Source organism: Dactylosporangium sp. NPDC051087, from assembly GCF_055586325.1.
The window spans coordinates 171165-228302 of the sequence record NZ_JBVJIJ010000020.1 but is presented as its reverse complement, the minus strand read 5'-3'; the positions used below and the strand labels follow the sequence as shown (position 1 = coordinate 228302).

General features: G+C 72.3%; 47 protein-coding genes and 11 tRNA genes (1 of these 58 cut by a window edge). 38 read left to right on the top strand and 20 right to left on the bottom strand.

The genetic code is table 11. From position 1 onward, the window contains the following. From ACZ6TV_RS34770 to ACZ6TV_RS34750, 5 genes are all read right to left on the bottom strand, one after another. Positions 1-630 carry the 5' end (the start) of a dolichyl-phosphate-mannose--protein mannosyltransferase gene (locus ACZ6TV_RS34770; protein WP_465301975.1) on the bottom strand. Its footprint begins 861 nt before the window's first position, so 630 of the gene's 1491 nt are visible here — the first part of the coding sequence; it begins with the start codon at positions 628-630; its stop codon lies beyond the left edge, outside the window. Positions 631-703: 73 nt separating this feature from the next. Beyond that, complete coding sequence (locus tag ACZ6TV_RS34765; protein ID WP_465301973.1) at positions 704-1600, bottom strand: carbohydrate ABC transporter permease; 897 nt, start codon at positions 1598-1600, stop codon at positions 704-706. Next, complete coding sequence (locus ACZ6TV_RS34760) at positions 1597-2505, bottom strand: carbohydrate ABC transporter permease (RefSeq protein ID WP_465301971.1); 909 nt, start codon at positions 2503-2505, stop codon at positions 1597-1599. Before ACZ6TV_RS34760 ends, ACZ6TV_RS34765 begins: the two co-directional genes overlap by 4 nt. A 3-nt stretch (positions 2506-2508) precedes the next feature. Continuing rightward, positions 2509-3921, bottom strand: a complete 1413-nt coding sequence (ngcE, locus tag ACZ6TV_RS34755; protein WP_465301969.1) for an N-acetylglucosamine/diacetylchitobiose ABC transporter substrate-binding protein — start codon at positions 3919-3921, stop codon at positions 2509-2511. 133 nt (positions 3922-4054) lie between these two features. Beyond that, on the bottom strand, positions 4055-5017 hold the full coding sequence (locus ACZ6TV_RS34750) for an N-acetylglucosamine kinase (RefSeq protein WP_465301967.1): 963 nt from the start codon (positions 5015-5017) through the stop codon (positions 4055-4057). A gap of 53 nt (positions 5018-5070) precedes the next feature. Here ACZ6TV_RS34750 and ACZ6TV_RS34745 point away from each other — a divergent pair, with 53 nt between their 5' ends. The 14 genes from ACZ6TV_RS34745 (at position 5071) to ACZ6TV_RS34680 (ending at position 9383) form a co-directional block, all read left to right on the top strand. After that, a complete protein-coding gene (locus tag ACZ6TV_RS34745) occupies positions 5071-5985 on the top strand; it encodes a MurR/RpiR family transcriptional regulator (RefSeq protein WP_465301965.1) in 915 nt (304 codons plus the stop codon). Next, positions 5982-6884, top strand: coding sequence for an N-acetylmuramic acid 6-phosphate etherase (gene murQ, locus ACZ6TV_RS34740; protein ID WP_465301963.1), 903 nt, complete (start codon positions 5982-5984; stop codon positions 6882-6884). The genes ACZ6TV_RS34745 and murQ overlap by 4 nt, the downstream gene beginning before the upstream one ends. Before the next feature lie 279 nt (positions 6885-7163). Continuing rightward, positions 7164-7236 (top strand) — tRNA-Trp (locus ACZ6TV_RS34735). 50 nt (positions 7237-7286) lie between these two features. Further along, positions 7287-7359: transfer RNA gene (locus ACZ6TV_RS34730), tRNA-Pro, on the top strand. A 65-nt stretch (positions 7360-7424) separates the two neighbouring features. Then, positions 7425-8408, top strand: a complete 984-nt coding sequence (locus ACZ6TV_RS34725; RefSeq protein WP_465301961.1) for a hypothetical protein — start codon at positions 7425-7427, stop codon at positions 8406-8408. A 15-nt stretch (positions 8409-8423) separates the two neighbouring features. After that, positions 8424-8496: transfer RNA gene (locus ACZ6TV_RS34720), tRNA-Phe, on the top strand. Positions 8497-8546: 50 nt separating this feature from the next. After that, positions 8547-8619, top strand: a tRNA-Glu gene (locus tag ACZ6TV_RS34715). A gap of 78 nt (positions 8620-8697) precedes the next feature. Next, positions 8698-8772: transfer RNA gene (locus ACZ6TV_RS34710), tRNA-Gly, on the top strand. 1 nt (position 8773) lies between these two features. Next, a tRNA-Gln gene (locus tag ACZ6TV_RS34705) sits at positions 8774-8844 on the top strand. A gap of 26 nt (positions 8845-8870) precedes the next feature. Continuing rightward, positions 8871-8943 (top strand) — tRNA-Leu (locus ACZ6TV_RS34700). A gap of 13 nt (positions 8944-8956) precedes the next feature. Continuing rightward, positions 8957-9031: transfer RNA gene (locus ACZ6TV_RS34695), tRNA-Asp, on the top strand. Positions 9032-9130: 99 nt separating this feature from the next. Then, positions 9131-9204, top strand: a tRNA-Pro gene (locus ACZ6TV_RS34690). A gap of 13 nt (positions 9205-9217) precedes the next feature. Next, a tRNA-Val gene (locus tag ACZ6TV_RS34685) sits at positions 9218-9289 on the top strand. 19 nt (positions 9290-9308) lie between these two features. Then, a tRNA-His gene (locus ACZ6TV_RS34680) sits at positions 9309-9383 on the top strand. Between the two features lie 1962 nt (positions 9384-11345). On the opposite strand, the gene ACZ6TV_RS34675 is transcribed toward ACZ6TV_RS34680, so the two are convergent. Together ACZ6TV_RS34675 and ACZ6TV_RS34670 are read right to left on the bottom strand one after the other, a co-directional pair. Further along, on the bottom strand, positions 11346-11714 hold the full coding sequence (locus ACZ6TV_RS34675) for an STAS domain-containing protein (RefSeq protein WP_465301959.1): 369 nt from the start codon (positions 11712-11714) through the stop codon (positions 11346-11348). Positions 11715-11809: 95 nt separating this feature from the next. Next, positions 11810-12436, bottom strand: coding sequence for an alpha-ketoglutarate-dependent dioxygenase AlkB (locus ACZ6TV_RS34670; protein ID WP_465302053.1), 627 nt, complete (start codon positions 12434-12436; stop codon positions 11810-11812). A gap of 82 nt (positions 12437-12518) precedes the next feature. On the opposite strand from ACZ6TV_RS34670, the gene ACZ6TV_RS34665 reads away from it, so the two are divergent. Next, positions 12519-13598: a cytochrome P450 gene (locus ACZ6TV_RS34665; RefSeq protein ID WP_465301957.1), complete on the top strand. Its 1080-nt coding sequence runs from the start codon at positions 12519-12521 to the stop codon at positions 13596-13598. Here the strand turns inward: ACZ6TV_RS34665 and ACZ6TV_RS34660 are convergent. Then, on the bottom strand, positions 13576-14853 hold the full coding sequence (locus tag ACZ6TV_RS34660; protein WP_465301955.1) for an ROK family protein: 1278 nt from the start codon (positions 14851-14853) through the stop codon (positions 13576-13578). The two genes, ACZ6TV_RS34665 and ACZ6TV_RS34660, sit on opposite strands and share 23 nt — an antisense overlap. 434 nt (positions 14854-15287) lie before the next feature. Between ACZ6TV_RS34660 and ACZ6TV_RS34655 the strand changes: the two genes are divergently transcribed. Then, positions 15288-19568 carry a galactose-binding domain-containing protein gene (locus ACZ6TV_RS34655; RefSeq protein ID WP_465301953.1) on the top strand — a complete coding sequence of 1427 codons (4281 nt, stop codon included), beginning with the start codon at positions 15288-15290 and terminating at the stop codon, positions 19566-19568. Positions 19569-19613: 45 nt separating this feature from the next. On the opposite strand, the gene ACZ6TV_RS34650 is transcribed toward ACZ6TV_RS34655, so the two are convergent. Beyond that, positions 19614-20999 carry an aminotransferase-like domain-containing protein gene (locus tag ACZ6TV_RS34650; RefSeq protein ID WP_465301951.1) on the bottom strand — a complete coding sequence of 462 codons (1386 nt, stop codon included), beginning with the start codon at positions 20997-20999 and terminating at the stop codon, positions 19614-19616. Here ACZ6TV_RS34650 and ACZ6TV_RS34645 point away from each other — a divergent pair. The 4 genes from ACZ6TV_RS34645 (at position 20998) to ACZ6TV_RS34630 (ending at position 25030) form a co-directional block, all read left to right on the top strand. Then, positions 20998-21939: a DMT family transporter gene (locus ACZ6TV_RS34645; RefSeq protein ID WP_465301949.1), complete on the top strand. Its 942-nt coding sequence runs from the start codon at positions 20998-21000 to the stop codon at positions 21937-21939. The two genes, ACZ6TV_RS34650 and ACZ6TV_RS34645, sit on opposite strands and share 2 nt — an antisense overlap. Positions 21940-21960: 21 nt before the next feature. Then, the gene (locus ACZ6TV_RS34640; protein ID WP_465301947.1) at positions 21961-22551 is read left to right on the top strand and encodes a hypothetical protein; all 591 of its coding nucleotides are present in this window, start codon (positions 21961-21963) and stop codon (positions 22549-22551) included. A 17-nt stretch (positions 22552-22568) separates the two neighbouring features. After that, on the top strand, positions 22569-22979 hold the full coding sequence (locus ACZ6TV_RS34635; protein WP_465301945.1) for an RpiB/LacA/LacB family sugar-phosphate isomerase: 411 nt from the start codon (positions 22569-22571) through the stop codon (positions 22977-22979). Positions 22980-23260: 281 nt separating this feature from the next. Beyond that, positions 23261-25030, top strand: coding sequence for an ABC transporter substrate-binding protein (locus ACZ6TV_RS34630; protein ID WP_465301943.1), 1770 nt, complete (start codon positions 23261-23263; stop codon positions 25028-25030). 301 nt (positions 25031-25331) lie between these two features. On the opposite strand, the gene ACZ6TV_RS34625 is transcribed toward ACZ6TV_RS34630, so the two are convergent. Then, positions 25332-25949 carry an NAD(P)-dependent oxidoreductase gene (locus ACZ6TV_RS34625; protein WP_465301941.1) on the bottom strand — a complete coding sequence of 206 codons (618 nt, stop codon included), beginning with the start codon at positions 25947-25949 and terminating at the stop codon, positions 25332-25334. A gap of 85 nt (positions 25950-26034) precedes the next feature. On the opposite strand from ACZ6TV_RS34625, the gene ACZ6TV_RS34620 reads away from it, so the two are divergent. Next, a complete protein-coding gene (locus tag ACZ6TV_RS34620; protein ID WP_465301939.1) occupies positions 26035-26601 on the top strand; it encodes a TetR/AcrR family transcriptional regulator in 567 nt (188 codons plus the stop codon). 14 nt (positions 26602-26615) lie between these two features. On the opposite strand, the gene ACZ6TV_RS34615 is transcribed toward ACZ6TV_RS34620, so the two are convergent. Genes ACZ6TV_RS34615 through ACZ6TV_RS34605 form a run of 3 tightly spaced genes read right to left on the bottom strand, consistent with a single transcriptional unit; the run spans position 26616 to position 29698 of the window. Beyond that, the gene (locus ACZ6TV_RS34615; RefSeq protein ID WP_465301937.1) at positions 26616-27704 is read right to left on the bottom strand and encodes a baeRF3 domain-containing protein; all 1089 of its coding nucleotides are present in this window, start codon (positions 27702-27704) and stop codon (positions 26616-26618) included. Between the two features lie 44 nt (positions 27705-27748). Continuing rightward, complete coding sequence (locus tag ACZ6TV_RS34610; RefSeq protein ID WP_465301935.1) at positions 27749-28381, bottom strand: class I SAM-dependent methyltransferase family protein; 633 nt, start codon at positions 28379-28381, stop codon at positions 27749-27751. 51 nt (positions 28382-28432) lie between these two features. After that, a complete protein-coding gene (locus ACZ6TV_RS34605) occupies positions 28433-29698 on the bottom strand; it encodes an aldo/keto reductase (RefSeq protein ID WP_465301933.1) in 1266 nt (421 codons plus the stop codon). A gap of 87 nt (positions 29699-29785) precedes the next feature. On the opposite strand from ACZ6TV_RS34605, the gene ACZ6TV_RS34600 reads away from it, so the two are divergent. The 7 genes from ACZ6TV_RS34600 to ACZ6TV_RS34570 all read left to right on the top strand — a co-directional run bounded on the left by ACZ6TV_RS34600 (position 29786) and on the right by ACZ6TV_RS34570 (position 38001). Further along, positions 29786-30334: an SbtR family transcriptional regulator gene (locus ACZ6TV_RS34600; RefSeq protein ID WP_465301931.1), complete on the top strand. Its 549-nt coding sequence runs from the start codon at positions 29786-29788 to the stop codon at positions 30332-30334. Positions 30335-30387: 53 nt separating this feature from the next. After that, positions 30388-31764 (top strand): condensation domain-containing protein, encoded by a 1377-nt coding sequence (locus ACZ6TV_RS34595; protein ID WP_465301929.1) that lies wholly within the window; start codon positions 30388-30390, stop codon positions 31762-31764. A gap of 1 nt (position 31765) precedes the next feature. Continuing rightward, positions 31766-33601 (top strand): N,N-dimethylformamidase beta subunit family domain-containing protein, encoded by a 1836-nt coding sequence (locus ACZ6TV_RS34590; protein WP_465301927.1) that lies wholly within the window; start codon positions 31766-31768, stop codon positions 33599-33601. Positions 33602-33780: 179 nt separating this feature from the next. Continuing rightward, positions 33781-35151, top strand: a complete 1371-nt coding sequence (locus ACZ6TV_RS34585) for an FAD-binding oxidoreductase (protein WP_465302051.1) — start codon at positions 33781-33783, stop codon at positions 35149-35151. Next, positions 35148-36467, top strand: coding sequence for a class I SAM-dependent methyltransferase (locus ACZ6TV_RS34580; protein WP_465301925.1), 1320 nt, complete (start codon positions 35148-35150; stop codon positions 36465-36467). The genes ACZ6TV_RS34585 and ACZ6TV_RS34580 overlap by 4 nt, the downstream gene beginning before the upstream one ends. 104 nt (positions 36468-36571) lie before the next feature. Then, entirely contained in the window at positions 36572-37111 is a 540-nt protein-coding gene (locus ACZ6TV_RS34575) for a PadR family transcriptional regulator (protein ID WP_465301923.1), read from the top strand. Next, a complete protein-coding gene (locus tag ACZ6TV_RS34570) occupies positions 37108-38001 on the top strand; it encodes a CPBP family intramembrane glutamic endopeptidase (protein WP_465301921.1) in 894 nt (297 codons plus the stop codon). Before ACZ6TV_RS34575 ends, ACZ6TV_RS34570 begins: the two co-directional genes overlap by 4 nt. A gap of 3 nt (positions 38002-38004) precedes the next feature. Here ACZ6TV_RS34570 and tsaA read toward each other — a convergent pair whose 3' ends face one another. After that, positions 38005-38415 (bottom strand): tRNA (N6-threonylcarbamoyladenosine(37)-N6)-methyltransferase TrmO, encoded by a 411-nt coding sequence (tsaA, locus tag ACZ6TV_RS34565; RefSeq protein ID WP_465301919.1) that lies wholly within the window; start codon positions 38413-38415, stop codon positions 38005-38007. Positions 38416-38496: 81 nt separating this feature from the next. Between tsaA and ACZ6TV_RS34560 the strand changes: the two genes are divergently transcribed. Beyond that, positions 38497-40221, top strand: coding sequence for a S1C family serine protease (locus ACZ6TV_RS34560; RefSeq protein ID WP_465301917.1), 1725 nt, complete (start codon positions 38497-38499; stop codon positions 40219-40221). A gap of 51 nt (positions 40222-40272) precedes the next feature. Here the strand turns inward: ACZ6TV_RS34560 and ACZ6TV_RS34555 are convergent, their stop codons facing one another. Beyond that, a complete protein-coding gene (locus ACZ6TV_RS34555; protein WP_465301915.1) occupies positions 40273-41205 on the bottom strand; it encodes a hypothetical protein in 933 nt (310 codons plus the stop codon). Between the two features lie 63 nt (positions 41206-41268). Between ACZ6TV_RS34555 and ACZ6TV_RS34550 the strand changes: the two genes are divergently transcribed. Next, positions 41269-41850 (top strand): TetR/AcrR family transcriptional regulator, encoded by a 582-nt coding sequence (locus ACZ6TV_RS34550; protein WP_465301913.1) that lies wholly within the window; start codon positions 41269-41271, stop codon positions 41848-41850. Between the two features lie 90 nt (positions 41851-41940). On the opposite strand, the gene ACZ6TV_RS34545 is transcribed toward ACZ6TV_RS34550, so the two are convergent. Together ACZ6TV_RS34545 and ACZ6TV_RS34540 are read right to left on the bottom strand one after the other, a co-directional pair. Next, the gene (locus ACZ6TV_RS34545) at positions 41941-42861 is read right to left on the bottom strand and encodes an RNA polymerase subunit sigma-70 (RefSeq protein WP_465301911.1); all 921 of its coding nucleotides are present in this window, start codon (positions 42859-42861) and stop codon (positions 41941-41943) included. Continuing rightward, on the bottom strand, positions 42858-43640 hold the full coding sequence (locus tag ACZ6TV_RS34540; protein WP_465301909.1) for an SAM-dependent methyltransferase: 783 nt from the start codon (positions 43638-43640) through the stop codon (positions 42858-42860). Before ACZ6TV_RS34540 ends, ACZ6TV_RS34545 begins: the two co-directional genes overlap by 4 nt. A gap of 273 nt (positions 43641-43913) precedes the next feature. On the opposite strand from ACZ6TV_RS34540, the gene ACZ6TV_RS34535 reads away from it, so the two are divergent. Next, on the top strand, positions 43914-46130 hold the full coding sequence (locus ACZ6TV_RS34535) for a PAS domain S-box protein (RefSeq protein WP_465301907.1): 2217 nt from the start codon (positions 43914-43916) through the stop codon (positions 46128-46130). 24 nt (positions 46131-46154) lie between these two features. On the opposite strand, the gene ACZ6TV_RS34530 is transcribed toward ACZ6TV_RS34535, so the two are convergent. Next, positions 46155-47390 carry an MFS transporter gene (locus ACZ6TV_RS34530; protein WP_465301905.1) on the bottom strand — a complete coding sequence of 412 codons (1236 nt, stop codon included), beginning with the start codon at positions 47388-47390 and terminating at the stop codon, positions 46155-46157. A gap of 41 nt (positions 47391-47431) precedes the next feature. Here ACZ6TV_RS34530 and ACZ6TV_RS34525 point away from each other — a divergent pair, with 41 nt between their 5' ends. The 4 genes from ACZ6TV_RS34525 to ACZ6TV_RS34510 are packed head-to-tail and all read left to right on the top strand — an operon-like array spanning position 47432 to position 51357. Beyond that, positions 47432-48505, top strand: coding sequence for an ROK family transcriptional regulator (locus ACZ6TV_RS34525; protein WP_465301903.1), 1074 nt, complete (start codon positions 47432-47434; stop codon positions 48503-48505). A 4-nt stretch (positions 48506-48509) separates the two neighbouring features. Next, positions 48510-49571 (top strand): class I SAM-dependent methyltransferase, encoded by a 1062-nt coding sequence (locus tag ACZ6TV_RS34520; RefSeq protein WP_465301901.1) that lies wholly within the window; start codon positions 48510-48512, stop codon positions 49569-49571. Continuing rightward, entirely contained in the window at positions 49564-50166 is a 603-nt protein-coding gene (locus ACZ6TV_RS34515; protein ID WP_465301899.1) for a TetR/AcrR family transcriptional regulator, read from the top strand. Before ACZ6TV_RS34520 ends, ACZ6TV_RS34515 begins: the two co-directional genes overlap by 8 nt. A gap of 9 nt (positions 50167-50175) precedes the next feature. Beyond that, positions 50176-51357: a serine hydrolase domain-containing protein gene (locus ACZ6TV_RS34510; protein ID WP_465301897.1), complete on the top strand. Its 1182-nt coding sequence runs from the start codon at positions 50176-50178 to the stop codon at positions 51355-51357. A gap of 22 nt (positions 51358-51379) precedes the next feature. On the opposite strand, the gene ACZ6TV_RS34505 is transcribed toward ACZ6TV_RS34510, so the two are convergent. Then, positions 51380-51892, bottom strand: a complete 513-nt coding sequence (locus ACZ6TV_RS34505; RefSeq protein ID WP_465301895.1) for a MarR family winged helix-turn-helix transcriptional regulator — start codon at positions 51890-51892, stop codon at positions 51380-51382. Between the two features lie 47 nt (positions 51893-51939). Here ACZ6TV_RS34505 and ACZ6TV_RS34500 point away from each other — a divergent pair, with 47 nt between their 5' ends. Next, positions 51940-52866 (top strand): EamA family transporter, encoded by a 927-nt coding sequence (locus ACZ6TV_RS34500; RefSeq protein WP_465301893.1) that lies wholly within the window; start codon positions 51940-51942, stop codon positions 52864-52866. Next, positions 52835-52960, top strand: coding sequence for a hypothetical protein (locus ACZ6TV_RS34495; protein WP_465301891.1), 126 nt, complete (start codon positions 52835-52837; stop codon positions 52958-52960). Before ACZ6TV_RS34500 ends, ACZ6TV_RS34495 begins: the two co-directional genes overlap by 32 nt. A gap of 155 nt (positions 52961-53115) precedes the next feature. Here the strand turns inward: ACZ6TV_RS34495 and ACZ6TV_RS34490 are convergent, their stop codons facing one another. Beyond that, positions 53116-53718: a phosphonate degradation HD-domain oxygenase gene (locus ACZ6TV_RS34490; protein ID WP_465301889.1), complete on the bottom strand. Its 603-nt coding sequence runs from the start codon at positions 53716-53718 to the stop codon at positions 53116-53118. A 222-nt stretch (positions 53719-53940) separates the two neighbouring features. Here ACZ6TV_RS34490 and ACZ6TV_RS34485 point away from each other — a divergent pair, with 222 nt between their 5' ends. Next, positions 53941-56886 carry an ABC transporter permease family protein gene (locus ACZ6TV_RS34485; RefSeq protein ID WP_465301887.1) on the top strand — a complete coding sequence of 982 codons (2946 nt, stop codon included), beginning with the start codon at positions 53941-53943 and terminating at the stop codon, positions 56884-56886. The last annotated feature ends 252 nt before the right edge of the window (positions 56887-57138 follow it).

Here is a 57138-nt window from a genome sequence, read left to right as displayed (position 1 = left end):
GAGGCCGAGCGAGACCGCGCACGCCAGGCGGTACCAGGGGACGCCGAGCCGTGGCGGGCCGGAGGTCTCCAGCGCCGCGAGCCATCGGGCGCGCCGCTGCTCCCGGTCCAGGACGAGGAAGTAGAACGCGACGACGATCCAGAACATCAGGAAGATGTCGAGCAGCGCCGACCGGGAGAGGACGAAGTGCATGCCGTCCAGGGACATCAGCAGGCCGGCGGTGGCGGCGAGGATCGTGGAGCGGAAGAGCCGCCGGGCGGCCAGGACGATGAGCAGGATCGCCAGGACGCCGACCGTGACCGCGGCGATGCGCCACCCGAACGAGTTGTATCCGAAGATCTGTTCGCCGAGCCCGATCATCCATTTGCCGAGCGGCGGGTGCACCACGTACTGCGGGGTGTTGTCCTCAGGGTTCCACTCGACCCCGTGCTGCAGCAGGTCCCACGCCTCGTTCGCGTAGTAGACCTCGTCGAACACGAGTTCTTTCGGATGCGCCAGGTTCACCATCCGCAGCAGCAGCGCGATGCCGGTGACCAGCAGCGCCGCCAGCCAGAAGCCGGGCGTGGCGGGATCCGGCCGGGACAGCCGGCGGCGCACTACGTCCGGCACGGTCCGCGCTTGCGACGTCATCCGGTGATCGTAGAGGGCCCCGGGCCCGCCCGTCCGTCCCGGCGGGCGCGGGGCGTCAGGCGGGCCGGGCGGCTCACTTCAGCTGACCGGCGGTGAGGCCGGACTGCACCTGCCGCTGGAACACCAGGTACAGAATGAGCACCGGCAGCATCGCGATCGCCATGCCGGCGAACAGCGCGCTGTAGTCGCCGGCGTACCCCTGGTTGATGGCGAGCGCGGTGAGCCCCTGCGTGAGCACCCAGTTCTTCTCCGCGCCCTCGCCCTGCATGAGGACGATCGGCAGCACGTACTGGTTCCAGTGGCCGAGCAGGTTGAAGATGCCGACGCTGATCAGGCCCGGGCGGGCCATCGGCAGCATGATGCGGAAGAACAGGCCGAAGTGGGAGCAGCCGTCGACCATCGCGGCCTCGGCGACCTCGCTCGGCAGGGTCCGGAAGAACGCGGTGAGGAAGAAGACGGTGAATGGCAGCGAATAGGCGCTGTACACCAGGATCAGGCCGAGGTGGGTGGACAGCAGGCCGAGGTTCTTCACCACGAAGAACAGCGGGACGAGCGACAGGAAGACCGGGAACATCATCCCGCCGACGAACAGGAAGTACACCAGGCGGCTGCCGCGGAAGGTGTACCTCGCCAGTACATAGGCGGCCATCGCACCGAGGAGCATGGTGACCACCAGGGCGCCGGCGACGACGATCGCGGTGTTGAGGAAGTAGCGGCCGATGCTGGCCTCGGTCCAGGCCCGGCTCCAGTTCTCGAACCGCAGCTTCGACGGCAGGCTCCACGCGCTGGTGAGGATCTCGTTGTCGTCCTTGAACGCGCTGAGGATCGCCCAGAGCAGCGGGAACGTGGTGAGCACGGCCCAGCCGACGAGGAAGGTGTGCGAGAAGGCGTTGACGACACCGAAGCGCCGTCTCGCGGGCGGGGCCGGCGGCGCGGGCCGGGCGGAGGGCTTCTCGAGCGTCGTCGTCACAGTTCGATCCGATCCCGCCGGGTGAGGCGCAGCGCGACGAAGGCGATGGACAGCGTCAGGAAGAACATCGCGACCCCGATCGCGGAGGCGTAGCCGAACTTGTACTCGCCCATCGCCGTGTCGTACAGCCGCAGGCCGATGACGTCGGAGCTGTTGCCGGGGCCGCCCAGCGTGACGATCTGCACGATCGCGAACCCGTCGATGGCGAGGATCGCCAGGTACACCCACGCGACCTGGATCGTGTCCCACAGCAGCGGCACCGTGATCTTGCGCATGGTCTCGCCGCGTTCGGCGCCGTCGAGCATCGCCGCCTCGTAGATCTCCCTCGGGATCGACTGCATGGCGGCGTTGAACAGCACGACGTAGAAGCCGACGTTGCTCCACACCATGACGGCCAGGACGCACCAGAAGGCGAGGTCCGGGTCGCCGAGCCAGGGTTTCGCCAGGCTGTCGAGGCCGATCGCGCGCAGGAACCCGTTGAGGATGCCGCTGCGCGGGCCGTACACCTCCTTCCACAGCACGCCGATGATCGCCACCGACAGCACCTGCGGGAAGAAGTAGACGACGCGGTAGAACGCGGCGCCGCGGACCCCGCGCACGCCGGCCTTGCCGGACCGGCCGCCGACGCTGAGCATCGAGGCGAAGAACAACGCCAGCACGATCGTGACGATCGGCAGTGCCACGAGAATGATGGCGTTGTTCTTCAGCGCGTTCCACACGTAGTGGTCCTGCAGGAGCCGGCTGAAGTTGTCCGGCCCCACGTACTGGTAGGTCGGCGAGAGTCCCCGCCAGTCGGTCAGCGAGATCTGGAACGCCTGCAGATACGGCGAGATGACGAACACGGCGTACAGCGCCAGCGGCGGTACGAGAAACGTGAACACGAAAAGCCGCCGGCCTTGCCGCATGGGTCAGCTCCGCTTGTACTTCGTGATCGAGGTGTCCTTGGCGATCTCGTCGGCGCCCTTCTGGCAGGCCTCGACGAACTGTTGCGCGTTGATGCGCTTGGTGAAGAGGTCGCCGCAGGCCGCGTCGACGAGGTTGCGCTCGAGCTTGCGGTAGAAGGAGTTGTACACCCAGTTGAAGCCCTTGTCGCCGGACGCCTTGAGCGCCTTGGTGACGCTGGTGAGGCCGGGCGGCAGCTCGACGCCTTCCTCGGCGCCCGCGACGCAGGTCAGGCTGGAGGTCTTCTTCGTGAAGTCCGCCGCGCCCTTCTTCGACAGCATGATGCGCATGAGCTCCATGCCGCCGAGGGCGTTCTTGGCCTTGGCCGGCACGATGTACGGCTCGCCGGCCGTGCCCCGCAGCGCCTCGAACGGCAGCTTGTCCGACGAGCTCAGGCTGGGCGTCGGCGCGATCGCCATCTTGAACGCGGGCGGCGTGACCTTCTTCTGCTCGCTCTCCAGCCATGAGCCGCAGGAGATGAAGACGGCGTTGCCCTTCGACCACTCGGTCTGCGACTGGATGTGGTCCAGGCCCTCGGATCCCGGCAGGATGAAGCCGTCGACGGCGAGCTGCGAGTACGCGTCGGCGGCGGCCTTGATCGCCTCGTGCTTCCACGCGTTGGGCTCGAGGTTGTCGATGGCGAGCAGGACCTCGGGTCCCGCCATCTTCGCCGCCGCGGACAGGATCGGCCAGCTCATGTAGCGCGGGTGCTTGCCCTGGTACGTCCACGGCGCGATGCCTGCGGCCTTGATGGTCTTGCAGAGGGCGATCATCTCGTCCCACGTCTTCGGGTACTGCCAGCCCTTGTCGGCGAGGAGCTTCTCGTCGAACCAGATGCCATAGGCGGTGTAGGCGTAGTTGAGCGCGAACACCTTGCCGTTGTAGGTGCCCGGCAGCAGGGACCCGGGCAGCAGCGTGTCGCGGACCTTCTTGCCGTCGACGTCGAGGCTGGGCGCGTCGAGCAGCGGTGCGAGGTCGGTGAGCGCGTTCTGCGAGACGAGCCCGTTGAAGTCGATCTGCGCCGCGCCGGAGTTGTTGACCATGTCGGGCGGGCTGCCGTCGACGAACCGCGGCTGCAGCGTCTTGCCGATCTCCTGGGTGGCGGAGTGCTTGATCTCCGCCTTCGGGTACTTCTCCTTGTACATGGCCTCGTGCGCCTTGGCGTAGTCCTCGCCGAAGCCACCGTTGAAGATGACGACCTCGAGCGGGGCGTCCTCCTTGACGCCGAGCGGGTTGACGTTGCTCTTGTCACCCTGGGCGGCCTTGGAGTCCCCGCCGCCACCGCCCGTGGCACAGGCGCTCAACGCGGCCGGGGCGGTGGCCAGCAGACCGGCGGTCGCCGCCGTCTGCAGGACGCCCCTGCGGGTCACCGTGTTCATCCTTCGTGCTCCTTCGTTGGGGGTCGAGGGGGCGCTCGTTGCCACCGAGAATGAAGGTTTCCAACGGAACTCGCAAGAGTAGGAAGGTTCCTGCCACCGCGATCGGGCCGAATATTGATGAAATTGTTGCCCTTCACGTGGTCAGCCGCTCGTGTACGGCGTCGCCGACCGGCGCCCCGGTGAGCGCGGCGATCGCGAGGACGACCGCGCCGGCCGCGCCGTCGCGCGCCTCGGCGGGCTCGGCCCGGAACCGCCGGCTCACCCCGGCGCGGACCAGGTCCGCGACGGGCCCGGCGGTGAGCAGTACCGAACCCGCGAGCACGACCGTCTCCGCGCCGTCCTGGGCGACGGTGCCGAGGGCGTGCAGCAGGTGCCCGGCCGCCTCCTCCACGATCGCCCGGGCCACCGCGTCGCCGTCGAGCGCCGCCTGCCCGACCAGGGGCGCGAGGAGGCCGAGCTCGGCCGGCGGGCGCCGGTAGGCGACCCGGACGAGCGCCTGGGCCTGCTCCTCCGGGTCCGAGGATGTCGGCGTCCGCAGCGCCGCGATCGCCGGTCCGGTCAGACCGGTCGCGGGGCCGCGTCCGTCCAGCGCCCGCAGCACCGCGCGCAACGCCTCGCGGCCCTGCCACACCGCCGAGCCCTCGTCGCCGAGCAGCCAACCGTAGCCGTCGCAGCGCCGGTACGGCGCGCGGTCGCGGAACGCCACGGCCGCGGCGCCGGTGCCCGACAGCAGCAGCAGGCCGTCCTGCGCCGGGGTGCCCGCCGCGAACGCCACCTCGAGGTCGGTGACGCTGCTCGGGGTGCCGGGCAGCCCGGCGGCCCGCCACGCCTCCTCGGCGGCCGCCCGCGCCTCGGCCCGGCCCGCCGCCGCGGCGCCCGCGGCACCGATCACGCCTGCCTCCACCATGGCAGGATCCAGTCCCTGGAGGGCCGCGCGGAGCGCCTCCTCCAGGGCCTGCGCCGGCCGGCCGCCACTGGAGTTCTGGTTCGCTCCGGTCGCACGGCCACGGCCGAGTACGGTGCCGTCAAGGGATGCGACGACGCAACGGGTGCTGGTGGCGCCCGCGTCGACGCCGACGACCAGGGGTGCTCGCACCGGAACACCGTACTGCATTGACGAAAAGGTCGGGAGAACGGAAACTTTCCCACATGAAGGTGAGCCGGCAGTCCGCCGAGGGCGGCGCCACGTCCACCGCGGTGAAGATCCGAGGGCTGTTGCCCTCGCTCTCCCCGGCGGAGCAACGCGTCGGACGGATCATCGCCGACGAGTCCGCCACAGCGGCCCAGCTGACGATCACGGAGCTGTCGAAGCGCGCCGAGACGTCGGAGACGACCGTCATCCGATTCTGCCGCGCCATCGGCTTCTCCGGCTATCCGGAGCTGCGGCTCAGACTCGCCGCCGAGGCGGGACGGGCACAGGACGACGGCGGCCCCGGCGAGGCACCCGGCAGCGACATCAGCCAGACCGACGACCTCGCGACCGTCGTCAAGACGATCGCGTTCGCCGACGCCCGGGCCGTCGAGGACACCGCCGCCCAGCTCGACCTGGAGATCCTGCAGCAGGTGATCGACGCCGTCGCCGCCGCCCGCCGGGTCGACATCTACGGCGTCGGCGCCAGCGCCTTCGTCGCCCGAGACTTCCAGATGAAGCTGCACCGCGTCGGCCTCGTCGCCTACACGTGGTCGGACCTGCACCTGGCGCTCACCAGCGCGGCGCTGCTCGACGAGCGCGACGTCGCCATCGGCATCTCCCACACCGGCACGACCGTCGACACGATCGAGGCGTTCGGTGAGGCCGGCAGGCGCGGCGCCACGACCGTCGCGCTCACCAACTTCCCCAAGTCGCCGATCACCCGCATCGCCGACCTGACCCTCACCACCGCCGCCCGCGAGACCACGTTCCGCTCCGGGGCGATGGCCAGCCGGCTGGCGCAGCTCACCGTCGTCGACTGCGTGTTCGTCGGCGTCGCCCAGAAGACCTACGCACAGACGAAAGCGGCCGTGGAGAAGACCCGCGAGGCGGTCCGCAGCCGGCGGGTGCGACCGGAACGAGGACCCTGGTGACCGTCTCGCCCCCGCTCGCCCCGACGGAGGAACGCAACGCGCGGACCCATCAGATCGACCAGCTGCCCACCCTGCAGCTCCTCGAACTGATCAACGCCGAGGACGCGACCGTCGCGGCCGCCGTCGCCGCCGTGCTCCCCGACCTCGCGACCACCGTCGACGCCTGCGTCGACGCTTTGCGCTCCGGCCACCGGGTGCACTACTTCGGTGCCGGCACGTCCGGCCGGATGGCGGTGCTCGACGCGACGGAACTGCGCCCCACGTACGGGGTGGAACCCGGCCACGTCGTCGCGCATCTCGCCGGCGGGCCCCGCGCCCTCACCGACGCCGTCGAGGCCGCCGAGGACGACGCCGAGACCGGCTTCGCGACCGCCGGCGAGGTCCTCACCGCCGGCGACGTCGCGGTCGGCATCACCGCCAGCGGCGGCACCCCGTTCGTCGGCGGCGCCCTGCGGGCCGCCCGCTCCCTCGGCGCGCGCACCGTCCTGCTGTCCGCCAACCCGAACGCGGCGCTCGCCGACCACGCCGACATCCACCTCGCCGTCGACACCGGCCCCGAGGTCGTCACCGGCTCGACCCGGATGAAGGCGGGCACCGCGCAGAAGCTCGTGCTCAACGCGCTGTCGACCGCCGTCATGATCCGCCTCGGCCGCACGTACTCGAACCTGATGACCGACATGGTCGCCAGCAACGCCAAGCTGCGGGTGCGGCAGGTCCGGATGCTCGTCCAGGCGACCGGCCTGCCCGCCGACACCTGCCAGGCCGCCCTCACCGCCGCCGGCGACGAGGCCAAGGTGGCGCTGCTGACCCTGCTCACCCGCGCCGACGTCGACCAGGCCCGCCGCGCCCTGCGCGCCGCCGGCGGCGTCGTCCACCGCGCCCTGCACGCCGTCAGATAGTTCTTTTTAATTGGTTGGCTTTTGCGCCGGCCGCGCTTATCGTTGAACATGTCAACGCGACACAGACGCATTCAAGGGGAGCCACGATGAGGACCTGGACCGCACCGGCACCGCAAGCCCGGCAGCTGCCGGCGCTCGCTGCCGCGCTGCCCATGGCCCCCGTCGCCCATTGGGATGCCATGCCGATGCCGCATATCGCGGGACGGTGCAGAGGCTAGATTCTTCAGCCTCCCCGCCGCCCGCCCCTTCCCAGGGACCGGGCGGTTTTTCTTTCCCCATAGGGGCGTAGCTCAACTGGTTGAGCGTCGGTCTCCAAAATCGAAGGCTGCAGGTTCGAATCCTGTCGCCCCTGCGCTTCAGCGTGCCTGTTTATTGAGAACTCCACAGCGGATGGCATTGTTTCGGGAGCGACCGGCTTGGTGACCGGACCTGGTTTGGATCCAGGAAGTGCGGGGTTCGATTCCCCGGTTCCCGACGTATGGGCTGCACGTCACCGGTGTGCGGCGATCGACTGCCGTAACCGGACGGTAGAATTCCATCATGGACATCGACGGACCAACGCGTCACTGGCTCGCCGGTCTCCTGGAGGGCGAGGGGACCTTTCTCGTCGGCCCTCCGAGCAGCCCTAGCACATCAATAATCCGCCTGGAAATGACGGACGTTGATGTTGTGCAGCGCGTGGCCGCCCTCTTCGGCCGTCGAGTGCATCAGAGTCGGCGCGCCCACGACCGGTACAAGACGCCCTACGCCACATCCATCAAGGGCCGGGACGCAGCGGCGATCATGCTCCAGCTACGGCCGTTGATGGGCCATCGTCGGCAGCAGGCAATCGACCGGGCCGTGGAGGCGTGTCGAACCGCCCACGGCGAAGGACGGGCCATCTCGCATCGGCTCGCGCAGGAGATCGTCGCCGAGCGTCACGCCGGGGTCGCTGCCGCCGACCTTGCGGTTCGGTGCGGTGTTTCGGTCTCCATGATCTACAAGGTTGCTTCGGGCATCAAACAGATCCGCCCGCCTGTTGCGCCCGAGGTGATCGAGTGGCGGGACGAGTTCGCGGACGACTGGCTTGCGGGCCTGCTGGAAGGCGAGGGATGGTTCGGGTCATCGGCCTCGGGCAACCAGACGCGGGCAATTGTCAAGCTGCAAATGACTGACCGAGACATCGTTGATCGTGCCGCTAGCCTGATGGGCGCACCATCGGTCAGCATGCGAATCCCCCCAGCTACAAGCGATTGGGCTCCGACTTTTGCGGCTGCGGTTTCGAACACCAAGGCTGTCAGCCTTATGGAGCGGCTCCTGCCCAGGATGGGTCGTCGCCGGTCGGAGAGGATTGCCGAAGTCCTGACGGCCTGCCGCGTGCGAGCACCCCGCCGTGGTCCGGTGCTGTCGGAGATCGAGGTTCTACGCATTCGCGAGGATCTGGCGTTGGGGCTGTCCTCCAAGGAGATCGCTGGCCGATTTGGCATCGCCGACCGGACTGTTCGAGCAATTCGCCAGCGGGTCATCTGGGCAGCGGTCGGGTAGATCCTTTGCACTCACGTCCTCTTAGCGCAATGGGTAGCGCGGCTGGTTGAAGCCCAGCGGGGTCTCGGTTCGATTCCCGGAGAGGACACGTCGACGCGGGGTTGGTCGGGACGCCATGCCCGCCCGCGTCGGCTCCATGGACCGTTGGAGCAGCAGGTAGCTCACCTCGTTCTCAGCGAGGAGGCGGCCGGTTCGAGACCGGCACGGTCTACGCAGGGTGCCGGTCGCAACCGGCCACCGACCGGGCGGAAGTTGCGCCGCCCGCCGGATGGTCGCCGGCACCCGTAATGCCGTCGGGGTGTCCACGGAGACATGTCTGGCTTCCACCCAGAAGTAGCGGGTTCGACTCCCGTCGACGGTTCCATTGGGGGCTCGGCTAACGGCAGGCCACGAGGTTTTGGTCCTCGCTGTGGGGGTTCGAGTCCTCCGCCCCCAGCGTTTGATTGTGTGTTGTATTCCCATGCCCGGGTAGCCCAACGGAAGAGGCGTCGCGCTCAGATCGCGGAGGTTCAGGGTTCGAATCCCTGGCCGGGTACGTTGTAGCACATGCCCTGTCGGTCCAGTCAGGAGTGGACGCCGCTCTGTCAAGGCGGAGATCGCCGGTTCGAACCCGGTACGGGGCGCGGTTGTTTCACGGGTTGAGCACTGGTGTGCAGCGTCGCTTTGCAAGCCTCGCCTGCTCGGTTCGATCCCGAGTCGATCCACGCAACATTTTCTGAAAACGGGTTGTGGCGCAGCTTGGCAGCGCGCGCGCTTCGGGAGCGCGAGGTCGTGGGTTCAAATCCCGCCAGCCCGACGGCATTACTTATGCCTGTGTAGCTCAACGGAAGAGCACCTGCCCTACAAGCAGATTGTTGGGGGTTCAAATCCCTCCGCAGGTACGCACCAACTGTTTGTCATGGCGTTCGTGGTGTACCGGCTGTGCACACCAGGTCGTGGCCCTGGTGGTCCGGGTTCAACTCCCGGCGATCGCCCTTTGTGCCATCCGCTGTGGCCGTTTGCTACGTGGGTACGGGCGCTGGCTGCCCGGCCGCCGCTCATAACGGCGGTGTGCCCGGATCGACACCGGGACCCACGACCACTTTCCCCTGCCCGTGCTTGCCCTGCACTGCCTTGCAGCAGGGCAAGCGCCAGCGCGTGCCGTGGCGCCGCGCGGCAGGTCGCTGCGCAGTTGACGTGAGATGCGCTGAAGCGGCGCCTGCGCCGACCCAATCGGAACCTGCTGACGTCAGCAACGGCGCGGCCCGGTTGCTCCGGGTCGCCACCGCCGCGGTGACCTCTCGGCGGCAATCAGCAGCTGAACCACGACAACCCGGTGGATCCTGGCGTCTTTGACATCAGCGACCCACCAGGCTGTCGACCGTGCCGGGAGCCCAGGCGCTGGCACGCGGCAACCGGTGATCGGACGGCGCCGCAGCGGACGACGGCGAACAGCGTCGTCGGCGACCGTGATGACGATCAGTGGTGGTGACGTTGGTAGCCCTCAGCGACGGGCATTGGCGATCGTGGCGGCGATCGGTGGCGGTGGCGTGGCAGCCTTCGGCGGGCGGGCGGGCGGGCGGGCGGGCGGGCGGGCGGGCGTTGGTGGGCGGCTGTTCGGTGTGCCGCTGCGGCAGTCGCGGATCCGCTGTCGGCGCCGATCGACCAGGCTGCAACCTTGCCGACCGCGAACCAGGCGCAGCGTCACAAGCGGTGACCTTTGCGCGTGGCGGGCAAGGTTCTGCGAAGCGGAGCACCCGTCCGATCCGCGAAAGAACGCGCCTGAGGTGATGCGTCTGCGAGCGAGGCGGGCGGTGGTGGCGGTGTGCGGGCAGCGGTAGAAGCCACGGCGGTGGTCGGCGACGGCAGCCATAGCGGCGGACGGCGGTGAAAGCCAAGGCGGCAGGCGATGGTGGGTAGCAGCGGCGATTACGGCGACGGTGGCAGTAACAGTTGCAGCGATGACGGCGGCGACGGCAGTAACAGCGACGACGGTGGCAACGGCAGCACAGCGACGGCGACAGCAAGGGCGGTAGTGGCACTGGCAGCGACGGCGCGGCAGTAGCGACGGCGCAGTGGTGGCGCGGCGGCGGCAGCGGCAGTAACGGCGATGGCGGCAGTGGCGGCAGGGACAGTGGCGGACGACCCCGGAGCGTTCGATGGCGTGGGTGGGGCGGCGTTCGGTGGGCGACGCTGGGTGAGGGGTGTTGCCAGTTGAGCCGGGTCGCTCAACCGGAGGGAAGCTGACGGCGTGGGCCGGCGGAGACCGGCGAGATCGAGACCGCCGCGCCTGCCGCAGTGCAAAAGAGTGCTGGGGGGACGTGACATCGGGCGTCGCGCAGGCCGGGAAGCGTTGTCTGTCGGACGGTCCGGCCCGAAGCACGGGCTTCCGTGAACTCCTCCCCGGCGCTGGCGCAGGGTTCGCGGCGACGGCGGGCGGGCCTCGGCTGCCGTCGCGGCTCGGCGGACGGTCCGGTCGATCGCCGGATAGGTGGGATCGGGCGGGATCCGTTGCGGACAAAAGGAAATGGCGGCGTGGCATCAGCGACCTCCCCAGCTGGACGCTCACCCACAATCCTCGTGGTCGCGCGCCGGGGCGTCCAGCGACGACGGCCGACTTGCACGCTCAGTGGGCCTCACCGCACGCAGGGCAATGAATGGCGAGAAGTCGTCCGCCCTGTGCAGTGGGCGGCGCGTTGCGGTGAAGTCGCGTGACCGGCAGCGCCCGGACTCAGCGAGCGCCGCGCAGGGCAAGCAGGCCAGCCGGCAGTGCGGCAAGCAGCGTGCAGCGTGAAATCGGTCGAGGAGCGCACGCAGCAAGACCACGGCGCCACGCGATCACGGCCCCCGGCACCACGGCGCGCGAAATGACGTGACCAGCCAGGCGGGCACCGCCACGCAGCGAAGTGCACGGCAAGCGTGCGAACCCCCGCCGCCCGCAAGGCGGCGGAGAGAGCGTCAGGCCGCAGTGCCCGTGGTGTCGTCAGGAGCGCTCAGAACCTCGAGGAGTCCGAGCATGCTCAGCACCCGGCGCACGCCCGGGCTGGGGTTGACGATATACAGGTCGCTGTTGCTGCTGCGGGCGTGTGCCCTGGCGCCGACCAGCTTGCCGATGCCGGTCGAGTCGATGAAGGCCACGAGCCCCAGGTCGACCTCGACCGCCGTGGCGCGGACGTCGTCGATGGCGCGGTGCAGGACGGTGCGGAGCTGGGCGACGTTTTCCAGGGTCACCTCGCCCGCCACCCTGACCCTGATCGCCTGGTTGGGCAAGGGGTCGACCGTGATGTGCAGTTCGGGGAATACGGCGAAACGATCGACCTGGTTCATCTGGCTCACCTTCTCGCAATCCGAGCCGGTCTCATGCTACGGGTTGCGAGCCGCTCCCGCATCCATCGAAAGATCGATCGTGCCGAAAACCCTGGTCAGGCCACGCCGGTGGGGCGGAACTGGACGCTGACGCGGGGGCCGACCGGGCGGGCGGTCTTGGGGATGGCGTGCTCCCAGGTGCGCTGGCAGGAGCCGCCCATGACGACGAGGTCGCCGTGGCCGAGGGGGAAGCGGATGCTGTCGCCGCCGCCGCGCGGGCGCAGCAGGAGGGTGCGGGGCGAGCCGAAGGAGACGATCGCGACCATCGTGTCGAAGCGGGCGCCCCGGCCGATGGTGTCGCCGTGCCAGGCGACGCTGTCGCGGCCGTCGCGATACAGGCACATGCCGGCGGTGACGAAGGGCTCGCCGAGCTCCTCGACGTAGTGCCGGGTCAGGTCGCGGCGGGCCTCGGTGAGCAGGGGGTGGGGGAGCTCGTCGCGCTCGCCATACCACCGCAGGAGGCGCGGGACGTCGACGACGCCGTCATACATCTTGCGCCGCTCGGCGCGCCAGTCGACGTCGTTGAGCAGCACGGAGAGGACCGAGTCGGAGCCGAGCACCCAGCCGGGCAGATGGTCGACCCAGGCGCCGCGGCTGAGCTCGTGGCGCACCATCCCGCCGGTGAGCGGCCCCACCGCGGGCATGACCGTGTCCAGCATCGAAGGCTGGTACGCGAGCTCCATCATGCGACCGAGTTTACACCCGTCTTCGAACAAACGTACGAGCAACACGCCCGACCGGCAAGGCCGTATCGTATGGGTCACCATGAGTAGCCGGAAGATCGACCGCAGCTACGAGCCCGATGCGGACGCCGTGCGGGTGACGGGATGCGCGCAGGCGCGGGCGGTGCTGCGCAGCACGGACACGGTCCAGGCGGGCCTCGGGGTGGAGACGGTGGAGAAGCTGCCCCCGAGCATCCGCCGCCCGGTGCTGTACCGCGACGGCGAGGAGCACCGCGAGCACCGCAGGCAGACCGCGAAGTACTTCACCCCGCGGCGGGTCGACGAGCGCTACCGCGAGCTGATGGAGCGGGCGGCGGACAAGCAGCTCGAGACCCTGAGGGTGGCGCAGACCGCGGACCTCGCGAAGCTCAGCTTCAAGATGGCGATCGAGGTCGTGTGCGCGGTGATCGGCCTGACCGAGAGCCGCCCGGGGCTGGACCGGCGCCTGGACAGGTTCTTCCCGGAGAAGTTCGGCAAGCCGGGGTTCACCAGCCTCAGCGGCGTCTACTGGGTGCTGCGGCAGAACGTGCAGTTCCTCGGCATCTACCTCGCCGACGTGCGGCCGGCGGTCAAGGTCAGGCGCAGGCAGCGCCGCGACGACCTCATCTCGCACCTGATCGACGAGGGCTGCCGCGACGGCGAGATCCTGGGGGAGTGCCTGACGTTCGCCGCGGCGGGCATGGTCACCACCCGGGAGTTCGTCAACATGTGCGCGTGGCACTTCTTCACCGACGACGCCTTGCGGGACCGGTACACCGGCGGCGACGAGCACGCGAGAGTGGCGCTGCTGCACGACCTGCTCCGGCTGGAGCCCGTCGTCGGCAACCTGAAACGGCGATCGACGGCCCCGATAGCGACGATCCCCGAGGGCCGGCTGATCGACATCGACGTCAGCACCGCGAATTTGGAAGAGCTGGCGGCCGGTCCGGGGCTGTCGTTCGGCGACGGGCCGCACAAGTGCCCGGGCGCCTACGTGGCGATCCAGGAGGCGGACATCTTCCTCAGCAAGCTCTTCGCGATGGACGGCGTCAGGATGGTCGAACCGCCGCGCGTCACGATGAAACCGGATATTTCCAGCTACGAGCTGCGGGACTTCGTGGTCACCGTGCGACCGCGAGGGTAGGCGCCGGCGCCAGCGACACGGCCGTCGGGTCCTCGATCATCCGCTCGACCACGACGCCGGCGCCGCCGCGGGCGGCCGCGGTGAAGCCCAGGTGCGACGCGACGAAGTGGCAGCGGGCGGCGGTGCTGGCGACCGCCATCCGGGCCAGGTTGGCCTGCGCGGACGGGATGAGGTGGTCGGCGAGCTCGGCGAAGTAGCCGCCGAGCACGATGACCCGCGGGTTGAAGAGGTTGACCAGGATCGCGCCGCCGTGCCCGAGCCACCTCCCGACCTCGGCGACGGCCGTGGCCACCGCCTTGTCGCCGCGCCCGAGCCGGCGCAGCACCTCGGCGACCCGCTCCTCGGGGTCGGGGATCGGCCCCTGCTCCAGGCCGTAGGCGACGTCGGGGGTCGCCCGGCGGACCAGCTCGGCGAGGCCGACCTTGGTCTCCCAGCAGCCGACGCGCCCGCATCCGCACAGGTCGCCGCCCGGGTCCAGGGGCAGGTGGCCGACCTCGCCGGAGAAGCCGTCGGCGCCGCGCAGGAGCCGGCCGTTGACGATGACGCCGCCGCCGACGCCGACCTCGCCCGTGAGGTAGACGAGGTCGTCGGTGCCCGCGGCGACCCCCCACGTGTATTCGGCGAGCGCGGCGAGGTTGGCGTCGTTGTCCACGCCGATCCACAGGTCGGGGTCGAGGCCGTGGGCGAGCCGGGTGGCGACCGGGACGTCGCGCCAGCCCAGGTTGGGGGCGAGCACGACGACGCCGCGGGCCACGTCGACGAGGCCCGGCACGGCGACGGTCAGCCCGACCGGCGTCACGCCGCGGCGGACGAGCTCGGCGAGGGTGCGCTGGGCGGCCTGGGTGAGGTCGTCGAGGCAGCGCTCCACGTCGCGGCCCTTGGCGTCGAAGCTGACCCGCTTCTCGATCACGGTGCGCCCGGTGAGGTCGCTGCCGTGCACCGCGAGGTAGTCGACGTTGATCTCGATGCCGACGGCGCCGACGTCGGGGGACAGGGCGATGCCGCGGCCGGGGCGCCCGGCGCTGCCGGAGTGCTCGGTGCCGATCTCGCGCACGAGGCGGCGGCTCAGCAGCTCGTCGACGAGGCTCGACACGGTCGCCTTGTGCAAGCCGGTTGCGGCGGCGATCGCGGCCCGGGACCGGGGCCCGTTGGTGCGGATGTGCCGCAGGGTCCGGCTCAGGTTGGCCCGGCGCAGGGCGAGCTGATCGGTGGGCTCGTCAACGGAACCGGCGCCGGCCCGCTCCTTGCTAGCCATCGAACGACCCCCATCTGATGAGCATCGACGCAGCTCATTCGTCTGTCAGTCCGACGAATCAACCACGAAACCTCCCGGCAACACCAGACCTGTGGGCAACGAATCCGGAACGTTTCGAAACTCATTTCAACACCCGTGTCGAGGTGCCCACGATCCAACGCGGGAACCCCACGAGATGCCACAGAACCGCGCGCCTCTGGTTTCCAGCGACAGACGTTGACTTCTCGGTAGCAAGTCTGCAACATTTGGGCCAACGCTGTGCAAGAAGCCAACAAGGTCCCGTCAGACCCCAAGCACGAGCAGCGTGACCGCCCCGCCAACAGGTCGCGCAGCCGCACCGCACCACACCGCCTGCACCTGGTCCCTCAGTGGAGCCGCCAACTCCCCGCACCGTGCTCTCCCGGGCACACCCCGTCTGAACCAAGAGGATCGCGATGAGTAAGAGGCACGTGACGCGAAGGGTGCTCTCGGCGTTCGCCGTGGCAGCCCTGGTCGCGGTTACGGCGCACATGCTGCCGGCGCAGGCCGCCGGTGGCCCCAACCTGGCCAGCGGCCGACCCGCCACGTCGAGCAGCACCAACGGCGCCAACGGCATCGGCAACATCAACGACGGCAACCAGGCCACCTACTGGGAGAGCGCCAACAACGCCTTCCCGCAGTGGGCGCAGATCGACCTGGGCAGCTCCAAGAACATCGACCAGATCAAGCTGAAGCTGCCCAACGACACCGCCTGGGCGACGCGGACGCAGACCCTGTCGGTGACCGGCAGCCAGGACGGCACCTCGTTCAGCACGATCGCCGGCTCGCTGGGGTACAGCTTCAACCCGGCCCAGCAGAACACCGTCACCATCAACTTCCAGGCGTCCAACGCCCGGTACGTGCGGATCAACCTCACCGCCAACACCGGCTGGCCGGCCGCGCAGATCTCCGAGTTCGAGATCTACGGCGTCGCGTCCTCGAGCACCAACCTCGCCTCGGGCAAGACGTTCTCCTCCAGCAGCACCAACGCCCCCTACTCGGCGTCCAACGCCGGCGACGGCAACCAGGGCTCCTACTGGGAGAGCACCGGCGCGCTGCCGCAGTGGGTGCAGGTCGACCTGGGCTCGGCCGTGCCGGTCAGCTCCGTCGTGCTGAAGCTGCCCACCAACTGGGGCACCCGCAGCCAGACGCTGACCCTGCAGGGCAGCACCACCGGGACGACGTTCACCAACATCGTGGGCTCCGCGTCGTACGAGTTCAACCAGGGCACCGGCAACACGGTCACCATCCCGTTCACGCAGCTGACCACCCGCTACATCCGGGTGAGCGTCTCGGCGAACACGGGCTGGGCCGCCGCGCAGCTGTCCGAGCTCGAGGTCTACGGGCCGTCGACGGGTGACACGCAGGCGCCGACCGCCCCGTCGAACCTGGCCTACACCCAGCCGGCGAGCGGCCAGATCAAGCTGACCTGGTCCGCCTCGACGGACAACAGCGGCTCGATCGCGGGTTACGACGTCTACGCCAACGGGGCCCTGCGCACCAGCGTCGCGGGCGGCGTGCTGACCTACACCGACTCGCAGCCCGACACCGCCACGGTGCAGTACTTCGTGAAGGCCCGCGACGCGGCCGGCAACCAGTCGGCGCAGAGCAACACCGTCACCCGCACCGGCACCGTCGCGGACACGCAGGCGCCGACCGCCCCGTCGAACCTGGCCTACACCCAGCCGGCGAGCGGCCAGATCAAGCTGACCTGGTCCGCGTCCACGGACAACAGCGGCTCGATCGGGCGCTACGACATCTACGCCAACGGCTCCTACCGGGCCAACGTGGCCGGCACGGTGCTCACGTACACCGACAACCAGCCCGACACGGCGACGGTGTCCTACCAGGTGAAGGCGGTCGACGCCGCCGGCAACAACTCCGCGGCGAGCAACACCGTCACCCGCACCGGCACCGGCAACCCGCCGACCGGCACCAACCTCTCGGTGAACAAGCCGGTCACGGCCAACGGCTCGATCTTCACGTTCATCCCGGCCAACGCGGTGGACAACAGCGTCACCACCTACTGGGAGGGCGCGGGCGGCTTCCCGGCCACCCTGACCTCCAACCTGGGTGCGAACGCCGACATCAGCAAGATCACGCTGAAGCTCGACCCCAGCTCCTCGTGGGGTGCCCGGACCCAGAACATCGAGGTCCTCGGCCGCGAGCAGAGCGCGTCCGGCCTCACCAGCCTGGTGCCGGCCCGTGACTACCGCTTCGACCCGGCCACCGGCAACAGCGTCGACATCACGCTGACCGCCCGCGTCGCGGACGTCCAGCTGAAGATCAACTCCAACACCGGCGCCCCGAGCGGGCAGATCGCCGAGTTCCAGGTCTTCGGCGTCGCCGCGCCGAACCCGGACCTCGTCGTCACCGCCATCTCCAAGACGCCGGCGAACCCGATCGAGACCGACGCCATCAGCCTCACCGCCACGGTGAAGAACCAGGGCAGCGCGGGCTCGGCGGCGACGAACGTCAAGTTCTACTTCGGCACCACGCTCGTCGGCACGGCCAACGTCGGCGCCCTCGCGGCCGGCGCGACCGCCAACGTGACGGCCTCCATCGGCGCCCGCGACGCGGGCTCCTACACGCCGATCGCGAAGGTCGACGAGAGCAACACGGTCGTCGAGCAGGACGACTCGAACAACACCTTCACCGGGTCGGCGTTCACCGTCGCGCCGGTGCAGACCTCCGACCTGCTGGCGTCGCCCTCGGGCTGGTCGCCGAGCAACCCGTCGGCGGGCAACACCGTCACGTTCTCCGTCGCCATCAAGAACCAGGGCACGCAGGCCTCGGCCGGCGGCGCCCACGGCATCACGGTGACCGTCAAGGACGCCACCAGCGGCGCGACCGTCAAGACGCTGACCGGCTCCTACACCGGCGTGATCAACGCCGGCGCCACCACCGCCCCGGTCAACCTGGGCACGTGGACTGCGGCCAACGGCAAGTACACGGTGACCACGGTGATCGCCGCGGACACCAACGAGCTGTCGGTCAAGCAGGCCAACAACACCTCCACCACCTCGTTCTTCGTCGGCCGCGGCGCGAACATGCCGTACGACATGTACGAGGCCGAGGACGGCACCGTCGGCGGCGGCGCGCAGGTCGTCGGCCCGAACCGCACCGTCGGCGACATCGCCGGTGAGGCGTCGGGCCGCCGGGCGGTCAACCTCAACAGCACGGGCAACTACGTGCAGTGGACGACCAAGGCGCAGACCAACACGCTCGTCGTGCGGTTCTCGATCCCGGACAACACCAACACCACGCTCAACATCTACGTCAACGGCACGTACCTGAAGAACATCGCCCTGACGTCGAAGTACGCGTGGCTGTACGGCAACGAGACGGCGCCGCAGAACTCCGGCACCGGCCCGCGCCACATCTACGACGAGGCGAACGTCCTGCTCGGCACCACGGTCGCGGCCGGTGCCACGATCAAGCTGCAGAAGGACGCCGCCAACACGGGCCCGATCGCGGTCGACTTCATCAACCTCGAGCAGGCCACGGTCATCCCGAACCCGGACCCGACGAAGTACATCGTCCCGGCCGGCTTCACCCACCAGGACGTCGACAACGCCCTGAGCCAGGCCCGGCAGAGCACCACCGCCCTCGGTGTCTACCTGCCGCCCGGCGACTACCAGACGGCCAGCAAGTTCCAGGTCTACGGCAAGGCGATCAAGGTCATCGGCGCCGGCCCGTGGTTCACCCGGTTCTACGCACCGTCCACGCAGGACAACACCGACGTGGGCTTCCGGGCCGACTCGACCGCCAACGGTTCGACGTTCTCCGGCTTCGCCTACTTCGGTAACTACATCATCCGCAACGACGGTCCCGGCAAGGTCTTCGACTGGTCCAACGTGGCCAACATGACGATCGACAACATCTGGACCGAGCACATGGTCTGCATGTACTGGGGCGCCAACACGGACTTCGTGACGATCAAGAACTCGCGGATCCGGGACACCTTCGCCGACGGCATCAACATGACCAACGGCAGCACCAACAACCTGGTCACCAACAACGACGCCCGCTCGACCGGTGACGACGCGTTCGCGTTGTTCTCGGCGATCGACGCCGGTGGCTCCGACGAGAAGGACAACATCTACGAGAACCTGTCCACGACCCTGACCTGGCGTGCCGCCGGGCTCGCGGTCTACGGCGGGTACGCGAACACGTTCCGGAACATCTACATCGCGGACACCCTGGTCTACAGCGGCATCACCATCAGCTCGCTCGACTTCGGCTACCCGATGAACGGTTTCGGTGCGAGCCCGCCCACCCAGTTCTCGAACATCTCCATCGTCCGCGCCGGCGGCCACTTCTGGGGCAGTCAGGTCTTCGGAGCCATCTGGGTGTTCTCCGCATCCAAGGTGTTCCAGGGCATCCGGGTCAACGACGTGGACATCATCGACCCGACCTACTCCGGCATCATGTTCCAGACGAACTATGTCGGAAGCTCGCCGCAGAACCCGATCACGGACACCATCTTCACGAACATCACGATCTCCGGCGCCCAGCGCTCCGGTGACGCGTTCGACGCGAAGTCCGGCTACGCGATCTGGGCGAACGAGCTGCCGGAAGCCGGCCAGGGTCCCGCCCGGGGCCAGGTCACGTTCAACAACCTGACGATGACGAACAACTACATCAACATCAGGAACCTGAACCCGACCCTGCTCGTCATCACCGTCAACCCGTAACACCCGCTCAGCGAACGGGGCCGCTCTTGCCAGAGCGGCCCCGTTTCACATCGCCGCCGCGAGTCTGCGGACGCCTTCGCGCAGCTGGTCCGGCGCGGCGGCGGCGAAGGTCAGCCGCAGATACGCCCCGTCCGGCTCGGCCGCGAACCACGGCCGTCCGGGAAACACCACCACCTGCCGCGCCGCGGCCGCGTTGGTGACCTCGACGTCGTCCGCGCCCTGCGGGAGCCGGGCCCAGACGTGCAGCCCACCGGCCGGCACGGTTTCCGTCCGCAGCGTCGGTGCCCGCACCGCCAGCTCCTCGAGGAGCACCGCACGACGGACCCGCAGCTGGGCGGACAACGCCTTGAGGTGCCGTGGCCACGCCGGCGACGTCACCAGGTCGAGCGCCGCCTGCTGCAACGGCCCCGCGACGAAGAAGTCGTCGAGGACCCGGGCCGCCCGCAGCCGGGCGCCGGCCGCCCCGCGCGCGCCGATCGCCGCGACCCGCAGCCCGGGCGCGGCCGACTTGGTCAGCGACCGCAGATACACCACGTGCCCGTGCGGGTCGTCGGCGACGAGCGGCCGCGGCGGGCCGTCGTCGATCGCCAGGTCCCGCGCGTAGTCGTCCTCCAGCAGGAACGCGCCCGCGGCCCGCACCGCCGCCATCACCTCGGGCCGGCGGGCCGCGGACAGCGTCGCGCCGTGCGGGTTGGCATACAGCGGCTGGCAGTAGAACAGCCGGGCGCCGGTGCGCTGGAACGCCGCCGCCAGCAGGTCCGGCCGCACCCCTTCGCCGTCGGCGGGCACGGGCACCACGCGCAGCCCCGCGGCCCGCGCGGCGGCGAGCGCGCCGAGATAGGTCGGCGCCTCCACGAGGATCGTGTCGCCGGCCGCGCACAGCGCCCGGAACGCGGTCGACAGCGCCGACTGCCCGCCGGGGCAGATGCACATGTCCTCGGCCCGCAGCCCGCCGCCGGACGTGCGGGCGAACCAGGCGCGCAGGTCCTCGCGCCCCTCGACCGGTCCGCGCTGCCACGACGCCGGGTGCCGGGCCGCCCGCGCCAGGGCCGCGCCGAGCGCCGCCGTGGGCTGCAGGTCGGCGTCGAGATAGCCGCTGGACAGCGGGATCATGCCGGGCCGCGGGACGGCCAGGAGCGCCTGCATCGCGTCCTCGCCGGGCGGCCGGGCGCCCAGCGCGATCGACTGCCAGCTCAGGTCGGGCGCCGCGGTGTCGCGGGGCCTGCGCATGACGAACGTGCCCCGCCCGGGCTGCGCGTCGAGCACGCCCTCGGCGGTCAGCGCGCGGATCGCCCGGGTCACCGTCACCGGCGACGCCTGATGGCGGGCGCTGAGCTCGCGCACGGTCGGCAGCCGCGTCCCCGGTGCCGCCGCGGTCGCCAGCGCCCGGAGATCTTGGATAACGCGAGCGGCTGCGTTATCGTCATTCATGAGAGACGAGAATAGCGTTACTCCCGCCAGGGCGGTAACAGGGATCCTGCTGGGACTGCTCGGCGTCCTGTCCTTCAGCATGTCGCTGCCGGCCACCCGGGTCGCGGTGGCCGATCTCGACCCGTGGTTCGTCGCGTTCGGCCGGGCCGTCGGCGCCGGGCTGCTCGCGCTCGGATATCTCGCGGTCACCCGCGCGCCGCGCCCCACGCCGCAGCAGTGGCGGCGGCTCGCGGTCGTGGCGCTCGGCGTCGTCGTCGGCTTCCCGCTCTTCACGTCCCTCGCCCTGGTGACCAGCACCGCCTCGCACGGTGCGGTCGTCATCGCGCTGCTGCCCGCCATCACCGCCGGGTTCGCCGTCCTGCGCAGCGGTGAGCGGCCCTCCCCGGCGTTCTGGCTCGCCGGTGGCGCCGGGCTCGTCGCGGTGCTGGTGTTCCTGGTGGCCAGCGGCGCCGTCCGCGGCTCCGTCGGCCTCGCCGACCTGTTCCTGCTCGCCGCCGTCGCGCTGTGCGGCCTCGGCTACGCGGAGGGCGGGGCCCTCGCGCGCGACCTCGGCGGTGCCCGCACCATCTGCTGGGCCCTGGTCCTGTCGCTGCCCGTCACCACCGCCGTGACCGTGGTCTCCGTCGCGCTGCGGCCGCCGCACGCGTCGGCGGGCGCCTGGACCGGGTTCGCCTACGTCACCGTCATCTCCATGTTCCTGGGGTTCTTCGCCTGGTACTCGGGGCTCGCTCGCGGCGGGGTCGCGAAGATCGGCCAGCTGCAGCTCTCACAGCCGGTGCTCACCATGGCGTGGTCCGCGCTGCTGCTGCACGAGCACGTGCCGGCGGGCGCCGTCGCGGCGGCGGCGATGGTACTGGCGTGCGTCGCCCTCACCCAGCGGCTGCGCTCGGCACCGAGGCGGGTTGACGACATTGGCCACTACGCGACTGATCTTCGTTGAGCCGTACACCAGCATCACCGCGTGAAGAAAGTCTTCCTCATCCTCGGAATCATCGCGGGCGCGCTGCTGCTGCTCTGTTGCGGCGGCGGCGTGGCTCTGTACTTCTTTGCCGACACCAACTCCTACGCCAAGCCGTCCGACGCCTGCGCCACGGTCACCGGCGCGCAGGGCTTCGCCTCGCTCGGCACCGTCAAGGCCCAGCAACCCACGAGCAAGAACGCGTTCGGCCGCACGTACCCGGGCTGCGTCGTCACGTTCGAGACCACCGGCACGCTGACCGTCATGATCGACGTGCCCTCCTCGGCGTCGGACGTGCGCACCCACTACGACACGGTGAAGAAGGCGGCCGACGCCAGCGTGGCGGCCGGCGCGACCGTCGTGGACGTGGCCGACCTCGGCACCAAGGCGTTCGCCATGTACACCACCGCCGGCGGCCTGCTCTACGAGCTCGACCTGTACGACGGCAACCTCTATCTCAGCCTGAACCTCACCGCACCGGAAGGCGCGGCGCTCACCCCCGACAAGGTCCGCACCGACTTCCTCGGCATGGCGAAGTCGATGATGTCCTCGCTTGCGGCCACCTCGTCGTCCGGCGGCGACTGGGACGACTGACGAGCTAGTTTTGGGGCGTGCGTATCGCGTTCGCCGCCGACGACTCCAACGAGACCACCGCGGCCGTCGTCCAGCACCTCACCGTGCATCATGAGGTGCTGGACGTCGCCGTGCCCGGCGCGCCGTGGCCGGACCTCGGCACCGCCGTCGGCCGCGCCGTCGTCGAGGGCCGCGCCGACCTCGGCGTCGTCATGTGCTGGACCGGCACCGGCACGGCGATCGCCGCCAACAAGGTGCCCGGCGTGCGCGCGGCCCTCGCCTGGGATCCGTGGATCGCCCGCGGCGCCCGGCTCTGGAACGACGCCAACGTCCTGGCGATGAGCCTCAAGCGCCTCGCGCCGGATGTCGCGGTCGAGGTCCTCGCCGCGTTTCTCGCCGTCGAGGACCCCGACCCGGAGGAGTCCGCGAACATCGCGCTCCTCGAATGAGCGACACCGGCACCGCTTGACCAAAGCGTGACCTGAACCTCAGCAACCGCATCGCGGAGCCCGAGGTCTTTGCTCAATGAACGGCGACGCACATCGCCGTCACGCGAGCAGCTTCGTAGCCCCAGCACAGACGACTCGACGACCCACATGGTGGGCGCGGTGCATGCCCGCGCCCGTCCACAGTAGAGGGTCGATCGTGGACGCCTGGCGATGCGTGCTGCCCGTGTGCCGAAACACCCTCCACGACCGCACAGTCGTGGCATCCGGAAGGTTCAACACACGTGAATATCAGAACAGGTGCGCTGGTGGCCGGAGCGGTCACCGCGTCGCTCGTGCTGTCCGCCTGCGGAGGCGGTTCGTCCAGCGACAATACCAGCAAGGACGCAGGTCAGAAAGGTGTCTCGGGCTTCAACGCCGCGCTCACCGGGGTGGTCAACCCGTCGGAGAAGAAGGGCGGCACGCTCCGGCTCACCAACCACGACAACCCCGACTCGTACGACCCGGTGCGCGCCTACTACGCGAACATCTGGAACTTCATGAAGGGGTACTACGTCCGGACCCTGCTGACCAACCAGGCCAAGCCCGGTGACGACGGCCTCGTCCTCGCCCCCGACCTGGCCACGGACCTGCCGAAGGTCGAGGACGGCGGCAAGAAGTACACGTTCACCCTGCGCAACGGGCTGAAGTTCGAGGACGGCACCCCGATCACGTCGAAGGACGTCAAGTACGGCGTGGAGCGGGTCTTCGCCTCCGACGTGCTGTCCGGCGGGCCGAGCTACCTCATCGACGTGCTCGACCAGGGGCAGAAGTACCCCGGCCCGTACAAGGACACCGACCCCGACAAGCTGGGCCTCAAGTCGGTGCAGACCCCCGACGACCAGACCATCGTGTTCACGCTCAAGGAGCCGCTGAGCGACTTCCCCTACCTGCTCGCGATGCCGGGCGCCGGCCCCGTGCCGAAGGCGAAGGACAACGGTGAGCAGTACGCGAACCGTCCGGTGTCCTCGGGCCCGTACAAGTTCGAGTCGTACGACCAGGGCAAGAAGGCCGTGCTCGTCCGCAACGACCAGTGGGACCAGAAGACCGACTCGATCCGCAAGGCGCTGCCGGACCGCATCGAGGTCACCTTCGGCACCGCCAACGAGGAGATCGACAACCAGCTCATCGCCGGTGACGTCGACCTCGACCTCGCGCAGACCGGTGTGCAGCAGGGCTCGCAGCCGAAGATCCTGCTCAACCCCGACGTGAAGAAGTACGCGGACGCCCCGACCACCGGCTTCATCCGCTACTTCGCCATCAACACGAAGGTCGCCCCCTTCGACAACATCCACTGCCGCAAGGCCGTGCAGTACGCCACCGACAAGATCGCCATGCAGACCGCCCGCGGCGGCCCCGAGGCCGGCGGCGACATCGCCACCAACATGCTGCCGCCGAACATCGCCGGCCACGACCCGAACCTCGACCCGTTCAACACGAAGTCGGGCAAGCCGCAGGTCGACAAGGCCAAGGAGGAGCTCGCCGCGTGCGGCAAGCCCAACGGCTTCGAGACGGTCATCGCGACCCGTAACGCCGGCAAGGAGCCGAAGACGGCCGAGGCGCTGCAGGCCGCGCTGAAGAACGTCGGCATCAACGCCCGCCTCGACCCGACCGACGCCTCGCTGTACTTCCGCTCCACCATCGGCGCGCCGTCGAACACCCACTCGAAGCAGTACGGCCTCATGATGGCCGGCTGGGGTGCGGACTTCCCGACGGCGTCGGGCTTCCTGGCCGTCCTCGTCGACGGTCGCCTGATCCTGCCCAGCGGCAACAACAACTTCTCCGAGATCGACAACGCCGAGGTCAACAAGCTCATCGACCAGGCCAAGGCCGAGCCCGACCAGAAGAAGTCCGCCGAGATCTGGAACCAGATCAACAAGATCGTCATGGACGAGGCCGTCATGGTGCCGTTCACGTACGACAAGGCGCTCAACTACCGCAACCCCCGCCTCACCAACGTGTACATCAGCCAGTACTACGGCATGGTCGACTTCGGCAGCCTCGGGGTGAGCTGATCGCGATCGCGCGTGCCCGGGTTTGACGAGGGACTGCCCGGGCATGTGGTGACACCTGCGGTTGCCTTGCCTCCTTGGGGCGGTCGCGGGTGTCCTGCCCGGATCCGGTGCTCGCCGGATGCGGGAGGCACAACCTCCGTGCCCGGGTCGACGAGGGACTTCCCGGGCATGCGGTGACGTCTGCGGCCGTCTTGCCTTCTTTGGCGGCCGCAGGTGTCCGGCCCGGATCCGGTGCGCGCCGGACCCGGGCCGCGGCCGTGCGCCGCCCGGCCGTCCGCCGTGTCCCAGGGGCCGGTGCGGGTCAGTAGGCGACGGAGACGCGGTGGTGGATGTGGGCCTGGTCCGTGACGGACCTCAGCATGGCGTCGGCCACGTCGGCGCGCGACAGGGTACGGCCGCCGCGGATGCCGCGGTCGAGCACGGTCCGGTACGGCCGGTGCCCCTGGTCGGTGAGCCGGGGCGGGCTGATCAGGGTCCAGTCGAGGCCGCTGGCGCGCAGGACCCGCTCCGCCTCGGCGAGGTCGTCGAAGTTGGCCTTGAGGATCCGCCGCACGATGGGCTTCGCCACCGCGCGCATGAGCAGGCCGTCGCCGGAGTCCGAGACGCGGCCGGCGGCGTCGACCGAGACGATGCGGCGGACGCCGGTCGCCCGCATGGCGGTGACGGCGGCCCGGGCGCCGTCCGCCTGGACGGTGGTGGGGCCGCCCTTGCGGTGGCCGAGGGCGGACAGCACCGCGTCCCGGCCCGCGACGGCCGCTTCCAGGGCCGCGGCGTCGCCCAGCCCCGCGACGACCACGGTCGCGCCCGGCAGGTCGAGGTCGCGGCGGGTGACGGCGGTCATCTCGTGCCCGAGCCGCAGTCCCTGCTCGATGAGCTGGCGGCCGATCCCGCCCGACGCCCCGAAGACGGTGAGTTTCATGCGATCCCCCTCGTGGTAAGTGAGCACTCACTAACCACTAGAATCGTGGGTGAGTGTTCACTGACTTGTCAAGGGGGAGCGGGCCTTGGGGACGCGTGACGTGATCCTGGACGCGGCCGCATCGGTGCTGCGGACCCGGGGCCTGGCCAACTCCACGACGAAGGAGATCGCCCGCGCCGCCGGCTACTCCGAGGCGACGCTGTACAAGCACTTCCGCGACAAGATCGACCTGATGGTGGCGGTGCTGCACGAGCGGGGCCAGCAGTTCATCCCGATGCTGCTGACCCTGCCCGAGCGGGCCGGCACGGGCACCGTCCGCGGGACGCTGACCGAGCTCGCCACCGTCGCCATCGGGTTCTACCGGGACGGCTTCCCGATGTTCGGCTCGATCTTCTCCGACCCGGCGATCCTCAACGCCCACCGCGACCAGCTCCGCGCCCAGAACCTCGGCCCGCACCGCGCCAACGAGGGCCTCGCCGACTACCTGCGCGCCGAGCAGCGCCTCGGCCGGATCGCCGGGGACGCCGACCCGGCGGCGGTCGCCGGGCTGCTCCTGGGCGCCTGCTTCCAGCTCGCGTTCATCGGCCACTTCACCGACTGCCGGGCCGACCTGGAGTCCGCCACCGCCTTCGTCGCCCAGCTGCGCCTCTGACGGGTCCGCCGGGCTCAGTACCGCAGGATCAGCGCGATCCGGCCGTCGGTGGCGAGGCTGCCGTCGCCGACGAAGGTCACCTCGCCGCTCTGCCGGGCGACGAGCTCGACCACGTCGTCGACGGCGTCGTCGACGAGGGTGCCGGCGGGGCCGCGGGTCGGCTGCTGCTCGGCCGGGTGCAGGTGGTCGTCGTGGATCCAGGCCGGCGTGTGGAAGCTCTCCTCGACGAGCAGGTGCGCGCCGCGCCCCTGCCGGGCGAGCTGCCACACCTCGGGCAGGCCCGCGGCGAAACGGTGCGCGCCGCGCGCCACGTCGAGGTGCTCCAGGGCGGCGATCTGCTCGAAGGCGTGGTGCGCCGCGAGGTGCGAGGCGAGCACCTTGTGCAGGTCGTGCGGACCGGAATGGTCGTAGTTGCCGGGGACGGTGCCGGCGATCTGGCCGCTCCACTCCTCGGCGAAGAAGGCCAGGTACCGCTCGACGCCGAGGACGAACACGGGCCGCGTGTCGAGGGCGTCGACCCGGGCGAGGGCGGTGGAGATGTCGCGGAAGAACTGGCGGTGCCGTTCGTCGCGGTGGGCGCTGGGGTTCTGGCCGTAGTCGCGGGGGAGGCCGAGCGCGCCGCCGGGCCCCTCGTGCGTGAACGGGAATCCGTGCGCCGTCACCTCGACGAGATGGTCGCCGTCGCCGCTCCACAGCCGGGTCGGCTGCTCGGACAGGACCAGCGCCCAGTACCGGTGGTGCCGGGCCGCGTCGGCGACGACGTCGCGGATCTCGTAGGTGTCGGCGACGACGACCCGCTCGGCGACGGGGGTCTCGAGGAGGCGGACGTGCACCTGGCCCGGCGAGGCGAACAGCGCGAGTCCCTCGCCGACCTGCCGCAGGTCGACGTGCGCGGCGGCCTCGGCCATCTCGTCGTACACGGCCGCGGCGACGTCGGCGGGGATCGACTCGTCGGCCTCGAGACGGCGGCGGGTCTCCGTGAGGAGGTTCCGCAGCCGGATCGGGTCCTGCTGGTTGGCGGGCGGCGTGCGGTGGGTCGGCATCAGCAGGGACACCGCCGGGTAGCCGCTCGGCGTGAGGGTGGCCAGATCCTTCACCGTCATGCGCCCACCGTCGCGCGCCGCACGGCCACGCGCGCACACCCGGGTCAGGTGAAAGGCCGGAAGCTGAACAGCCGCCCGGTGAGCGGGTCGGGGCGGACCGGGCCGGCGAGGCGGTGCATGCCGACCCGGAACTGCGCGTCGGCGGGGACGGTGAAGGACAGCTCGTTGAACCCGTGCTCGGCGAACAACGACCGCACCTGCAGGCTCGCGTCGCCGGCGCGGGTCCAGATGACGATGCCGCCGGCGACGATCAGGGCGGGCAGCGCCGCGACGGTACGCCGTGCGTCATCGGGACTGATGTTGCCGAAGACACCGCACGCCAGCAGGATGTGCGCCGGACGCACGCCGAGATACGTGGCGGCGTCGCCCGCGTCGGCGGTCCTGACCTCCACCGCGGGCAGGTCGAGGTCGTCGGCGGTCTCCCGGGCCCGGCGGGCGAGCTCGGGGTCGAGCTCGACGAGCAGCGCCCGCACCCGCCGGTCGTGCTCGGCGACGACGGGCAGCACGTCCCGTCCGTCGCCGGCGCAGATGCTGACGATCCGGCGCGTGCCGTCCGGCGCGCTGGGCGCGGCGCTCAGCGCGCGGCGCAGGTTCTGCCGCACGACCTCGAGGCGGTGTGCCAACGGGGACCCGGGCGAGTCGTAGCCCTCGTGCCATTCGACCCAGTCTCTGCTCACCGGCCCATTGAACTAGACGCCCGCGCCGGCTGTCCGAACCGGTTGCCCGAACTAGCCGCCCCGGTGCGTCCGCAGCGAGGCCAGCCGGCCGCCGCCGGTGCGGAAGACCCAGACGAGCGCGGTGTCCCCGACCGAGCCGGTGGCGGTGACCGTGGCGCCGTCGGTGAGGACGCTGTCGAGCCGCACGTCGAGGCCGCCCGGGCGGGCGGCGACGGCCGCCGCCACGGCGTGCGGCCCGCGCACCGACGGATGCCCGTGGTCGGTCCAGTCCGGCGCCAGCAGCGAGTCCACTGTGGACGTGTCGCCGGTGCGCCACATGGCGAAATACCGGCGCACCAGGTCGGCCGGGTCCGCGGGGTCGTCGAGCCGGGCCAGTGCCGAGGGCGGCAGGTCCAGGTCGAAGCCGGCGAGGTTGTCGGCGAGCTGGCCGGCCGTGCGCGGGCCGATGATGACCGACGTGACCCCGGCCTGCCGCCTGGCCCAGGCGATCGCGACGGCGACCGGGGTGGCCCCCAGCCCGGCGGCGACGTCGGCGGCGAGGCCGGCCTGCCAGTCGTGCCGCGGCTGCAGCATCGACGCCGCCCAGCCGCGTGCCGCGTCCGTGCCCATCGCCCGCAGCCGGGCGACCCGCGAGCCGTCCTCGACGGTCCCGCCCCGGTAACGGCCGGCGAGGACGCCGCCGCCCAGCGGCGACCACACGATCGCGCCGACGCCCAGGCGTGCGGCGGTGGGCAGCAGCTCGGCGAGCGCGGACCGGGCGATGAGCGACAGCTCCGGCTGCACGCTGACGAACGGCGTGGCGCGCAGCCGGGCGGCGGTCCAGTGCGCGTCGACGAGCTGCGCGGCGGTGACGTTGGAACAGCCGACGTAGCGCGCCTTCCCGGCGCGGACGAACCCGTCGAGGGTCGCCAGGGTCTCCTCGACCGGGGTGCGGGCGTCCCACTGGTGGCACTGGTAGAGGTCGACGTGGTCGGTGCCGAGGCGGCGCAGGCTCGCCTCCAGGGCGCGGGTCAGGTGCGCCCGGGACAGGCCGCGGTCGTTGGGGCCCGGACCCTGCGGCATGCCGGCCTTCGTGGCGAGCACGACCTCGTCGCGGCGGCCGCGGATCGCCCGGCCGACGATGCGCTCCGACTCGCCGCCCGCATAGGCGTCGGCGGTGTCGATCAGGTTGTGGCCGGCGTCGAGGAACGCGCCGACGATCCGGGCGGCGGCCGGCTCGTCGCAGCCGCGGACGCCGCCGGTGGTGCCGAAGTTCATCGTGCCGAGGGCGGCGGCGGACACCCGCAGCCCCGACGCGCCCAGGTTGACGTGGTCCATGCCGGCTCCCCGTATGATCCGGAACGAATGTTCCGCATGCGACCATACGGAACAGCTGTTCCGGTTGTCAACGACAGGTGGTGAAGCGTGCGGGCCGACGCCGAACGCAACAGGGGGCGGGTCCTGGAGGCGGCCGAGGAGGTCCTGGCCCGCGACGGCCTCGCGGTCTCGATGCGCGCCGTCGCCGAGCGGGCGGGGGTCGGCCTCGGCACCATCTACCGGCACTTCCCGACCCGGGAGGCGCTGCTGCAGGCGATCGTCGTGGAGCGGATGCGCCGCCTGGTGGAGTTCTCTGATCCGCTGCGCACCGCGGCGGACCCGGCGGCGGCGTTCTTCGCGTTCTTCACCCGCATCGTCGCCGAGTCCGCCCGCAAGAAGGCCATCGCCGACGCGGTCGCCGGTGCCGGCCTCGATCCGAAGGAGGGGCTCGGCGGCATCGGCGGCGACATGCGCGCCGCCATCGAGGCGCTGCTGGGACGGGCGCAGGCGGCCGGCGCGATCCGCGCCGACCTCGCGATGCCCGAGGTGCTCGCCCTGCTCAGCTCGGCGTGCCTGGGCGCGGAGCGGCACCAGTGGGACGACGGGCTGCGCGACCGGACCCTCCGCCTCCTCTTCGACGGGCTGCGCGCCCCATAGTCGGGATGGCCATATATTGACAGTCGTTGAATCCTGAAGCTTGAATTCCAACGATGACGGAGCGGGCGCTGGTCGAGTTCAGCGGCAGCCGGGGCGGGGTCTGCGGGCTGAGCTGGGGACAGGTCGCGATCTGGCGGGCCATCCAGCGGATGGTCCCCGACGACGCGGCGCTCAACATGAGCTGGGTGACCGACCTGGAGGGCGAGGGCATCTCCACCGGCACGCCGCTGTCGCGGATCACCGCCACCGTCCGCACGGTCGTCGAGCGGCACGAGTCGCTGCGCACCAGGGTCCGCGAGGACGGGGACGGCACGCCGCTGCAGGACGTCGCGGCCGCCGGCACGATCGAGGTCCACGTCGTGGACGCCACCGCGGACACCGCGGCCGCCGAGGCCAGGGCGCTGCAGGAGCGGCTGACCGCCCCGGCGTACGACTACCCGAACGACTGGCCGTTCCGGGCCGGCGCGGTGCGGGTCGGCGACGTCGTCACCCACGCCGTGTTCGGCATCTGCCACCTCGTCACCGACCGCGGCGGGCTCACCGCGCTGGTCCGCGACGTCGTGCTGGGCCTGCGCGGCGAACCCCTCGCCGACTCCGAGGACCGGCAGCCCTACGACCAGGCCCTGCACCAGCGGTCCGGCGCGGGCCGCCGGCAGAGCGAGAAGGCGCTGCGCTACTGGTCCAGGCACCTGGAAGCCGTGCCGCTGCGGCGCTTCCCCGCCGAGGCGCCCCGCCCGGAGGGCGAGCCGCCGTTCTGGGCCGCCACGCTCGGCTCGCCCGCCGGCGACCTCGCCGTCACGCTGCTCGCCGGGCGGGAGCAGGTCAGCACGTCGGCCGTCATCCTCGCCGCCGCGGCGGTGCAGCTCGCCCGGCAGACCGGCGCCCGCGAGACGGTGGTGCAGGTGATCGTCAGCAACCGCTTCCGCCCCGGGCTCGCCGGCGCGGTCGGACCGGCGTCGCAGGACGGTCTGTGCGTCATCGACGTCGGCCCTCCCGAAGCACCCGACGACCTCCTGCCGGTGATCGGCCGGACGATGCGGGCGTCGCTGCAGGCGTACCTGCACGCCCAGTACGACCCGGCGGCGCTGGACGACCTCCTCGCCGGGATCGGCGCGGCGCGCGGCGGCGAGGTCGACCTGTCGGTGTCGTTCAACGACCGCCGCTTCGACGCGCAGACCCCGGTCGCCGCCGGCGCGACGGTGACGCCGGCGGCGATCGAGGCGCTGCGCCCGGCGACGACCCTGCGCTGGGAGCGGGTCGAGCACTACGGCGCCCGCTACTTCCTGCACGTCAACGCGGTCCCCGGCAGCCTCGACCTGACGTTGTTCGCCGACACGGCGGTCCTGCCCGCCGCCGCCGTCGAGGCGCACCTGCGCGGCATCGAGGAGCTGCTGCTGCGGGCCGCTGCAGAGGCCGCGGTCGCGGCGTGACGTGCGCGCCTACGCGGACGCCACCTCGTGCCCGCCCGGCGGGACCCTGCGCTTCACCGTCCTGGCCGCCGCCGGCCCGGTGCGCGTCGACGTGCTCGACGCCACCGACGACGAGCTGCTGCTGACCGCGACCGCCGAGGGTCCACAGTGGACCCTGACGGTGCCGGACGGCTGGCGCAGCACGCTGTGCCGGGCCGTGTTCACCGCCCCCGGGGGCACCGACGAGGTGTGGTTCGTGGTCCGCCCGGCCGCGCAACGGCGGCGGATCCTGGTGTCGGTGCCGTTCGCGACGTGGCAGGCGTACAACCGCTCGGGCGAGCCGGGGGAGGGGCTGTACTTCGCCGAGGAGGCGACCCGCGCCACGACCGTCACCTTCGACCGGCCCGGCGGCGGCCCACCGCCGGAACGCTGGGAGGACGGGCTGCTGCGCTGGCTGCGCCCCGCCGGGTACGCCGTGGACTACTGCTCCAACCTCGACCTGCACCGGCTCGGCGGCGCCCTGCTGCGCGGCTACCGGCTGTTCGTCGTCAACGGCCACGACGAGTACTGGTCGAAGGAGATGCGCGACGCCGTCGAGGCGTTCACGCTCGCCGGCGGCAACGTCGCCTACTTCGCCGGGAACACCGCCTTCTGGCAGGCCCGCTTCGGCGACGGCGGGCGGAGCATGACCTGCTACCGCGACGCGGTCCGCGACCCCCTCGCCGTGACCGACCCGGCCCGCGTCACCGTGGAGTGGTCCAGCGCGCCGGTGCACCGGCCGGAGAACACGATGACCGGCGTCAGCTACCGGCACGGCGCCGGCGCCTGGGGCGACTTCATGGACGTCATGAACGAGGCCGAGTACACGGTCCGGTTCGCCGGGCACTGGGTGTTCGCCGGCACCGGCCTCGCCGACGGCGACCGGTTCGCGCTCGGCGCCGTCGGGTACGAGACCGACGCCGCCCTCTTCGAGGAGGTCGACGGCGTCCCGAGGATCACCGGCCGGGACGGCACCCCGGCGTCGTTCGTGATCCTGGCGACCGCGGACCTGCGGCACTGGCGGCACTTCGGGCAGGGCGGCCACGCGACCATGGGGGTGTTCCGGCTCGGCGCGGGGACCGTGTTCAACGCCGCGACCGTCAACTGGGGCAGCGCCCTGGGTCAGGCGGCCGTCGACCGCATCACCCGCAACGTCCTCGACCGGCTGTCCACGACCGGCACCGGCGGCTGGGAGGTGATCGGGCCGGCGCCGGACCTGGTCGCGCTCGCCGCCGCCGAGCACCGGCTCTTCGGCCTCACCACCGGCGGCGACCTCGTGCACCGTGAACTGTCGGGGCAGAACCTCGCCTGGCGCCGCATCCCCGGCAGCGCCGCCGGCGACCCGCCGGTCTGCCTCGCCGCGCCCCGCGAGGCGGTGTCGGGGCTCGCCGTCGGCCTCTACGGCGTCACCCGGGCCGGGCGGCTCGTCTACCGGGAGCCGATCGTCGACGCCGCCGGCTGGGTCGAGTTCGGCGCCGCTCCCGCTCGTACCGACGCCATCGCCGCCGCGGACGGCACCCTCTTCGCCGTCGACGGCGACGGCTGCCTGTGGTGCCTCACGCTCGCCGCGCTCGCCGCCGGTGACACCACGTGGACCGCGATCGGGCCGGCCGGCGGGGTGCGGGCCGTGACGGGCGCGAGCGGGCTGCTGTTCGGCGTCGACGGCGACGGGCGGATCGTCACCCGGCCGCCGGTCCGCGCGCCGCTGGGCTGGACCCCGCTGACCGGGCCGCAGCCCTACACCCTCCTCGCCGGCAGCGCCGGCGGTCACCTCGTCGGCGCCGCGACCGGCCTGCCCCTGGTGTGGCGGGAGAAATAGACCGTCGTATTGGCGTGGCCCCTAGAAAACCCGCAGAGTCAAGTTACCCACGCGTGCAGTGAGGTTGATCACCTGTCGTTGGATGATCTTGCCTAATGTGCAAGTTTCAACTCTTGAACACCTGGAATGTGCAAGGTCACGGGGACCTTCACAGGAAAGGAGGTGATCGAGTGAGACGGATCAACCCGAAAGGGTGGCCGGAGCACGAGCGGGCCGTGGCGACACTGCGCGCCTCGTACGCCGCGGTGCCGGACGGCAGCCCGGTCCGCCTGGCCAAGAAGACATCCAACCTGTTCCGCCCGAGATCGGCGGCAGGGCCCGCCGGACTCGACGTCAGCGGTCTCGACGGCGTCGTCGAGATCGACCCGCTCGCCCGCACCGCCGACGTGCAGGGCATGTGCACCTACGAAGATCTCGTCGACGCCACCCTGCCGCACGGACTGATGCCGCTGGTCGTGCCGCAGCTGCGCACCATCACACTCGGCGGTGCCGTCACCGGACTGGGCATCGAGGCCACGTCCTGGCGGCACGGCCTGCCGCACGAGTCGGTGATCGAGCTCGACATCCTCACCGGTGCCGGCGAGATCGTCACCGCCCGCCCCGACAACGAGCACGCGGTGTTGTTCGCGGCGTTCCCCAACTCGCTGGGCAGCCTGGGGTACGCCACCCGGCTGCGCATCGAGCTGCAGCCCATCACCCCGCAGGTCGCCCTCCGCAACATCCGCTTCGACGACGTCGAGGACCTCCTCGAGGCCGTCGCGGAGGTGATGCGGACCGGCCGCTGGGACGGCACGGACGTCGACGTCATGGACGGCGTCGTCTTCCGGCCCGAGGAGTCCTACCTGGTGCTCGGCGAGTTCGCCGGCGGCACCGGACCGGCCAGCGACTACACCGGCCAGTCGATCTACTACCAGTCGCTGCGCGCGAAGGCGACGGACCGCCTTACCGCCTACGACTACCTGTGGCGGTGGGACACCGACTGGTTCTGGTGCTCGGCCGCGTTCGGGGCGCAGCAGCCGCTCGTACGGCGGCTGTGGCCGACCCGGCTGCGCCGCAGCGACGTCTACCACCGCATCGTGCGCCTGGAGAACCGGTACGGCGTCGCCGCCAGGATCGACCGGCTGCGGGGCAACCCCGACCGCGAGCGGGTCGTCCAGGACGTCGAGCTTCCCCTCGCGCTCACCGGCAAGTTCCTGGAATGGTTCACGTCCAACGTGCCGATGGCCCCGATCTGGCTCTGCCCGCTGCGGCTGCGCTCCGGCACGACCTGGCCCCTCTATCCGATGCACGCGGGCGAGCCCTACGTGAACGTCGGATTCTGGGGCACCGTCCCGATCGTGCCCGGTGCCACCGACGGCGACGTCAACCGGGCCATCGAGGAAAAGGTGTCCGAGCTCGGCGGCCACAAGTCGCTGTACTCCGACGCGTACTACGACCGCGAGACCTTCGACCGGCTCTACGGAGCCGAGGCGTACCGCGCCGTGAAGGACCGCTACGACCCCGGCCACAGACTGACCGACCTCTACGACAAGGTAGTGGGGCGACGATGACCATCACCAACAAGCGTTTCTCGGCGCCGCGGCAGCGTCCGCCGATGCCCACCGTCGCGGACATCGTCCGCGCCGTCACCGACGGCGAGCCCGCCGTGCGCATCACCGCGTACGACGGCAGCTCAGTCGGGCCCGACACCGCGGCGATCACCCTGCACGTCGCCTCCGAGCGCGGGCTGACCTACCTGCTGACCGCCCCCGGCGACCTCGGCATGGCGCGCGCCTACGTGACGGGCGACCTGGAGCTGCACGGCGTGCACCCCGGCGACCCGTACGAGGCGCTCAAGGCGCTCGAAGGCGGGCTGCAGCTGCGGATGCCGTCACCCGCCGACGCGCTGCGGCTGGTGCGCGGCCTCGGCTGGGAGCGGCTGCGCCCGCCGCCACCCCCGCCGCAGGAGCACCTGCCCAACTGGAAGCGCACGCTCAACGGCCTGCGCCACGGCCGCGGCCGCGACGCCGAGGCCATCCACCACCACTACGACGTCTCCAACGCCTTCTACGAGAAGGTCCTCGGCCCGTCCATGACCTACACCTGCGCGGTGTACCGCTCGCCGAGCGACACCCTCGAGCAGGCCCAGTCCAACAAGTACGACCTGGTCGCCGGCAAGCTCGCCCTGAAGCCCGGCATGCGGCTGCTCGACGTCGGCTGCGGCTGGGGCGGCATGGTCCGGCACGCGGCCCGCGAGTACGGCGTCAAGGCCCTCGGCGTCACGCTGTCCCGCGAGCAGGCCGCGTGGGCGCAGGCGGCGATCGAGCGCGAGGGCCTGGGCCACCTCGCCGAGGTCCGCCACCTGGACTACCGCGACGCGCCCCTGGAGCACTTCGACGCGATCAGCTCCATCGGCCTGACCGAGCACATCGGGCTGCGCAACTACCCCCGGTACTTCAAGACCCTGCGCGACCGGCTCAAGCCCGGCGGCCGCCTGCTCAACCACTGCATCACCCGGGCGGACAACCGCACCTCGCACCGCACCGGCGCCTTCATCGACCGGTACGTCTTCCCCGACGGCGAGCTCGCCAGCCCCGGCAAGCTCGTCAGCGCGGTCCACGACATGGCGTTCGAGGTGCAGCACGAAGAGAACCTGCGGATGCACTACAGCTACACCCTCGCCGGGTGGAACCGGAACCTGGTGGAGCACTGGGACGCCTGCGTCGACGAGGTCGGCGTCGGCACCGCCAGGGTCTGGGGCCTCTACATGGCGGGCTCCCGCTTCGCCTTCGAGCGCAACCAGATCCAGCTGCACCAGATCCTCGCCACGAAGACGACCCGGCTGGGCGACTCGTCGTACCCGCTGCGGCCCGACTGGACCGCGTAACCCACAGGCACGGCCGGCGGCACGTCTCCAGCGGGAGGCGTGCCGCTTGTTTTCGGCGCCATATATCTGTTAGAAATATCTGGCAGATACATGAGGATGGGTGCATGAGCAGATCCAGTCAGACGCAGGTGGCGGTCCTCGGGGCGCTCACCGTCGAGCCGATGACGGCATATGCGTTGCGGGAGGCGATCCGGGACGTCCTCGGACACTTCTGGAGCGAGAGCTTCGGGCAGATCTACCCGACGCTGCAGGCCCTCGAAGACGAGGGCCACGTGCGGCGGCAGGAGGGTGCCAGGGCCCGGTCGTCGGTGTTCGTCATCACCCCGTCCGGGACGGTCAGGCTGATCGAGCTGCTCAACGAGCCCGTCCAGGAGAACCCGCCGCGAAACGGGCTGCTGCTGCGGCTCTTCTTCGGCCGGGTCCTCGGCCGGGAGCGGTGCCGGGAGCTGCTGCGGGGCGCCAAGGACGCCGCCGAGGCGCAGCTCGCCGAATACGAGCGGCTCCTGGCGCACCTCGCCGCCGAGGAGGGTGACACGCCCGACTGGCCGTACATCCGCATGACCGTCCTCGCCGGGATCCACCACACCCGGGCGGCCGCCGCCTGGGCGGAAGAATGCCTCGACACGCTCCAGGGAGAGCCATGACCCGCGCCCGGCGCAACTTCGTCCTCTTCAGCATCGCCGTCGTCGGCGCCGGGTGGCTCGGGGTGGCCGCCGACGTCGCCGCCGGCACCCCGCTCGCCAACGAGGCCGCGTTCAGCGACAGCGGCGGCACGCCCGGCATGCTGCTGTTCATCCTCGGGCCGGTGGCGACCGCGCTGGCGCTGTATTTCGCCTCCCGCGACGGCGCGGGCCCGCTCGGGCTGACGCTGCGCTTCCCGCACCGGGCCCGCTGGTTCGGCGCGGCGGCGGGCCTCTATCCGGTGCTCGCCGCGATCACGATCGGTGCCGGGCTCGCCGCCGGCGGGGTGACGCTGTCGCTGACGGGCGGCGAGCCGTTCCTCGCCGCGTTTCTGACGGTCCTCGCCGTGCAGGTCGTCAAGAATCCCATCGAGGAGTTCATCTTCCGGGGGTACGGCACCCGCACGGCGATGGCGCTCGACCTGCCCGGAAAGGCCACGCCGCACCTGCTCGTCGGCGTCGTCTGGGCCGCCTGGCACCTGCCGCTGTATCTGGTGTGGACGTCGGACGCCGACATGCGCCTGGTGACGTCGCTGTCCTGGCCGCTGTTCCTGGCGCTGATGTTCGCCGGCCTGACCGCGGCCGCCCTGGTCTACGGCGAGCTGCGGGTGCGGACCGGCTCGATCTGGCCCGGCGTCGTGCTGCACAGCATGACCAACGCGATCGTGACCCCGCTGGTCGTCGACGGGCACCTGCGCTTCACCGGCCACGCCGACGCGTGGTTCTCCCCGGCCGCCGCCTCGGTCGTCATGACCCTGCTCTTCGCCGGCCTCGGGCTGCTGTTCGTCGCCCGCCGCCCGCGGCGCCGGCCCGGCGACGTGATCCAGGCACCGGCGCCCGTGACCGTGCGGTGAGGCTCAACGCTCCTCCACCCGGCCGAGCACCGGTTTGACGTCGACGATCGGGGTGCCGTCGAGGGCTTCCAGGCCGCTGACGTGCACGCGGGTGCCGTCGACGGCGAGGATCGTGACGCGGTGCAGGCCGACCGGGTTGGGCCGGTCGGGGGAGCGGGTGCTGAAGACGCCGGTCGCCGGGCGGCCGGTGTCGCCGCGGGGATGGACGGTGAGGGCGGTGCGGTCGGCGCGGTCGAGCCAGGTGAGCAGGAACACGTCGGTGCCGGCCGTGAGGTCGCGCAGCGCCGGCTCGACGGCCGCCGTGAAGCGCAGCCAGGCGTCGGGAGCGCCCTCGTCGCCCTGCCTGGGCGCCTGCGCACGGTCCAGCAGGGGCGACTCGACCCAACCGACCGGTTGAACGACGAAATCGGTCATGGAGGTCGACCGTACAGGCTCACGGCGAGTTCCCAGCCGAAGTCCAGTTTGGGCGGAGGTGCGGTGTGCAATGTGGACATCATGAGTGACGAGGACCGCCAGTGGAGCGCACCGCCCACCGCCGCACGCCCCGCGACCCCCGGCCAGCCGCCGGGCGCGGACAGCTCCCCGGGCACCTCCGACCTCCCGGCGTCCATGGCGTCCGCCGGGGCCGCGCCCGCCGCCGGCCCGGCGCCGGTCTGGGCCCGCCCGACCGGCGCTGAGCAGCGCACGGGGTCGACCGCACAGATCCCGGCCGGCCCGTTCCCGCCCTCGGTGACCGGCGCCCAGCCGACCGGCGCCCCGGGCAGCGGAGCACCGGGCATCGGCGCCCAGCCGACCGGCGTCCCGGGCAGCGGAGCACCGGGCATCGGCGCCCAGCCGACCGGCGCTCCGGCCGGCGGAGTCCTGGGTTTCGGGGCACCGGGCGGTGGCGTTCTTGGCGGTGGCGGTCCGGTGAGTGGAGGGCCGACGGCGCAGCTGCCGGGGCACTCGCAGCACACCACCACGCCGCTGCCCGCCGCGCAGACCTGGCACGCGTCGCGCACCGGCGCGTTCCCCGCGGCCGCCGGCCCCGGGCACGGCACGCACCCCGGATACAGCAGCCAGCCGGTCTCCGGCTACCCCGTCTCGGGCTACCCGATCTCCGGCCAGCCGGGCAGCGGCCAGCCGGGGAACGGCAACCCGTACGGTCACCCCGGTCACGCCCCATACGGCCAGCCGGGATACGGGCAGGCACAGCCCGTCCGCGGCGGCAGGGTCGCCGGGCTCATCATCGCGGGCGTCGTCATCGCGGTCGTCTCGGCGTTCGGCGGCGGGCTCGTCGCCACGAACTTCGCGGGCGACGGGGACGGGCCGACGACCGTCATCACCCGCAACGCCGCGCCCAACCTGGAGCGCGGCTCGGTCGGCGCGGTCGCCGAAGCCGTCCTGCCCAGCGTCGTGGACATCACGACCGGCGAGGGCGAGGGCTCCGGCGTCATCATGAGCACCGACGGCACCATCATTACCAACAACCACGTGGTCGCCGGGGCGACGAAGCTGACCGTCACGTTCAGCACGGGCAAGACGGCGAGCGCCACCGTCGTCGGCACCGACCCCGCCGGCGACATCGCGGTCATCAAGGCGCAGAACGTGTCCAACCTGACGGCGGCGAAGTTCGGCGACAGCGACGCCCTCCGCGTCGGCGACACGGTCCTGGCCGTCGGCAGCCCGCTCGGCCTGCAGGGGTCGGTGACCGCCGGCATCGTCAGCGCGCTGCACCGCACGATCAGCTCGGGCGAGCAGGGCGCGAAGTCGATCGCCGACGCGATCCAGACCGACGCGGCGATCAACCCCGGCAACTCCGGCGGCGCGCTGGTCAACCTCGCCGGTGAGGTCGTGGGCATCAACACCGCGATCCTGACCGCGGGGGAGAACAGCAACGGCAACATCGGCGTCGGCTTCGCGATCTCGGCGAACCGGGCCCGCTCCGCCGCCGACCAGCTGGCGAAGGGCGGGAAGGTCAGCCACCCGTACCTCGGCGTGCAGCTCGGCGACGGCGACGGCGGCGCGCTGATCGGCGGGGTCGTCGCGGCGGGCCCGGCGGACAAGGCCGGCATGAAGACCGGCGACCTGGTGACGAAGACCGGCACCACGCAGATCAACGACGCGACCGACCTGATCAACGCCGTCCAGGCGGGGAAGGCCGGTGACCAGCTCAAGGTGACCATCAAGCGCGACGGGGCCGAGCAGCAGCTCACCGTCACGCTCGGCGAGTCCCCCTGACCTTTCGCCGCCGACGGCCCGCGCTCGCCACAGCGCGGGCCGTCGTGCTGTTCACCGCGCGGCGATCAGCGCACGGAACCGCTCGAACGCGGGCTTCGGCGTGTAGTCGGAGCGGACCAGGCCGAACTGGAACATCACGTCCTCGTTGGCCGAGTCGGCGTCGCGCAGCGAGAAGTGCTCGTAGGTGGTGATGTTCAAGGACGAGGACAGCCCGTCGATCGTCCGCACGACGGTCTCCAGGACGTCGGCCTGCCGCTCGTAGGACCGGCCGGGGCCCGTCGCCCAGCCGTGCTCGGTCACGTGGATGGGCACGGAGCCGGGGATGCCGGCCGCCGCGAGGCTCGTCCCGCGGAACCCGCTGAGCACCGCCGCGACGGCGTCGCCGAAGGCGGCCACCGGTACAGGACGGAACACGTCGGGAAAGAAGTCCAGGCCGGCGTAGCCGAGCGCGTCGCGGAACTCGCCGCCGCCGAGCCGGCCCAGCCCGGTCCAGAAGTCTTGCGCGGGGTCGAAGACCGGGGTGGAGTTGCAGCCGACCAGCACGTCCAGGCCGAGCCGGTCCACCTCGTCGCGGGCCGCCAGGACGCCTTCCACGATCGCCCGCATGACCTGCGGGAACCCGCCGTCGCCGCCGGGGCCGGCGTGGTTGGCCTCCTCGCCGACCTGGAGGGTGGCGAGGACGTCGCCGTGCGTGCGGACCAGCCCGCGCAGGTATGCCAGCCAGCCGGAGAGGTCGTCGCCGGGCTCGTGGAAGCAGGCGACGAGGTCGAGCCGCCGGCCGTCGCGCGCGTGCCGCTCGGGGTGCGGCGGCGCCTCCTGGTGGCCGCCGAGGGCGTCGCTGTAGTGCACGTATCCGCGGACCAGGTGCGGGCGCAGCTCGCCGAGCCGCTCGTCGATGCGCGCCGCGTCCTCGGCCGGGCCCGGGGTGGGCACGCCGTTCATGTCGGCGCCGAGGCCGCCCGGATAGATCCCGAAGTTCAGCATGCGGCCACCGTACGACGAAACTTAGTGTCACACCAAATTTGAAGTGACGCTATGATTTGCGGTGTGGCGTTGCGGGCGGAGAAGAAGGCGGCGACCAGGACGGCGATCGCGGACGCGGCGCTCGGGCTGTTCCTGGCGCGAGGGTTCGACCGGGTGACGGTCGCGGAGGTCGCCGAGGCGGCCAGGGTCTCGGTGAACACCGCGTTCAACTACTTCCCGACCAAGGAGGACCTCTTCTTCGACCGTCAGGACGAGATCGTGCAGCGGCTGGCGGCGTCGGTCCGGGACCGTGCCCCGGACGAGTCGCCGGTCGCGGCCGTGCGCCGGCGGTTCCTGGAGGAGCTGGACCGCGGCGAGCCGACCCTCGGCCTGTCCCCGGACGCCGGCGCGTTCTGGCAGGTCGTCGACGACTCGCCGGCGCTGCAGGCCCGGGCGCGGCTGCTGTCGGAGCGGGCCGAGGAGGCCCTGGCCGGCGCCCTGCCGGACGGGAAGCGGTGGAAGGCGGCCGTGCTCGCCGGCGTCGACCGGGCGCTGCACGCGCAGATCCGCGACCGGATCCGCGCCGGCGCCGACCCCGCCGCCGTGCGCGAGGAGGTGCGGGCGGAGGCCGAGACCGCGTACGCGGCCCTGTCGCAGCTCGCGTGACCGCCGGGCGCGAGGGGCGTGTCCGCTCGGCTCCCGCGTGTCCGCTCGGCTCCCCGCGTGTCCGCTCGGCTCCCCGCGTGTCCGCTCGGCTCAGCCCGCGTGGACGAGGCTCGGCGGCAGGTCGAACAGCGGGAAGAGGTCCGCGCGGCCGAGGTAGGCGACCGTCGACGTGATCAGCGGGCCGCCGGTGAGCAGGAGCAGCGCAAAGGGCCTGCCGTCGCGGTACTGACCGAACGCGGGCCCGCCGTTGGACCGCACCTGGACCAGCACGTCACCACGGCACGCGTCCGAGGCCCGCATCGTGGCCTCGATCGCGTCGCGCCCGGACAGCCACCACGAGAACGGCGGCATCGACATCGTCGCGTCCCGGTGCAGCAGCGAGACGAGCGTGTCGACGTCGTGGTTGGTGAACGCGTGCACGTAACGGTCCAGGAGATCCTGGTCGAGGTCCGGCTGCCGTTGCACCGGCACGGAGGGCAGCGCGGCGCGGGCGCGTTGCAGGGCGCTGTTCACCGACGGCACCGACGCGTCCAGCAGTGCCGCGACCTCCGCCGCCGACCAGGCGAGGACGTCGCGGAGGATCAGCACGGCCCGCTGTTTCGGCGGGAGCACCTGCAGCGCCGCCACGAACGCGAGCCGGATCGTGTCGCGCCGCACGGCGAGGTCCGCCGGGTCGGCGGGCAGGACACGCGCGTCCGGGACGGGGGAGACGAACGCGGTCTCCGGCAGCGGCGCCCCGAAGCCGCCGCCGGGCGTGCCCGCGGGCGCCAGGTCGACGGCGAGGGCCCGGCGGCCCGCGGCGCGCAGCACGTCCAGGCACACGTTGGTGGCGATCGAGTAGAGCCAGGTCCGCAGGGTCGCGCGGCGCTCGTCGAAGCGGTCCGCGGCCCGCCACGCCCGCAGCATCGTCTCCTGGACGGCGTCCTCGGCGTCGAACGCGGAGCCGAGCATGCGGTAGCAGTACCCGGTGAGCTCCGTGCGGTGCGTGTCGAGGTCGGGCCCGGAGATCACGTGCGGACACCGACCGCGGCGAGGCCCGCGTAGGCGGCCGGGTCGCCGACCGGCGGGTCGCCCGGGTCGGGACGCCACTGGGGCAGGCTGACGAGCCCGGGCTCGAGCAGGTCCCAGCCGTCGAACAGGCCGAGGACCGCGTCGTGGTCACGCAGGACGAGCGGCGTGCCGGTCCGCACGTACAGGTCCGCGAGGGCCTCGAGCCGCTCGGTGCGTGAGCCCGCGGTGCCGTGCGTGACGACGAGGAGGCTGCCCGGCGCGGCGGCGTCCCGGTAGCGGCGCAGCGCCGCGCGCAGGTCCGCGGAGTCCGGGATGAAGTGCAGCATCGCGACCAACAATAGGCAGACCGGCCGGTCGAAGTCGACCAGCGCGCGCACCGCCGGGTCGTCGAGGATCCGGTCCGCCTGGTGCAGGTCGGCCTGCAGGACCGCGGTCAGCGGGTCGTCGCCGAGGATCAGCCGGGAGTGGATCACCGCGGTCGGGTCGACGTCGACGTAGACGACCCTGGCCCCGGGGTCGGCGGCGCGGGCGGCCTGGTGGACGTTGCCCTCGGTCGGGATGCCGGAGCCGATGTCGACGAACTGGTGCACGCCCCGGGCGGCGGCGAGCCGCACCGCCCGGTGCAGGAACGCCCGGTTGTCGCGGGCGACCTGCGGCAGGTCCGGGACCAGGTCGACCGCCCGCTCGGCGACCTCCCGGTCGACGGCGAAGTTGTGCGTGCCGCCGAGGAGGCAGTCGTAGATGCGGGCGGCGCTTGGCCGGTTCGGGTCGACGCTCACGCTGCCGCCTTCCGCTGCGCTCCAGGCGTCAGCCTGAGCCAAAGCTGCGACATGATTCGCTCGCGAAGCTCGCTCACGCTGCCGCCTTCCGCTGCGCTCCAGGCGTCAGCCTGAGCCAAAGCTGCGACATGATTCGCTCGCGAAGCTCGCTCATGCCTGCCGCCTTCCGCTGCGCTCCAGGCCTCGGCCGGGCCACCGCTTTCCGAAACTTCGCAACTGTCAGTATTTGGGACTTTACTCTGAGTGAAGAGGCGGACGTGCGGGGGCGGTCAGGTGCGGTGGACGGAGGCGCTCGCGAGCGGCCTGCTCGAGGTGGCGCCGGACGCGATCGTGGTGAGCGACGGCGACGGCGTGATCGCGTTCGCCAACGCGGCCGCGCGGACGATGTTCGGCACCGAACACCTGGTCGGCGAGTCGGTCAACGTGCTGGTGCCGCCGGCGAACCCGCCGATGATCGAGCGGGTCCGCGCGTACCTGCGCGCCACCCACCCCGACCGGCGGCAGGGCCAGCCGCTGCGGGCGGTCCGGCACGACGGCACCCTCTTCTCCGCGGAGGTCACGCTGTCGGTCGTCGACGGGCACATCCTCGCCGTCCTGCACGATCTCACCGGGGTGACGGGCGTGGACCGGGCCCGGTCGCTGCTCGCCTCGATCGTGCAGTCGTCCCACGACGCGATCGTCTCCACCGACCTGGAGGGGATCGTCCTGTCGTGGAACCCGGGCGCCGAGCGGCTCTACGGGTACACGGCCGGGGAGATGCTGGGCCGGTCGAAGGACCTCATCATCCCGCCGTCCCGCCGCGTCGACGAGGCCGAGATCCGCTCGATCGTCGCCGCCGGGGGGCGCGTCGACCCGTACCGGACGCTGCGCCAACGCGCCGACGGCACCGTCTTCACCGTGTCGATGCTGGTGTCGCCGCTGACCTCGGGCGACGGGCGCACCATCGGCATCACCACCACCACCCGCGACATCAGCGAGCGGGAGCGCGCCGAGGCGCAGATGCAGGCCGTCCTGGACGCCGCGCCCGACGCGCTCATCGGCGCCGACGAGTCGGCCCGGGTCGCGCTGGTCAACACGCAGGCGGAGCGGCTGTTCGGCTACCCCCGCTATGACCTGCTCGACATGCCCGTCGCGCGGCTGCTGCCCGACGGCGCGCACGCCGAGGGCTGGACCGGGCCGGCCGCCCGCCGCCGCGACGGCACCCTTGTCCCGGTCGACATCACCCGCAGCGTCCTGCACACCGACGAGGGCGTCATCGCGATCGCCGGCATCCGCGACGTCACCGAGCAGATCCTCGCCCGCGCCGAGCAGGAGCGGCTGCGCGCCGAGGCCGACCGGCAGATGGACGAGGTGCGGCTGCAGCGCACCCAGCGCCTGGAGAGCCTCGGCCAGCTCGCCGGCGGCGTCGCGCACGACTTCAACAACCTCCTGGCGGTCATCCTCAACTACGCCGAGTTCATCGTCGAGGACGGCGCCGGCACCCCGTTCGAGGAGGACGCCCGCCAGATCCTGCGGGCCGGGCAGCGCGGCAGCGAGCTCACCCACCAGCTGCTCGCCTTCGCCCGCCGCGAGGTGGTCCGCCCGGTGCCGCTGGACGTCAACCACGTCGTCGCGGGGGTCGAGCCGATGCTGGCCCGCTCCATCGGCGAGCACATCGAGCTCAGCACCGCACTGTCCGATCCGCTGCCCTCCGTCGTCGCCGACCCCGGCCAGCTCGAACAGGTCCTGGTCAACCTCGCCGTCAACGCCCGCGACGCGATGCCCGAGGGTGGCCGGCTCACCATCGACACCGGCACCATCACCGTCGGCGACGAGCACTCCATGACCCGCGACGGCTTCATGCCCGGCACGTACGTGCGGCTGCGCGTCTCCGACACCGGCACCGGCATGCCCCGCGACGTGCAGGACAAGGCCTTCGAGCCGTTCTTCACCACCAAGCCCAGCGGCGCCGGCACCGGCCTCGGGCTGGCCACCGTCTACGGCATCGTGGTGCAGGCCGGCGGCACCGTCCGCCTGTACTCCGAACCGGGCCTCGGCACCACGATCACCGTCCTGCTCCCGGCCAGCGACGCCCAGCCCCTGCCCGCGGGCGACGTGCCCTGCGCGGAACGCCCCGCCGGCCAGGGCCAGACCGTCCTCGTCGCGGAGGACGAGGAGGCGCTGCGCGAGGTGACGACCCGCATCCTGGGCCGCGGCGGGTACACGGTCCTCGCCGCGTCCGACGGCGCCGACGCGCTGGAGGTCGCGGCCGCCCATGAGGGCCCGATCGACCTGCTGCTCAGCGACGTGGTCATGCCCGGCATGCTGGGCCGCGTCCTCGCCGAACGCCTCCAGCAGGCCCGCCCCGACACCCGCGTCCTCTTCATGTCCGGCTACGCCCAGCCCGTCCTCACCAGCAACGGCATCCTCGACCCGGGCGTCCACCTCGTCGAGAAACCCTTCACCGGCGCCGACCTCCTCGCCGCCGTCGCCGAGCAGCTCACGCCCTAGCGAGCCCTCACCCGCCGCGGGCGGTCACCGTGCCGTGAGGGCGGGCTCCTTGGGAGCGGCGGGGCGCGTACGGCCCTCGACGAGGAAGCTGACCGCCGCCAGGGCCAGGCCGACCACGCCGAGCGCCACGCCGACCCAGGCGGGGGCGAGGTAGCCCCAGCCGCGGGCGATGACCAGGCCGCCGAGGGCGGCGCCGAGGCTGTTGGCGATGTTCATCGCGGACTGGTTGACCGCGGCGCCCATGAGCTGGGCGGTCGGGGCGACGCTGATCAGGCGGGCCTGCATGGCCGGGCCGAGGAAGAGGCCGGCGGCGCCGATCAGGAAGGCGCCGGCGAACAGGCCGGCCGGGGAGTGGGCGACGAGCGCGAAGACCACCATCGCGGCGATGAACACGGCGAAGCCGCCGAGGATGCTGCGGCGCAGGTCGCGGTCGGAGAAGTAGCCGCCGGCGGCGTTGCCGACGGTCATGCCGAGGCCGACGGCGACGAGGACCCACGGGACGGTCCCGGTGGACAGGCCCGCGACGTGTGTGGTGACGGGGGCGATGTAGCTGTCGATGGCGAAGAAGCCGGCGAAGCCGAGGGCGGCGACCGCCGCGACGAGCCAGACCTGCGGCGCGCGGAAGGCGGCGAGCTCGGCGCGCGGGGAGCCGTCGACCGCGGCGGCGACGGCCGGGACGGTGGCGAGGACGGCCAGGAGGGTCAGCACGAACATGAGGGCGATCACCATGTACGCCGTGCGCCAGCTCGCCGTCTGGCCGAGCCGGGTGATGGCGGGCACGCCGACCAGGTTGGCCGCGGTGAGGCCGCCGAGGACCACCGCGAAGCCCTTCGCGTGGTTGCCCGGGCCCATGATGGCGGCGGCGAGCAGGCCGGCCGCGCCGAAGTAGGCGCCGTGCGGCAGCGCGGCCACGAAGCGGGCCACGAGGACCAGCTCGAACGTCGGGGCGAGCGCCGAGGCGACCGTGCCGGCGGCGAACAGCGCGAGGAGCCCGACGACGAGGTGCTTGCGGGGCAGCCGGGCGGTCAGCGCCGCGATCGTGGGCGCGCCGACGACGACGCCGAGCGCGTACACGGTGATCATCCAGCCGCCGCGGGCGACGGCCTTCGCGCCGGACTGCTCGTAGAGCGACGGCAGGAGGTTGCGGGCGATGTCGGGGAGCAGTCCCATCGCGACGAACTCGGTGAGCCCGATGGCGAAGCCGCCGAGCGCGAGGGCGAGCAGCGCCGTCCAGCGCCGGGACGCGGTGAGGTGGTCCATGCGGGCAGTTTAGCAACGCTGTTGCGTAATAGACTGTGGTGATGGACACGCCCGGCGCCCACCTCGATCACCTGCGGGACTACAACGAGTCGCTCGTCGTCGCGCTCGCCCGGACGAGGGCCGAGTTCGACCGCGCGGGCGTCGCCGAGGCCACCGGGCTGACCCCGCAGGCGGTGTCGAAGGTCCTCGGCCGGCTCGCCGAGCAGGGCCTGGTCGAGATCTGCGGGGTGCGCCGGCAGGGCGTCGGCAAGCCGGCCAGCATCTACCGGCTCGTGCCGGGCAGCCGCCACGCGGCCGGGGTGCACGTCGCCCGCACCACGCTGCGCACCGTGCTGACCGACCTCGCCGGGACGGTCCTCGCGTCGCGGGTGACGCCGCTGCCGCCGGACTTCACGCCCGGGCAGCTCCTGGACGCGGTCCGCGCGGACGTCGCGTTCGAGACCGACCTGGTCGGGGTGGGGATCGGGATGGTCGGCCCGCTCGATCACGCGGCCGGCATCGTCCGGGGCGCCCACAGGTTGCGGCACTGGCACGACGTGCCCCTGCGGGACCTCGCGCAGGAGGCCCTGGCGCTGCCCGTACACCTGGACAAGGACGTGACCGCGGGAGTCACCGCCGAGGCCTGGCGCCGCGGCCCCGCCTTCCGCGACGGGGCGCTCATCATGGTCGAGTCGGGCATCGGCGCCGGGCTGTGGCTCGGCGGCGGCGCCTACCGGGGCGCGCACACCAACGCCGGCGAGTTCGGGCACACCGTCCTGCAGCTCGACGGGCCGCGCTGCGTCTGCGGCCGCGACGGGTGCCTGGAGATCCTGCACGACGCCGCGGTCGCCGGCGGCCGGGTCGCCGACGCGGCGCGGGTGCTCGCCGTGGGCATCGTCAACCTGCTGCGGACCACCGACGTCAACCACATCGTGCTCGCCGGCGCCGACCTGCTGCGCTTCCCCGAGGTGTACGAGGCCGCGACGCGCTCAGCCATACCCCGCTCCCACTGGCAGTCGGTGTCGGTGACCCTCGCCGACCTGCGTGCCGACGTCATCGCGGCGGGGGCGGCGATGCAGGTGCTCGACGCGGCGTACGGGATCCCTTCAAAAATGGGTGTTCGTTCATTATTCTGAGGGCGTGATCGACCGGAGCAGCCGCACCGCCGAGCACGTCGCCATGTTCCGCGCCCTCGAGACGGCCCGGCCTGGCGGCGGGCTGTTCCGCGACCCGCCCGCGCGGCGGCTCCTCGCGCCGCGGCACCGGCCGCTGCTGGCCCTGTGCCGGCTGCCCGGCGTGCATCGGGTGCTGGTGGGCTACATCGACCGGCGCTATACCGGCGGGCCGCGGGCCTCGGCGGTGGTGCGGACCGGGCTCATCGACGGCTGGCTCGCCGCCGCGCTGTCCGGCGGCGCCCGCTCCGGCGGTGTTGCTTCCGGCGGCGCCTCATCCAGCGGTGCTCTTTCCGGCGGTGCCTCATCCGGCGGCGACCTTTCCGGTGGGATCCTTTCCGGCGGGGTCCGGCAGGTCGTGCTGCTCGGGGCCGGGTTCGACAGCCGGGCCCATCGCGGGCCGGCCGGGGTGACGTACTTCGAGGTCGACCACCCCGCGACCCAGGCGACGAAACGCCGGCGGCTCGGCCGGCACGCCCGCCCCGGCGTGGTGTTCGCGCCCGCGGACCTGGGCGTCGACGACCTCGGCACGGTGCTGCGCGCCGCCGGCCTCGACCCGTCGCTGCGCACCGCCGTGATCTGGGAGGGCGTCACCAACTACCTCGACGCCACCGCGGTCGACGCGACGCTGCGCTGCCTGGCCGCGCTGTGCCCGGCGGGCAGCACCGTCATCTTCACGTACGTCGACCGCGGCGTCCTCGACGGCACCGCCACGTTCCCCGGCGCGGCCGAGTGGCACGCCGCGGTGCGCCGGGAGGGCGAGCCGTGGACGTTCGGCCTCGACCCGGCCGCGGTGCCCGGCTACCTGCGCGAGCGCGGCCTGCGCCTCGACGAGGACCTGTCGACCCGGGACGCGGCCCGCCGGCTCCTGCCCCCGTCGCGCCAGGCCGAGCCGACCGCCGAGTTCTACCGCGTCGCCCGGGCGACAGTGACCGGCGCCGCCGGGCCGGTGACCGATACCGCCGGGTCAGGAGCCGATGCGGCCGGGTCAGGAGCCGGTGCCGCCGGGTCAGGGGGCGGTCTTGCCTAAGGTCGGCGACGCGCACTTCGCCGCGCGGCGGCGGCAGATCCTCGACGCGGCCGCCGCCTGCTTCGCCCGCGAGGGTTTCCACCGCACGTCCGTGCAGGACATCGTCCGCGAGTCAGGCGTCAGCGCGGGCCTCGTCTACCGGTACTTCAGCGGCAAGGACGACATGATCGCCGCCATCGTCACCGAGCGCCACGAGCAGCGTGAACGCCGCCTGCTCAGCGAGGACCCGGTGGTCGCGTACACCGACCTGCTGCGCTCCCTCGGCGACCCCGCCACCCGCGACGCCCTGCGCCTGTCGCTGCAGGTGTGGGCCGAGACGGTCCGCTCGGAACGCATCCGCGACCTGGTCCGCTCCGGCGTCGACCGGCCCGCCGCGTTCCTCGCCGGCACCCCGCTCCCGCCCGGCGTCGACGTGGACTCGGTCGTCAGGATCTTCATCGCCGTGTATCAGGGCCTGCTCCTGCAGACCGTCCTCGACGACACCCTCGACCACGACCGCCTCGCCACCACCGCCGAGCACATCCTCCGTGCCGCGCTCGGCGGTGCCGTACCGGCGCGGGCCGAGCGATCGGACGACGGCGCCGAGGTGCCGTAGGGTGCGAAGGTGGGATTCTCCTCCAGGCGGCTGGCTCGGGTGCGGGCGCAGCTCGACCGGCACATCGACACAGGCTTCGTCCCCGGCGCGCTGGCACTGCTCGCCCGGCACGGCGAGGTGCGGCTCGAAGCGGCGGGCAACCTCGCGTTCGACGGTCCCGGTTCGGGGGTGCCGGTCGCGGCCGACACGATTTTCCGCCTCGGCTCGTCGTCGAAGCCGATCGTCGCCGCGTGCGCGATGACGCTCGTCGAGGACTGCACGCTCCGCCTCGACGACCCGGTCGACGCGCTGCTGCCGGAGCTGGCGGACATGACCGTGCTCACCGACCCTCGCGGACCCCTGGACGACACCGTCCCGGCGGAGCGGCCGATCACGCTGCGGATGCTGCTCACGTACACGCTGGGCACCGGCATGGTCCCCGCCGAGCCGGGCACGGTCCCGATCGCCGACGCGCTGCCGGGGACCGGCGAGCATCCGCCCGACGAGTGGCTGGGCCGGCTCGGCGCGCTGCCGCTGCTGCACCAGCCGGGCGAGCGCTGGATGTACGACACCGGCTCCAACATCCTGGGCGTCCTCATCGCCAGGGCGACGGGCATGTCCTTCGGCGCCGCGCTGCGCGAGCGGGTCTGCGCGCCGCTCGGGATGCAGGACACCGGCTTCAGCGTGCCCGCGGCGGGCCTGGAGCGGCTGGCCACGGCGTATGAGCGCGACAACGACGCCACCGGCGCGCCGGTCGTCGAGGACGGTCCCGGCGGCAGGTACAGCCGCCCGCCGGCCTTCGAGAGCGGTGGCGGCGGCCTCGTGTCGACCGCCGAGGACTACCTCGCCTTCGCCTCGGCGATGCTGGCCGGCGGCATCCACCGCGGGGAGCGGGTGCTGTCCCGGCCGTCGGTGACGCTGATGACGAGCGACCACCTGACCCCCGCGCAGAAGGCGGTGTCGGGCTTCCGGCCGGACTACTTCGACGACATCGGCTGGGGCTTCGGCATGTCCGTGCGCACCCGCCGCACCCAGCTCGGCCCGTCCGTCGGCAGCTACGGCTGGCCCGGCTACTACGGCACCGTCTGGTACAACGACCCCGCCGAGGACCTGACGGTCATCTTCATGCTGCAGCGGGCCCACGCGGGCGACCAGCAACTGCCGATGTGGACCGACCTCTGGACGTCCGTCTACCAGGCGTTCGACGACTGAGCGCCGCGCGGGCGCCGCGGGGTCAGCCGTCCGCGGTGCCCTGCTCGGCGGCGGCGAGGAGGTCGCGCAGCAGGACGGCTAGCCGGCGGCGGTCCGGCTCGGGCAGCCGCTCGAAGACCTCGCGCTGCGCGGCCAGGCCGACCGTGACGGCCTCGTCGATGAGGGTGCGGCCGGCGTCGGTGAGGGTGATGACCAGGCCGCGCCGGTCGGCGGGATCGGGGGAGCGGGCGACCAGCCCGGCCCGCTCCAGGCGGTCCAGGCGCCCGGTCATGCCGCCGGAGGTGAGCATCAGCGACGCGGTCAGCGACTTCGGCGACAGCTGGAAGGGCGCGCCCGCGCGGCGCAGGGTCGCGAGCACGTCGAACTCGCCGCGGTTGATGCCGAGCGTGCCATACACCCGCTCCTGCCGCTCGCCGACGATGCGGGCCAGCCGGTACACCCGGCCGAACGCGGCCATCGCGGCGGTCTCCAGGTCGGGGCGCTCGCGGGCCCACTGCTCGACGATCCGGTCGACGTCGTCTGCCACGGTTGGCATCCTCTCATATCTTGTAACTAAGTAGCTTAGTGGTAAGCTACTTAGTCATGAGGAACCTTGCCGTGGCCACCGCCGCCGCGCCCGCGCTGTGGGGCACCACCTACCTCGTCACCACCGAGTTCCTGCCCGACGGGCGGCCGCTGCTCGCCGGGACGCTGCGCGCCCTGCCGGCCGGGCTGCTGCTGGTCGGCGTCGTCGCGGCCCTCGCCGGGCGCCGGGCACTGCCGCAGGGCGCCTGGTGGTGGCGCGCGGCGGTGCTCGGCTTCCTGAACATCGGGCTGTTCTTCGCGTTGCTGTTCGTCGCGGCGTACCGGTTGCCCGGCGGGATCGCCGCCGTCCTCGGCGCGCTCGGCCCGTTCGTGGTGGCAGCCCTCGCGTTCGCGCTGCTCAGCCAGCGTCCGGGCGGTCGCGTGCTGCTCGCCGGCGGCGCCGGGCTGGCCGGGGTGGCGCTGCTGGTGCTGCGCTCCGACGCGGCGCTGGACCCCATCGGGCTCGCCGCCGCGGCCGCGGGCATGGTGTCGATGTCGCTGGGCACCGTCCTCGGCCGCCGCTGGGGCACGCCGGAGGGCCTGCCCGACCGGCGCACCGCACTGCTGGCGCTGACCGGCTGGCAGCTGACCGTCGGCGGGCTGCTGCTCGCCCCGGTGATGCTGGTCGTCGAAGGGCTGCCGCCCGTGCTGACCTGGACGAACGCCGCCGGGTTCGGCTACCTGTCGCTGGTCGGCACCGCCGGCGCCTACTTCCTGTGGTTCCGCGGCGTCACCGCCCTCGCGCCCGCCAGGGTCACGCTGCTCGGCCTGCTCAGCCCGGTCGTCGCCGCCGTCCTCGGCTGGCTCGCCCTGGGGCAGTCGCTGTCGCCGGGGCAGCTGCTCGGCGCCGCCGCCGTGCTCACCGCGGTCGTGGCCGGCACCAGCGCCGCGCCGCTGCGCCTATCCTTCACCCGTGCGGCTGCGGTTCGGGACGCGCGCGTCTGACTCCTCCCGGGTCGACGCCGTGTGGACCTGCACCAGCGACCACGTCACGACGATGACCTCGGTCGCGGGGGTCAACTGGGGCCTCGTCTTCTAGCAGCGCGACGGCCACGGGGTATGCGAGCGTCCCCGGACCCGGGACCACCTCCGGCACGGTGCCCGTGCCGGAGGGCGCGGCGTTCGTCGGCATCGAGTTCGCGGTCGGCACGTCGCTGCGGACGCCGAGGCCCCGGTCGACCGGCTCGTCCGCGCCTAGGAAGCACCGCCGCGCCGGTCTTGTACGGAAACGACAGCGGGCCGCAGCAGCAGCCGCAGCATGCCGCGGTAGGAGTCGAAGCCCGGCACCCGGGCCTTCGGGTCCTTCGCCCGCTCGTCCCAGCGGCGCAGGGCCACCGCGTCCCGGGCGTACGGCAGCTCCTCGAACGACGCCGCCTGCTCCGCGGTGAACGGGCCACCCTGCACGGACAGCGTGAACCGCGAGGCGTCGGACAGTCGCGCGTGGTAGCCGGGCTCGACCGCGCACAGGTAACGCTTCGCCGCGACGTGCAGGCGGACCGGCTCCGTCACCGCCGGGCCGAACCAGCGGGCCAGCCAGTCCGCGCCGGTGTCGCTGTGCCGGTTGTCGGTGCCCTCCATCAGCTGCGCGCCCGTGACGACACCGTGGAAGTGCCCGACGTCGTGCAGCAGCGCGGCGGCCACCAGCGGCGGCGGCGCGCCCGCGACCGAGGCGAGCGCGGCGGTCTGCAGCATGTGCTGCGCCTGCGTCACCGGTTCGCCGAGGTACTCGCGCGCCCCGTCGCCCTCGAACAGTGCGGCGATCCCCAGGATCGGGTCCATCAGCGACCTCGGCCTCATCCTCGCGACGGTACGACCCGCGTCTGACCACCAGGTGATGTTTGGATGTCGATCCGCCCGGCAACGACAGGAGAGAAGCCCTCAGCATCCGTACTGCCCTATCGACTGCGGGTGCGAGCGGCGCGACAGACGGCGGGTCCCGGCACACGAAGCCGGGGCCTGCCGTCGTTTTTGTCGTACCTGGACCGTAGATTGCCTAACACCTGGTCGAGGAGGTGGCAGGTGCTCCGGTTGGTGCTGGGCGCGTTGCGGGCGCGCACCGCGCAGGCATGGACGGTGTTCACGCTCGCGGTCCTGCTCGTCACCGCCGCGACCGCCGGACCCTGGTATGCGGCCGCCGCCGAGCGCCGGGCCACCGACGCGGCCGTCGCCGTCGCACCCGCCGCGCAGCGCATGCTGTCCGTGCGGCGGCAGACCGACACCGACGGCGACGCGGCGGTCGCGCTCGCCACGTTCCGCGCCGGCGTCGAGCGGCTCCTCACCGTCCGCGACGAAGCGCCGGTCCTCGGCCTGTCCGTGTCCATGTCGTTCGGCAGAAGCGGCTCGTCGAGCGTCGTCGCCGCCTATCGCGACGGTGCCTGCGACCACATGCGCATCGAGGGCACCTGCCCGCGGGCGGCCGGCGAGACGGTCGTCAGCGGCGACACCGCCGACGCATTGGGCCTGCACATCGGTGACACCGTGACGCTCAGCTCGCAGCCGGGCGCGCCGCAGGAGCAGGTCCGCGTCGTCGGGCGCTATGAGCTCGTCGACCCGGCCGGCCTCTACTGGGCCAATGCCCTGTTCCGCCGTGACACGTCGGGCAACATCGACCCGTTCTTCTTCGCCGCGGCAGCGTTCGACAGCAGCCGCTTCGTCGACCCCACGTTCGACTACACGACCGCGGTGCCCGGGCGGGCGCTCGCCGGGCCCGGCCTCGCCGAGCAGCTGCGCCGCGCCGAATACACGCTGCGCGGCGCCGGCTATTACCTGATCGCGCCGACCCAGGACCTGCTCGTCCGCATCGCCGCCGACCGGGCCGCGATCCGCCGCGGCGTCCTCGCCGGCGTGCTGCAGGCGGTCGTGCTGTGCTGGTTCGCGCTCGGCCTCGCGGGCCGGCACACCTCCGGCGACCGCCGCGGCGACGTGGCCCTGCTGAAGCTGCGCGGCAGCACCCGGCGCAGGATGCTGCGGCACGCCGCCGGTCAGCACCTCGTGCCGCTGCTCGCCGCCGCACCGGTGGGCTTCGGCCTGGGATGGCTGCTGGCGTACGGGTTGGCGGGCGAGCCACCGGCCGCGGACAGCGATGCGGTGCTCCGGACCAGCCTCGCCACCGCCGGCGCGGCCCTGCTCGGCGCCGCGGTCGCGGTGCTCAGCGCCGAGGTGCCGGTCCTGCGGGCGCCGGTCGCCGTCCTGCTGCGCGAGGTCCCGGGCCGCCGCCGCGGCTGGCGCCGCGGCGCGGTCGACGCGGTCCTGGTGATCCTGGCCGCCGTCGGCGCGTTCCAGCTCGGCCGCAACGGCTTCGCCACCGCCGTCCCCGTGCTCGTGGCGGTCGTGCTCGCCGTCCCCCTCGCCCGGTTGCTGGGCGCCGCCGCCGACCGGGCCGGGGCGGGTGCGCTGCGCCGCGGCCGGCTGCGGCTCGGGCTCACCGCGGTGCAGGTGTCGCGGCGGCCCGGCGCCGACCGGGTGTTCGCGCTCGTCGCCGTCGCCGTCGCCGGGCTCACCGCCGCCACCGCCGCCCAGGTCACCGGCGACACCGCCCGGGCGGACCGCAGCGGCCAGGAGCTCGGCGCCGCCCGCGTCCTCACCGTGCGGGCCGCCAACCCGACGCTGCTGCTGCGGGCGGTCCGAGAGGCGGACCCCGGCGGGCGGCACGCGATGGCCGTCGTCGTCGACGACACCGCCCGGCCCCGCGTCCTCGCCGTCGACGCGAGCCGGCTCGCCGCCGTCGCCCGGTGGCGGCCCGAATACGGGCCGCTGCCCTCGCTCGCGGCACCGGCCGTGGGGGACAGGGCACCCGCGACCGTCGGCGCCGGGCCGCTCGTCCTGCGCGCCCGCGGCGCCGGCGAGGGCGGGGTGAGGCTGGCGGTACACCTCCAGGACACCGCCGACGGGTCGCTGAGCACGGTCACGCTCGGCCCCGTCCCCGCCGGGGCGCACGAGGTCACCGCCGCCGTCGAGGGCTGCGCCGCGGGCTGCCGCGTCACGCGGCTCGACCTCGTCAGGGCCGGCGCCGGCGACGCGCTCACCGTCGAGGCGCTGCGGCAGGGGGACCGCGACGTGTTCGACAGCGCCACCCTCGGCGACCCCCGGCTGTGGCGGGCCCCGGCGAAGGGCCTCGCCGTGTCGGTCGTCGCCCGGCAGGGCACGCTCACGCTCGCCCAGGCACCGGCGGTGTATCGCGGCGACAGCGTCGCCTACCCGATCGCCGCCGGCCTGCCGCTGCCCGTCGTCGTCGCCGGCGAGGTGCCCGAGGGATGGCGGCTCGGCGACCCGGCCGTCGACGTCTTCGGCAGCGGCGCCCTCCCGGTCCGGGTCGCCGGCACCACCGGCGTGCTCCCCGCCGTCGGCACCGAGGGCATCCTCCTCGACCTCGACGCCGCCGAGCGGCTCGGCACCGGCGGCGCCGCCGGCCGCACCGAGGTGTGGCTCGCCGACGGCGCCCCCGAGTCCGTCGTCGCCGCGCTCACCACCGCCGGGCTCGTCGTCCTCGGCGACGACACCGCGACCGCCCGCGCCGCCCGGCTCGCCGGGCAGGGCCCCGCCGTCGCCGCCCGGCTCCAGCTCGTCACCGCCGCGCTCGGCGTGCTCGCCGCCGCGGCCGCCCTCGCCGTCGCGGTCGCCGTCGAGCGCCGCCGTCGCCGCACCGAGCTGCGCGCCCTGCGCCGGCAGGGCCTGCCGGCCCGGGTCGCCGTCACCGCCGGCCGCGCCGGGTATGCGGCGGTGCTCGTCCTCGGCGCCTTCGCCGGGCTGCTCGCCGCCGTCGCCGCCCGCCTGGTCACCGGCCCGCCCGGACGGCCGTTCGTCGACGACTGGCAGGTCATGCCGGCCCCGTCCGCGCTGCCGCCCGCGGCGCTCGGCGCGTCCGTCGCCGTCGCGCTGCTCGTGCTGGGCCTCGCCTGGTGGCTCGCCACCCTCCCGCTCAGCAGGCAACTGTCCGGCCCCACCGACCGGACCACCCCACGATGACACCGTCCGCCTCTAAGCCAGCCCGCTCGGCCGGTCCGCCGCGGCCCGCAGCGTGCCGCGGTGATGTGGCTGGCCGCGGCACCGTCGAGGCCGTCAGCGGCGCTCGGCGCGGCTGCAGCTGCCCTTGTGCTGCCCGAGTCGGGTGTCGCCTGGTCGTCCGTGGTGCTTCCCTTCGATGGGCGGTTGGGTGGGCGGGTCGCCGTGGTTCGGGGTCTGTCGTGGTGATGTCGTTGGTTCTGCGGATGGTTCGGG

Bases quoted from the DNA above. Each gene is read 5' to 3' on its own strand.
- ACZ6TV_RS34760 (WP_465301971.1), bottom strand. From the start codon at position 2,505: ATGCGGCAAGGCCGGCGGCTTTTCGTGTTCACGTTTCTCGTACCGCCG.
- ngcE (WP_465301969.1), bottom strand. From the start codon at position 3,921: ATGAACACGGTGACCCGCAGGGGCGTCCTGCAGACGGCGGCGACCGCC.
- ACZ6TV_RS34745 (WP_465301965.1), top strand. From the start codon at position 5,071: ATGAAGGTGAGCCGGCAGTCCGCCGAGGGCGGCGCCACGTCCACCGCG.
- ACZ6TV_RS34725 (WP_465301961.1), top strand. From the start codon at position 7,425: ATGGACATCGACGGACCAACGCGTCACTGGCTCGCCGGTCTCCTGGAG.
- ACZ6TV_RS34675 (WP_465301959.1), bottom strand. From the start codon at position 11,714: ATGAACCAGGTCGATCGTTTCGCCGTATTCCCCGAACTGCACATCACG.
- ACZ6TV_RS34670 (WP_465302053.1), bottom strand. From the start codon at position 12,436: ATGGAGCTCGCGTACCAGCCTTCGATGCTGGACACGGTCATGCCCGCG.
- ACZ6TV_RS34665 (WP_465301957.1), top strand. From the start codon at position 12,519: ATGAGTAGCCGGAAGATCGACCGCAGCTACGAGCCCGATGCGGACGCC.
- ACZ6TV_RS34660 (WP_465301955.1), bottom strand. From the start codon at position 14,853: ATGGCTAGCAAGGAGCGGGCCGGCGCCGGTTCCGTTGACGAGCCCACC.
- ACZ6TV_RS34655 (WP_465301953.1), top strand. From the start codon at position 15,288: ATGAGTAAGAGGCACGTGACGCGAAGGGTGCTCTCGGCGTTCGCCGTG.
- ACZ6TV_RS34645 (WP_465301949.1), top strand. From the start codon at position 20,998: ATGAGAGACGAGAATAGCGTTACTCCCGCCAGGGCGGTAACAGGGATC.
- ACZ6TV_RS34650 (WP_465301951.1), bottom strand. From the start codon at position 20,999: ATGAATGACGATAACGCAGCCGCTCGCGTTATCCAAGATCTCCGGGCG.
- ACZ6TV_RS34625 (WP_465301941.1), bottom strand. From the start codon at position 25,949: ATGAAACTCACCGTCTTCGGGGCGTCGGGCGGGATCGGCCGCCAGCTC.
- ACZ6TV_RS34615 (WP_465301937.1), bottom strand. From the start codon at position 27,704: ATGACGGTGAAGGATCTGGCCACCCTCACGCCGAGCGGCTACCCGGCG.
- ACZ6TV_RS34605 (WP_465301933.1), bottom strand. From the start codon at position 29,698: ATGGACCACGTCAACCTGGGCGCGTCGGGGCTGCGGGTGTCCGCCGCC.
- ACZ6TV_RS34595 (WP_465301929.1), top strand. From the start codon at position 30,388: ATGACGGAGCGGGCGCTGGTCGAGTTCAGCGGCAGCCGGGGCGGGGTC.
- ACZ6TV_RS34580 (WP_465301925.1), top strand. From the start codon at position 35,148: ATGACCATCACCAACAAGCGTTTCTCGGCGCCGCGGCAGCGTCCGCCG.
- ACZ6TV_RS34575 (WP_465301923.1), top strand. From the start codon at position 36,572: ATGAGCAGATCCAGTCAGACGCAGGTGGCGGTCCTCGGGGCGCTCACC.
- ACZ6TV_RS34570 (WP_465301921.1), top strand. From the start codon at position 37,108: ATGACCCGCGCCCGGCGCAACTTCGTCCTCTTCAGCATCGCCGTCGTC.
- tsaA (WP_465301919.1), bottom strand. From the start codon at position 38,415: ATGACCGATTTCGTCGTTCAACCGGTCGGTTGGGTCGAGTCGCCCCTG.
- ACZ6TV_RS34560 (WP_465301917.1), top strand. From the start codon at position 38,497: ATGAGTGACGAGGACCGCCAGTGGAGCGCACCGCCCACCGCCGCACGC.
- ACZ6TV_RS34555 (WP_465301915.1), bottom strand. From the start codon at position 41,205: ATGCTGAACTTCGGGATCTATCCGGGCGGCCTCGGCGCCGACATGAAC.
- ACZ6TV_RS34530 (WP_465301905.1), bottom strand. From the start codon at position 47,390: ATGGACCACCTCACCGCGTCCCGGCGCTGGACGGCGCTGCTCGCCCTC.
- ACZ6TV_RS34525 (WP_465301903.1), top strand. From the start codon at position 47,432: ATGGACACGCCCGGCGCCCACCTCGATCACCTGCGGGACTACAACGAG.
- ACZ6TV_RS34505 (WP_465301895.1), bottom strand. From the start codon at position 51,892: ATGCCAACCGTGGCAGACGACGTCGACCGGATCGTCGAGCAGTGGGCC.
- ACZ6TV_RS34500 (WP_465301893.1), top strand. From the start codon at position 51,940: ATGAGGAACCTTGCCGTGGCCACCGCCGCCGCGCCCGCGCTGTGGGGC.
- ACZ6TV_RS34490 (WP_465301889.1), bottom strand. From the start codon at position 53,718: ATGAGGCCGAGGTCGCTGATGGACCCGATCCTGGGGATCGCCGCACTG.